This is a genomic window from Camelimonas sp. FR25 (assembly GCF_059740505.1).
Window position 1 is genome coordinate 173015 of record NZ_JCAWFG010000084.1, and the last position, 57671, is coordinate 230685.

Below are 57671 nucleotides of genomic sequence, written 5' to 3' on the forward strand. Positions count from 1 at the left end.
CGCGGTGATAGCGCCCTGGGCGTTCTCAAGGCCGGCGGGGATCAGCACGGCGCCGACCTGGGCGGCCACGTTGTTGAGGATGTGCACCGGCTTCCAGTTCAGCTCGCCAAGCTTGCGGGTCGACTGGGCGGCGAACTTGGGCGTCGACAGATTGAGGAACAGGTCCGCGCCCGAGGCCTTCAGCTTCACCATCTGCGAATCGACGGTGGGATCGGTGAGGTCATAATGCGCTTCAGCGACGATCATCGAGGTCTTGTCGCCAAGCCCATCCTTCACGCCTTTGTAGATATCCTTGCCGTAATCGTCGTTCTGTACCAGCACGGCGATCTTGGCGTTCGGATACTTCTCCTTGATCAGGGCGGCGTATGCGCGACCTTCCGAATTATAGGAGGCGTTGAACGGCATCGTCCACGGGAACTGCTTGGGGTCATCGCCAAAGCGCGTGCCGCCGGAAGCGAGCAGGAGGTGCGGCACCTTCTTCTGGTTCATATATTTCATGATGGCGGTGTTGGAGGGCGTGCCCACCGTGCCGAACAGCACCAGCACGCCATCATTCTCCACCAGCTTGCGGGTCTGTTCCACCGCTTTGGGGGGGCTGTAGGCGTCGTCATAGGACAGGAACTTGATCTTGCGCCCGTTAATGCCGCCCTGCTCGTTCAGCATCTTGAAATAGGCCGACGCCACCTTGCCGACCACGCCATAAGCGGAGGCCGGGCCGCTGTAAGGCACGAAATTGCCGACGACAATCTCCGTATCGCTGGCGCCGCGACTGTACTTCTTCTCGGCCATGGCGGGCGACAGCCCCCCGGCCACGAGCAATGCGGCGGCGCATAGTCCGGACAAAAAGGTCCGCTTCCCAACAATCACGGCGTACTCCCCAGTTTATACTTTATAGGGAAGAACTAGATCGCATAAAATTTGTGATAGCAACCCGGAAGAAAGGTGAAGCCGCAATTTGGACATGCCTGCCTGGAATGCTGGCGTCTGCGAATCCTCTTGCGTATGCGCATTGGCCAAGCCCAGATCGAGCGGCCATTGGCGTGGACGGTTGCTGGCGACGGCGCCAACGCGCGCACAGGCGCGACCTGACCCATCCTGCCGACATGGCCGGTCGCCACCCCTATTATTTGCCCATTACGCCGCTCGCCAGGCCCGACCGGGGCTGTCGCTTACGCCGTCTCAGGGTCGGACGCAGCCCCCCGGGCGCCGCCGCCAGCCGTCGCAGGGCGGGTGGGCGCGGTGCGCGGCAGCGGCGCCAATTGCCGGAAACTCATCATGCCGCCGTCCTTGTCGATCAGCGGCGCCTCGATGCGTGGGCGAGAGCGCGGCAACGCGCCCAACAGGCGCTCATCAAGCGTGTCAATGATGTCCGCCAGTTCAGGCTCAGCGACGAGGCCGGCGGCGACATCCTGGGGGTGCCAGACGCGGTCGCGCTGCCCCTGTTCAGGGAAGGCCTCATCCTGACCACGCACCAGCAAAGGGAACACCGTGACTGAACATTGCTGCAACTGGCCATTCTTGCGGCGCTTGATATAGCCATAGACGCCAACGGGCTCATGGCTGATGCGCCCGCGCAAGCCCGCCTCCTCCCATGCCTCCTGGGCGGCGGCCTGGGCGTCGGTGCGGCGTTTCATCGGCCAGCCCTTGGGGATGACCCAGCGGCCCGTGTCGCGCGACGTGATCAGCATGATCTGCAACGAGCCGTCGATCAGCCGGCGGTAGGGCAACGCCGCCACCTGCAGACCATCCTGCCCCTTGTTGTCATGACGCCTGTCGGACCGGCCAGCCTTCGTCATCCCTCCCTTCGCCATTCACTACGCTCCAAAGACCGGACAACCGCCGGAGAATCAGTTCGGCGCCGCGCGAGGGCGCAGCGCCGGCGACAGTCTATATGCAATCCTGCCAGACGTCCTCGCCAGACGGGCAAGCCGCGCGCAGCCGTCTGCCCCGAGCAATGGCGGCGGCTTGCGCCAGATGCGCCTGAAGGCCGCCGTTTACGCGACTGCTGCGCACCGCTCTCGGTCAAGCCAATTGCGGATCGCCACGCTCGCTCCCGCCCCGACCCGCTCGCAAAGCCTGGAGCCAGCCGCGGCGCCCCCGGCCCCTGTCGACAGCGTAAGCAGAACCTTGCAGGCGAAACGATCGCATTCAAGCAACCTCACAGACCAGCCGCGTCGGCCCGTCAGACCCGTGCGCGCATCGGCGCGTCTCACATCTAGATCTTTACACCGGTTTATTCAAGTTCGTGCTGCGCGCCGCTATTTAACCTTACGTAACCAGCGTGAGGCATGGCGATGGTGACGATATCTGGCGCGCGCGGCTCTGATCCGGCCCCAGAGGAGCGGTGACGGCCCGGCGGCGCCAGACCAGCGCCCCCCCTTTGGCCGCGGCGGCAGCCTCCGGATAGGGCTATGCAGTCCCTCGCCTGCTTGTGGCAGGCGCGCACGCCGCCGCGCAGCGGCGGCGGCCTGAGGGCGCCCCGTGACTGCGGCGCCTGATGTCCGCGACCTGGCGCCGACAGTTGTTGCGGCAGCTATGGCGCCAGTCGCCAGGCCTCAGCCATGGGACTGGCGGGCGCGGTCGCGCGCCGACGCCACCACCTTGCGTAGCGCCTCCTCGGCTTCGGCCGCCTGACGCAGTCCCTGTTGTGACACGGCGGGATCGTTGGCGGCCGCCACCAGCTCACGATATGGCTCCACATTCCGCCGTAAGCGCCTGGAATAAAACGCGTCGAGATACTCCTCGCCATACACCTCGACCAGATGCTCCAACGCATCCTCCAGCGCAGCGCGCAACACCAGCGCCTCGATACGCGACTGGCCGGCGCCTCCTGCGGCGCCTGGGGCGGGAGCGCGCGCCACGCCGCCCGCCGCTGGCCAGGCCGCGCTGGCGGCGTCAGGCGCAACGCTGTCGCCGCCGGCGCGACGTACGGTGGTGGCGCCGCTGCGCCAGGGCTCGGCCGCCGCAAGGCTGGCTGGGTGCGCGCCCGACGCGATCGGCTCAGGCGCGGGCTGCGTCACCGCCGGCGGCGAGGGTTCGACGCGCGTCACCGACGAGGCGGCGCGGGCGACCGCCTCTGGCGGCGGCGCGGGCGGCGCAGCGAGCGCACGCCGCCGCAGCAACAGCGCCCCGCCAACGATGGCCGCCAGGGCCGCACCGGTGATCAGCAATGCGGAATCGCTAAGCATAGTTTCCCATAAAGCCACCTGTTTGCTGACGGATAGGGGCGCTGACGCCGCCTGCTTCCGCCTGCTGCGAGTATAGTGGCCGGTCGCCGCGCTTCAATGTGGCTGCCAGCGATTATTGCCGCCAATACATACGTGAAAAATGCGCCATTATTTTATTTCACAGAAGGAGCCCGACCAATTGACCAGGGCGCCCGCTCGGCAGCCAGCTGACGGAGGGTGATCGCACAGGCGCCGTGCAGCATGCGCCGTCTGCCTCCGACGTGATGTTGCGGCGCTGCAGCCTGTCGCGCCGTGATCATTGCCTGGCTTATTGCCTGCGTTTGTTGTCTCGTCCGGTTCCCTGGGCCGTAACCACGCGCCTTGCCCGCCGCCTGCGACGACGCTACGACAGCACCTGGCTGCGCCTGAACATGCAAAGCGTCATTCAGGCGCGTATCCGGCAGCGGCGCTGACGCAACAGCCCGAGGAGGCGCACATGACAGAAATCGCCGCAGAATTCGTCATCCCGGCGCCACCCAGCCCCTCGGTCGCCGTCGCTGGCACGCAGGCCCGCTTCCCGGTGCGGCGCATCCTCTGTGTCGGGCGCAATTACGCCGACCATGCCCGCGAGATGGGCAGCGACCCCGAGCGCGAGCCGCCGTTTTTCTTCATGAAGCCGGGCGACGCGGTGCGGGACGGCGGCGACATCATTTATCCGCCGCTCACCAGCAATCTGCATTTCGAGGTCGAGCTGGTCGTGGCGATCGGCAAGGGCGGCGCGAACATCGCCGCCGCAGAGGCACCGGAGCACGTTTTTGGCTATGCGGTCGGCGTCGATCTGACCCGCCGCGATTTGCAGAACGCCGCCAAGGCGATCGGCCGGCCATGGGATTGGGGCAAGGCCTTTGACGCCTCCGCCCCCTGCGGCGCCATTGTGCCCGTCGCCCAGGCTGGCGATCTGACCGACGTCGACCTGTGGCTCAGCGTCAATGGGGCCGAACGGCAGCGTGGCCGCACCTCCGACATGATCTGGCCTGTGGCCGATGTCATCGCCATCGCCTCTCAGGCCATGAATCTGGCCCCCGGCGATCTGATCTTCACCGGAACCCCGGCGGGCGTTGGGCCGTTGCTCCCGGGAGACCAGGTGGCGGCCCGGGTCGCAGGTCTGCCGCCGCTTGATTTCACCATTGTCGCGCCAGCCCAGGGCAGTTGATCTCCATGCAGGCCAAGCAACCAGCGGCGACGCAGCCCACGGCGGTCGCCGATGATCTGCGCCGCGCCATGCGCCGCGTCGCCAGCTCCGTCGCCATCGTCACCACCCGCCGCAATGGCGAGGATCATGGCATGACCGTCACAGCTTACAGCTCGGTGTCGCTGGAGCCGCCATCGGTGCTGGTGGTGATCAACACCAGCGCCTCGCTGCACGAGCCGCTGACCCAGGGCGACGGTTTCTGCCTGAACATTCTCGACGCCAGCCAGCAGGATGTGGCCGAGGCCTTCGCCCGGCCAGGCGCGGGCCACAGCCGCTTCGCCACCGGCGACTGGCGGCGCCCGGAGCAGGCGGGCGCGCCCGCCCCGGCGCTTGCGTTGGCGGGCGCCCAGGCGTGGATGCAGTGCCAGGTCGACAGCATCGTCACCGCCGGCACCCATTCCATCGTCACCGGCCGCGTCACCGCCGCCTGGGCGGCGGATCATGGCGCCCCGCTGCTCTATCTCAATGGCGGCTTCACCAGCCTGCCCTGACGCGCGCACGACGCCAAGGCCGGACGTCCCCTGGCGCACTATCCACCAGCCTTTGGTCGTGGCCGCTGCGCCGGGCAAGCTCCTGACATGGCGCCGCTGGAATTGGCGCGGTAATGTGCGCGGCGATAAATCGCCATGCCTGGGAGGACCCTTTGAGCGTCGACATCACTTCTGGCGCACGTGCGCGCCGCAACACCATTTCAGACGCCATCCGCCGCTCGGCGCTGCGTATGGGCGACGCCCCGGCGCTGCAGTTTGGCGAGCGCGCGTGGAGCTACGCCGGCCTCAACAAAGCCATTGATCATGTGGCGGCGCGGCTGCTGGCGTTGGGGCTGAACAAGGGGGAGCGGGTCGGCGCCTATGGTCGCAATTCCGACGCCTATCTGATCCTGTTTCTCGCCTGCGCCCGCGCCGGCGTGGTGCATGTGCCGATCAATTACGCGCTCACCGAAACCGAGCTGGGCTACATTGTCGACCAGTCGGGCGCGCGCGCGCTGATCTATGATCCCTTCCTCGCCGACAACGCCCTGAAAATGCGCGGCAAGCCTGGGCTTGCTTTCATCGGCACGTTTGGCGACGGCGGCGACATCGACGTGCTGGCGGCGGCGCTTGACGAAGCTGACATCGCCCCGGTCGATGTCGATCAGGATGACAACGACCTCGTCCAGATCACCTATACCTCTGGCACCACCGCCATGCCCAAGGGCGCGATGATGACCCATCGCGCCCAAATGGCCGAATACGCCAGCTGCATGTTCAATCTGGAGCTCGGTCGGGAGGATCGCTGGCTCGCCGCTCTGCCGCTGTATCACACGGCGCAGATGCACTGTTTCACCGTGCCGTCGATGCTGCTCGGCGCCTTCACCGTGCTGATCGAGGCGCCGCTGCCTGAACTGGTGCTGGAACTGATCGAGCGCCATCAGGTGACGTCGTTCTTCGCGCCGCCGACGGTGTGGATCAGCCTGCTGCGCCATCCGGATTTCGCCACCCGCAACCTTAGCCAGCTGAAGAATGTCTATTATGGCGCCTCGATCATGCCGGTGCCGGTGCTGCAGGAGCTGCGCGAGCGGCTGAATGGCGCCCGCGCCTTCAACTGCTATGGCCAGTCAGAAATTGGCCCCCTGGCCACGGTGCTGCGCCCGGAGGAGCACGACGCTCGCCCCGCTTCGGCTGGTCGCCCGGTGCTGAATGTCGAAACCCGCGTCGTCGATGAGCACATGAACGACGTCGCCCCCGGCGTGCAGGGCGAGATCGTTCACCGCTCGCCCCAGCTGCTGCTGGGCTACTGGAACAAGCCGGAAGAGACCGCCGAGGCGTTCGAGGGCGGCTGGTTCCACTCCGGCGACATCGGCGTGCTGGATGAGGAAGGCTATCTCTACGTCGTCGACCGGGTGAAGGACATCATCAAGTCGGGCGGCTCGATGATCGCCAGCCGCGAGGTCGAGGAAGTGCTGTTCACCCATCCGAGCGTCTCGGAAGTGGCGGTGATTGGCCTGCCTGATCCGAAGTGGATCGAGGCGGTGACGGCGGTGGTGGTGCTGCGCGACGGCCACAAGGGCGACGAGCAGGCGCTGATCGCCCACGCCCGCGAGAAGCTGGCGCCGTTCAAGGTTCCAAAGAAGGTGCTGTTCGTCGACAATCTGCCACGCAACACCGCCGGCAAACTGCTGAAGCGCGAATTGCGCCTGACCATGGCGGAGTAAGCCCAGAGGCGGCCGTTCGGTCAGCCCCTTCCGGCTACCTGGCCTCCTCCGCCACCTCCTCCACCGTCATGCCCGTGCTCGTCACGGGCATCCACGCGTTCGGCGCCCTTTCGGCGGGGCCGACATTGCAGACCGATTGGCGGCGCGGTGCACTCACGACGCAGGACAAGACGTGGATGCCCGTGACAAGCACGGGCATGACGGCGGGATACCGGTTGCGGGCGTCGCGGATATAGGGCGCGCGTCGCCGCCCCCTGGTTAAGGCAACCGCCTTCGCCTTTTTGCAGGCGCGCCCCAGCCGGCTACCTGTCTTCCTCCTCCGCCTCCTCCACCGTCATGCCCGTGCTCGTCACGGGCATCCACGCGTTTGGCGCCCTTTCGGCGGGGCCGACACCGCAGGCCGATGGGCGGCGCGGCGCATTCACAACGCCCGAGAAGACGTGGATGCCCGTGACGAGCACGGGCATGACGGCGGGGCGTAATGGCGCCTGCCGCGTGGCGCTCGACCTGCGCCGGACCTAATCGACCGGATGCATGAGCCGTGAGCTGACCGCGATCCGGTTCCAGACATTGATCGTGCCAATGGCGATGGTCAGCTGGGCGATCTCTTCGTCGCTGAACACCGCTTTCGCACCGGCGAAATCGGCGTCGGGGACGCCGGTGTCTGCGACCAGGGTGAGGCTTTCTGTCCAGGCGAGAGCGGCGCGCTCACGCGCGTCAAACAGCGGCGATTCTCGCCACGCCGCCACCAGATGCAATGTCTGCTCAGGGATGCCGGCGGCGCGCGCCTCCTTGACGTGCATGTCGACGCAATAGGCGCAGCCATTGATTTGCGAGGCGCGCAGCTTCAGCAGATGCAGCAGATGCCGGTCGACGCCCGAATTCAGCACCGCCAGCTCAAGCCCATAGACCGCCTTGTACAGCGCCGGCGCCAGGGTCGCGATGTTCATTCTTTGCTGCATGTCAGTCCCTCCTGCCACACGCCGACCCTGGCCAGCCGCGGCTAATCATCGATACTTTGTATCCACGATACAAACCAGCTATGATCGCTCTGTCAAGTCGAGGGCTTTGCCAGGGGGATGTGTTGCGGCGCTTGAGCGACGGGGTTGAGGCCTCAATGCATTGTGTGCTGGTGCTGGCGGCGCTGCCTGCTGGCGCGGTAATGTCGGGCCGCGACCTGGCGCGGCTCTATGAGCTGTCTGAAAGCTACATGCTGAAGCATCTGCGGGCGCTGACTGCGGCCGGGGTCACCGAAGCGACGCCAGGGCCACGCGGCGGCTTTCGCCTCGCCCGCCCGGCGGCGGACATCACCATGCTCGATGTGGTGGAAGCCATCGATGGCCCTGGGCCAGCGTTTGTCTGTAAGGAGATCCGCCAGTGCGGCCCGGCGGCGAGCAAGGATCCATGCGCCTACAGCAAAAGCTGCCTGATCAGGCTGCGTATGCTGCAGGCAGAAAAGCTGTGGCGCGACGCCCTGCGCGGCCAGTCGCTGGCCGATCTGGCCCACGACGCCGCGCCCCAGATCCCTGCCGACACGCAACAGGCCCTCGCCCATTATGTCCAGACGCTCAGCCGTTAGCGCCATAGCCGCTGGCGAAAACGCAAGCCCGACAGCTGGAACGGCGCCCCCCGCCGTCATGCCCGTGCTCGTCACGGGCATCCACGCGTTTGGCGCGCTTCTGGCGAGGCCACTACCGCAGACTGGTTGGCGCGGCGCGTGGACGACGCCGGCGACGACGTGGATGCCCGTGACGAGCACGGGCATGACGGCGGGACACTGGCTGCGCCCCATCGCCACTCCCAAGTTCAGGCAACCAACCTCGCCCTTGCAGGCGCCTCCAGCCTGCTGCCTGTCTTCCCCTCCGCCTCCCTCAGCGTCATGCCCGTGCTCGTCACGGGCATCCACGCGTTTGGCGCGCTTCTGGCGAGGCCACCACCGCAGACCGATGAGTGGCGCGGCGCATGCACGACGCGGGAGAAGACGTGGATGCCCGTGACGAGCACGGGCATGACGGCGGGAGGCTGGGTTGGTCGCGCGCGGGCGACTGTTGTGAGACGTGTCGGTCAAACGCCGCGCCGCAGCCTGTCCCGGCACCGCGCACCACGCGCGCAGCGCATAAAAATTGCCCCGGCGTCACCGCCGGGGCCTGAGATACACGGCATGGCCCGGCGCGCCGGGCCGCCTTGATCTGCTTACTTCTTCCACTCGGCGACGACGTCGCCAAGCTTGGCCGTGCCAACCTTGCGCACGTTGGACGGGGTGGCCGAGAAGCGGGGCGCAGGCGCTGGCTGCACCACGCCGTCGACTTCGACGAAGGTGTTGCGGGCCTTGAGGTGCGCGTGCTCCTTGGCTTCCGACATGGTCAGCACCGGCGCGTAGCAGATGTCAGTGCCTTCCATGATGGCGTTCCACTCGTCGCGGGTCTTGGTCTTGAACACCGCGGCGACCTTCTCCTTCAGCGCCGGCCAGGCGGAGGCGTCCATCTGGGCGTCGAACGCGGCGTCGGTCAGGCCAGCCTTCTCGCGCAGGATGGCGTAGAACTGCGGCTCGATCGAACCGATCGAGATGTATTTGCCGTCCGAGGTCTCATAGGCGCCGTAGAAGTGCGTGCCGCCGTCAAGCAGATTGGCCTCGCGCTCTTCCTTCCACGCGCCGCTGGCGGAGAATTCGTAGAACATCGACATCAGCGACACGGCGCCGTCGCACATGGCGGTGTCGACCACCTGGCCCTTGCCGGTGGCGCGGGCGCTGACGATGCCGGCGAGGATGCCGACCACCAGATACAGCGCGCCGCCGCCGAAGTCGCCGACGAGGTTCAGCGGAGCCGCCGGACGGTCGTTCTTCGGGCCAATGGCGGCCAGGGCGCCGGTGATCGAGATGTAGTTGATGTCATGGCCGGCGGCCTGGGCCAGCGGACCTTCCTGGCCCCAGCCAGTCATGCGGCCATAGACCAGCTTCGGGTTGCGGGCCAGCACCACATCCGGGCCGAGGCCGAGACGCTCCATCACGCCCGGACGGAAGCCTTCGATCAGCGCGTCGGCGCTGGCCAGCAACTCCAGCACGCCCTCGATGCTCTCCGGGTTCTTCAGGTCAACGTCAACGACGCGACGGCCGCGGGCGCTGAACTTCATGGCGGTGAACTTCGAGCCGACGCGGTCGAGGCGGATCACGTCAGCGCCCATGTCGCCAAACATGCCGGCGGCGAACGGACCCGGGCCAATGCCCGCGAACTCAACGATGCGGACGCCCTTGAGCGGGCCAGTTGCTTCAGTGGTCATGCTGCTCTCCTGAAAAGATATCGTTTTACGGCTGGCGAATGGCGCAACGGCCGTTCAGCGCGCCCATTTGGGATTGTTGATCTTCAGCGCATCCTCGCAGCTCTGCAGCAGATGCTCCGCGAGGCCTGGCGTGCGCCAGTCGATATCGCCTTCACGAATGGCGTCGGACAGCGCCAGCTCCATGGCTTCGCGGCTGTCGCCAGCGACAAAAGCCTTCAGGCGCTCCGCCTCGGCGGCGTCGAGCCCCTGGCCCAGCTGCAGTTCGCGCTCGACCATGGCCAGCACATTGGCGGCGACACGGAGGTTGAACCAGCGCGCGCCAGTGGATTCGGGCAGGATGTCGCGCTCGAGAAACTCGCGGACGACGGCGACCAGTTCGGACGCTTGTGGCAGGCTCGACGGCATATCAGACCTTCCCTGTCAGATACTGGTAGAAATCGAACAGCGGCTCCTCCATGCGGCGGCCGATGGCGAAGGCCTCAACCGTCCGCTCCGAGGCGTCGCGCTTGTGCGCCTGGCCCTTGAGCAGGCACATCACGCCCCATTTCACCGAGCCCCAGGCTTCCCAGAAGCGCAAATGGTCAGGGTCGACCTTCTTGCCGCTGGTCTTTTCATAGCCGGCGATCAACTCGTCGCGCGAGCCGACGCCGCCTACCGGATGCGGGCCGCCAAAACGCCAGGTGTTGGTGCAAAGCCAGCCGAGATCGGCGATGGGGTCGCCGAGGCAGGCCAGCTCCCAGTCGAGCACGGCGCGAATGCCATCTGGGCCGCAGATGATGTTGCCCATACGGAAATCGCCGTGCACCACCGAATCCGGCACGCCGCGCGGCAGATTGGCCTCGGCCCAGGCGAAGGCCACATCCAGCGCCGGGATGGCGTAACCGAAGCTGTGGTAAATCTGCTTGTACTTGGCCACCTGGATCTCGGCGCCGAACGACACCAGAAATGGCAGGCTGGCGGGATCGATACGGTGCAGCTTGCCCACCGCCTCGCCGCACTGGAAGGCGAAGTTCTTGCGCAGTTCCGCATAATCGGGTTCGCGCAGCAGTTTGCGGGCGATGGTCTCACCGGGCACAAAATCGGTGATGTGGCCGATGCCCAGCCCATCGCTGGCGTCAAAGGCGACGCGCACCGGCGGCGTCGGCACGCCAGCGCCCATGCCAGCCAGCATCAGCAGGGTTTCGTCGCGACCGGCGACGCGCGGCATGCCGGCGCGCGGATGGTCGCTGTCGACGGACGGCAATTCGCCGACCATCTGCAGGATGAAATCGCGCGTCTCGCCGTCGATGACGGACGAGAACGCCCAGGTCTGTTTGGTTGCGCCGCCGGTGAGGCGACGCAACTCAAGAATTTCGCCAGCGCCGCCAATGCGGCGGGCGACAACGCGCCCAAGCCGTTCAGCGAGCTCCGCCTGCGAAAAAGGCGCGTTGGAGGTCATAAGACGTTGCTACCGTTTCACTTGTTCTTCGGGTTATTCGGGCGGCGCGCGTCAGCCTCGATTTTGGCGTACTCGGCCTTCTTCGGACCCATGTAGCCGAACAGGTAACCAGCGACCTTGCGCATCTGGATCTCTTCCGAGCCCTCGGTGATGCGGTAGCGGCGGTGGTGACGGTAGATGTGCTCGAACGGCTTGTGGCGCGAATAGCCCATGCCGCCGTGCACCTGCATGGCGCGGTCAGCCGCCTCGCAGACCAGGCGGTTGGCCCAGTAGTTGCACATCGACACCTTGTCGGAGAGCACCTTGGCCACTTCCGGCTTGGCCATCTGGTCCATTTCCCAGGCGGTCTTGCGGATCAGCTGACGCAGGCCTTCGGCCTGGGTGGCCAGCTCGACCAGCGGGAACTGGATGGCCTGGTTGACTGCGAGCGCTTCGCCGAACGGCTGGCGCTGGCGGGCGTATTTGACGCTCTCATTGATGCAATAGACCGCAGCGCCGAGCGAGGAAGCCGCCTGACGGATGCGGTTCTCGTGCACGAAGTGCTGGGCCAGGGCCAGACCACCGCCCATTGGGCCGAGGATGGCGCTCTCCGGCACCCAGACGTCCTTGATCGACATGCGCGGATGGTCCGTCGGCATGTTGAACGTCCACATGTACTCCTCGATCACCACGCCCGGATCATTGGCCGGAATCAGGAAGGCGGTGATGCCAGACGCGTCGCCATTGCTGCCGTGGCTGCGGGCGAACAGCATGCAATGGGTGGCGACATGCATGCCGGTGATCCACATCTTCTGACCATTGATGCGCCAGCCGGCGACGCCGTCACGGGTCTCCGGAACCGCGTGGGTCTCCATGTGGGTGGCGTCCGAACCGTGATGCAGATCGGTGAGGCCGAAGGTGATGCGCATGGTGCCATCGAGCAGCTTCGGGATGAAATCCTTCTTCTGCGCATCGGTGCCGAAGTCGCGCAGGATCAGCACGATCGGCTGGTTGCCGACGATCGAATGCTCGTTCTGCAGATCGTTGTGCAGGCCCAGACCCTTGGCGGCGAAGTGCTCACGGATGATGGCCATGCCGAGGTTGGTGCCGTCCTTGCCGCCGAACTCCTTCGGCAGGGCGTAACGGAAGTGGCCGGCCTTGTCGGCGATGCGCTTGACGCGGGTGAGCAGCTCTTCCCACTCGTGGCGCGGCAGGCCCTGGTTCTCGAAATCGGTGCGCGCATATTCGCGACGGTGGTCGAAGAACCGAATGTTGTCGTCGGCGTTCTCGATCGGCTTGATTTCGGTCTCGATGAACTGGTCGAGCTCGTCCAGGTAAGCCTGGATGTCCGGCGGAATGTTAAAATCCATGTCCGTTCTTCCTCCTGTGCGACCCCAAAGCCGGAGCCGCGTCCTCCCCGGGCATCCTGCTGGACACCCAAAAATCCCTGTCTGGCGGCGCTCCTGAACCTGAGCGTTGTTACGCCGGGGCGCGCCAGTTTTTGTCCACCTGCCCCCGGTCGTCGCAGGTCGCGTGGTCCGGCCGTGCACACCATCCACAGCCTGGCCGGAGCGTTGCTTCCCACAAGCAACGCTCCCCAGCAGAGAAGGGCGACAGCCTCCGCGCACCTCCTCAGGCAGCGCCAGATCCGTCGTATTGCGACCACGACCAAGGGAACGATGGCGCGGAGCTTGACAACATTGACCAAACGATCGTTAGAATTTCAAGTGTGTATATGCAACGAACTGTGGCTGGGGGCTGCGGCTGACGCATGGAGCGCTATTGCGAGGACCTGAATGCCTGCAACTGAAGCTGGGACTTTGGGCGACCGCCTGAAGCTCCGGGGCTCTTGGCGACCAGCGAACAGCGCGGCGATGCAAGCGCGACGGGGCGCAGGTCGCTGGCGCCCTGCCCGCCAGGGGCACAGGCCTTGACGTGGGACGCGCGGGGCGACACATCCTGATCCGGCAGAAAATTGGCCGGATCAGCGTGAAGAACGTACCGGGACAGCGTGCGCGCAATGAGCGCGGATGTTGCGCCGGAGCATTTCAATGCGGGCGGGCTCCAGGGCGTCCAGCCAACGCGCAAGCGATGGCTGCGCCAGAGCCGCCCCTACGGCGACAACGGGCCATTGGCCCCTGGGGAGAGAGAAATGGCAGAAGCATATATCGTCGCAGCGGCTCGCGTCGCTGGTGGTCGCAAGGCCGGCCGTCTGAAGGACTGGCACCCGGTTGACCTCGGCGCCGAGGTGATCAACTCCCTGCTCGACCGCACCGGCATCGACCCTGCCCGCGTCGACGACGTGATCTGGGGTTGCGTCGGCCAGGTTGGCGAGCAGGCCACCAACGTCGCCCGCAACACCGTGTCGGCCTCGCGTCTGCCTGAGTCGGTTCCGGCCACCTCGGTCGACCGTCAGTGCGGTTCGTCGCAGCAGGCCCTGCACTTCGCGGCCCAGGCCGTGATGAGCGGCACCCAGGACGTGGTCATCGCCGGCGGCGTTGAGTCGATGTCGCGCGTGCCGATGGGCCTGTCGGCCGTGCTGCCGATGAAGAACGGCTTCGGCTTCTACAAGAGCCCGAAGATGGAAGAGCGCTATCCGGGCGTGCAGTTCAGCCAGTTCACCGGCGCTGAGCAGATCGCGGTCAAGCATGGCCTGACCAAGGATGCGATGGATGAGTTCGGCTACAACTCGCAGCTGAAGGCCATCCGCGCCGCCAAGGAAGGCGCCTTCAAAAAGGAAGTCGTGCCGGTTGAGGTCACCCTCGATGACGGTTCGAAGATCATCCACGAGATCGACGAAGGCATCCGCTACGATGTGACCCTCGAGGGCATCAAGGGCGTGAAGCTGATCCAGGAAGGCGGCCGCCTGACCGCCGCCACCTCGAGCCAGATCTGCGACGGCGCCGCCGCTTTGCTGGTCGTCAATGAGAAGGCCCTGAAGGAATTCGGCCTGACCCCGCTGGCCCGCGTCCACCACCTCACCGTGGTCGGCGGCGATCCGGTGATCATGCTCGAGGCCCCGATCGAGGCGACCCGCGTCGCCCTGAAGAAGGCCGGCATGTCGATCAACGACATCGACCTGTATGAAGTGAACGAGGCCTTCGCTTCCGTGCCGATGGCATGGCTGAAGGAGCTGGGCGCCAACCCGGACAACCTCAACGTCAACGGCGGCGCCATCGCGCTCGGCCACCCGCTCGGCGGCTCGGGCGCCAAGCTGATGACCACGCTGATCCACGCCCTGCACGCCCGCGGCAAGCGCTATGGCCTGCAGACCATGTGCGAAGGCGGCGGTCTGGCCAACGTCACCATCATCGAGCGCCTCTGATCCTTTCAGAGCCGCACAGACGATCAGGAGGACGCCGGGATTTCCGGCGTCCTTTTTTGTTTTCAGACAGTTATGCAGCGATGTTCGCGCAACTCGTCAACGGATGCGTCTGGCGCTCGCCGGCTTCAGCACGCCGTGCCGTGAGCGTCGACTACGTCCGCTCACCTGGTCAAACCCTCGACGCTGCGCCGACCCCGCGTGCTCGCCGGCGCCGTTCTCGCACAGCCCGTGCGACTTTATTGAATACATTCAAATTTCCGGACAAGTGTTTGCCAGAATTGCAATTTGGCGGTTGATGCCAGAAGGAGCGCAGCCGCTTTCGCGGAGGCGACATGCAATAAGGCGGGCGCCTGACGCCCGAACTGCGCCAAAGCGCTTGACCCGGCGCCGCCAAATCCGGCCAATGGACCAAACAGCAATATATCCGGCCCAGCCGGTTCGGGAGGACATCGCTATGAGCAACGCGCCGCAGTCAAACCGTCAGATCCTTCTGGTCGAGAAGCCCACCGGCAAGCTCGGCCATGAGCATTTCAAGGCCGTCGATGGCGACGTGCCGACGGCGGGCGACGGGCAGTTGCTGGTGCGCGTGCTGATCGTGTCGCTCGACGCCGCCAATCGCGCCTGGATGCAGGCGGCGACCTATCGCTCGGAGATTGGCGCGGGCGCGGTGATGGCTGGCGGCGCCCTGGCGGAAGTGGTGGAATCACGCGCTGAGGGCTTCGCAGCTGGCGATCTGGTGTTCGCCGACACCGGCTGGCAGCAATATGCGGCCATCGACGCCAGCGAAGCGACGAAGCTGCAGCGCGCCGAGCCGCTGAGCCATTTGATCAGCCTGTACACGATCCCTGGCCTCACCGCCTATTTCGGCCTGCTGAAAATCGGCCAGCCGAAGCCCGGCGAAACCGTGGTCGTCTCCGCCGCAGCAGGCTCCGTGGGTTCGCTCGTCGGACAGATCGCCAAGATCAAGGGCTGCCGCGTGGTCGGCGTCGCCGGCGGCAAGGACAAATGCGACTGGCTGGTCAAGGAACTCGGCTTTGACGCCGCCGTCGACTACAAGGGCGACGGCTTCCACAAGGCCCTGAAGGCGGCGACGCCGGATGGCGTCGACGTCTATTTCGACAATGTCGGCGGCGACATTCTTGAGGCGATGCTGTTCCGCATGAACCTCGGCGGGCGCATCGCCTGCTGCGGCGCGGTCTCGCAATATGACACCGGCGCCCCGCGCGGCGTCCGCGGCGTGCCTGGCCTGATCGTCGTGCGGCGGCTGCGCATGGAAGGCTTCATCGTCAATGACTTCGACGACGAGCGCGACGCCGCCCTCGCCGAGCTGCGGCAATGGGCCAACGCAGGCAGCCTGAAGGTGCAGGAGGAAATCATCGATGGGCTGGAGAACCTGCCCCAGGCGCTGATAGGCCTGCTTGCCGGCGAAAACCGTGGCAAGCGTATGGTGCGCGTGGCTTGATAGCCGGGCCTCGGCGGCGGGGCGGCGTCTTCAGCCCTGATCGGGCTGGGCGCGGCTCCCGTCGCATTGCAACGGCGCCATGACAAACACGATCTTGCCCGGCGGAGCGGCGGGCTTGCACAGGAGAAGCGGCGTAGCAGTCATCGCGCGCGCCGTAGCGCCGTGCTGGAGATTGATCCAGACCGAAAGCTTTGATTGTCTCAACCATCAGAGAATCAGTCCCGTCAGGAAGCTTCATGCGCCGACACAGCGTCCTGTTAATGGCCAGTGTGGGCCTCGCCGTGATTATCGCGGGCTCGGCGCCATGGACCCTGGCTGACCAACGGGCGGCGCGGCAGCTCATCCGGCATGTCGCCGCCATGACTGGCGCCAGCCTGTCCTATGACGGCGACGTCACCGTCGCCTTGCTGCCAGCGCCGCGCATCAAGATCGACAATGTGCGCCTGACCGACGCCGACGGACGGCTGCTTGCCAGCGCCAGGCAATTTCGCGGCCAGCTGCAGGTGGCGCCGCTGTTGTGGGGACGTCTGGCGCTGAGCGATGTCACCCTGGTCGAGCCGGCGTTTCGCGGCCCGCAGCCTGGCGCCAGTTTTGAGAGTGTGTGGGCCGGCGCCACTCAGGCGCTCGCAGCGCTGCACCGTCGCGCCAGCGCCGGCGAGGCGACGCCCCGCCGCATAACCCTGGTGGCCGGCGCCCTGCTCCAGGCAGACGGCAAACCGGCGCCGATCAGCAATATCAACGCCAGCATCACCTGGCCTTCAGCCGACGCTGGCATCAGCGTTGCGGGCGCCGCAACCATCGCTGGCGAGCCGGTTGAGCTTGAGCTCGCGGGCCTTGCGCCGCGGGCCATGACCAGTGACGGCAGCGCCGACATCATCATGCGACTGATCAGCGTGCCCTTGCGTGGCGAATTGCGCGGCGCCCTCAGCGACGGCGGCCGGCGGCTGGACGGCCGCACCAGCCTCGCCACCAGCGATTTGGCCCGTCTGAATAGCTGGCTTGGACTGCATTTACCTGCCGTCCGCAGCGTCAGCGCGACGCTCGACGCTGTTTGCGCCATCAATGCCCGCGGCGTGGCCCTGTCATCCGCTTCGCTCAAATTGGGCGACAGCGCCTTTGAGGGCGCGCTGGCCCTGCGACCCGGCGATGCCGGCGGCTGGGCGGCTGGCGGCACCCTCGCCGCTGACACGCTGGATTTGCGCAACGCCAGCCTCGCCGATTGGGGCGCAAACCAGCCGCTGCTGTCGCAGGAGGCGCTGCGGCTCTGGGATCTCGACCTGCGTTTGTCAGCCGCCAGTCTCCGGCTGGGCGCCGACTGGCGCGCAACGGATGTGGCGGCCAGCATTCTGGCGCGCAACGGCAAGCTTGAGGCTGTGCTGGGTTCCGCCAGCACGCTCGGTGGCGCGGTCAAGGGGCGCGTCGCCCTCACTCCCGGCCCTGCTGGCTTCGACATCAAGGGCCAGATCAGCGCCGACCAGATCGACATGACCCAGGCGCCGGCGCTGCAGGATGGACCGTTGCGGCTGAAGGGCGCGCTGGGCGGAACCGCCATTCTGGAGACCAGTGGCCGCGACCGGACCGAACTGCTGATGCGGCTGCAAGGCCACGGCCAGCTGCAAGTGAGCGACGGCGAAATTACTGGCGTCAGTATCGCCGACGCACTGCGTAACGCCAACCAACGGCGTGCGCCGGAACAGCTGCGGCTACGTGGCCGCACCGGCTTCACCAGCCTGCGCGCCATCTGGTCGCTGGCCCCCGGCGGCGCGGTGTGGGTGGATGACATCTCCACCCAGGCCGCGGGCGCCAGCCCCACTTTGACCATGCTCGGCGACGTCAAGGCGCTGGACGGCGCCCTGGCCATGACTGGAACAGTCCGTGCTGGCGGCGAAGACCCGGGCCGCAGCAAGTTCAGGCTGAGCGGCAGTTGGGCAAAGCCAGTCGTGACGCTCCTACCGCAACCCGCGCCCGACGCGCCGCTGCCTTCGCCCACGGCGCCGGACGGGTCGTCTTCAACGCCTGGGGCTCCGGGTCAATAGGCAGTCGGCGAGGCCAACCCGCCGGCGGGAGCGACCCTGACCGGGTAAACATCAGCCAAATTCGTTGATGTAGAGCCGTCCGCCCTGGGCTGCGGGCGCAACCTGCACCTCACTGACGCCGTCAGCCGAGGCAATCCATGCCTGGCGCGGCGCCATGGTCAGAGTGCGGATCTCGCCATCGCTGCGGGCGAGCATGACGGTGCAGGCGTGCGTAGCGAACAGCCGCAGATACTGCGCGTCTGGCGTCACCGCCGCCGGCGCCGAGCCATTGGCCCCGAGGGCGACGCGGTGGCTGGCCCGCACGCTGAGGCAGCGGATGAACGACAATGGACTCTCGATCGCCTTCCACATGACGCAGACCTCCACAACACAGGGCGAGTTGACGGGAATGACTTTCATCGCGTCAGGCGGCCATCCGTCGTCGTTGGCGCGCGCTTGCGCTGCATCCCTCATCAATCGCGAGGCGACCAGGCGAACTGAGGTCTACAGGAGCATTGCGCCTGGCCGACTGGGCCGGGCGCAGGCGCACTCAGGCGCTAATTGACGGTGGGGTCCTCGGCTTCGACGGTTACGTTTGGCACGACGTTAGGGGTATGCCGTTGCGGCATACGGGACGCCGCCCCTGCGCCGTTAGCGGGACGGGCGGCATCGCCCTGCTCCGCATCGTCTAGCAGCACCAGCTGCGCCGCCGTCGACAGGCGGCTGCCTGACTCGCCGTGATGATCTGCTCCGACATCGCCATCACTACCGCCGCCAGCTCGCAACCGCGCCAATTGCGTGCGCAGACCATCAATGGTCGCGCGCGCTGCCTCCAGCGAGCCATCCGACATCTGGCGGCTGCTGCGCTCATGGGCAATCTGGGTGTTGAGCTCGGCAACATGGGTCTGGAACTGCTCTTCCGTCGCCCGCGCCTGTTCCTGGACATGCGACAGCTCGGCGGTGGCGGCGATCCGCTTTTGCCGCGTGCCCTCAAAATCGCGATCGCGCGCCTTCAGGGTCGCGACCAGCGCGTGGCTGCGCTCGGCCAATCGGGTGTTGATCTCGGTGGTTTCCCGCGCCAACCGGTCCACCCTCTCGCGCTCACGCCTGAGCTCTTCAACCCGCTTCTCCAGCGCGCTCTTGTCGAGATTGAGCTGCAGAATCTGACGTTGCGCCGTGCCGTGCTCCTCAGAACGCAAGGTGATCTCCTCGCGCGCCCGGGCCAGCAATTGCTCGGTGACCTGCAGCCGTGACATCAGGGCGTCTGAGCGATTGGTGAGCGAACCCACCATGGCGCGCGACTGCTCCAGCGCCTCCGCCTGGCTCTGCTCCGCCGCCTTGTGCTTGCGAATCGCGTCAACCAGCTGCGCGTCGAGCTCCACGCGCGCCACCTCAGTCTGCTCAAGCTGCTGCAGGGTCTCGGCGTGCTCACGCTCCCGACGCGCCAGCTCGCGGTTACGTTGCTCAACGCTCATCTGCAGGGCGCCGAGCTCTTCCAGCAGCACAGACGCCTGCTGCTCATGTTTCTTCACGGCATTTTCCAATGCGGCGATATCAATCTGCCGCTCTTCGAACTTGCCGCGATACAGCGCCGCGCGTTCCTCCGCCTCCTCGACGCGCCCCTCCGTTTCCGCCTGTTCACTCCGCAATCTGGTGATCTCACCCTGCGCCGCCGCCAGGTCGCGCCGCGCCTGGTTCAACTCCACGGTCAGGTCCTGGAAACGCTGTTGCAGCGATTCCATGGCGATCTCAAGTTGCACGAAGGCCTGGCGTTGCGCCTGCGCCTCTTCCTGAATGATGGAAAACTCATGGCGCAGCCGCGCATGACTTTCGCGCTCCGCCTCCAGTTCACCGCGCGCGCCATCGACCGATATCTGCGTCCGCTGATGCTCAACCAACAGGTGCGACACCGAACGTTGCAAGGTCTGCAGCGCCTCCCCCGCGGTGCGCATGGCCTGCAGCCGTTGGCCGAGTTCGGCCAATTGCCCCCGGATCTCTTCCTGGGCCTTGCCCGCCGCCTCGTGGCCGCTGGCGTCGGGCGGTACATGCGGCGCGCCTGCGGCTACGCCGTCGCGCCTGTCTGGCTGGCGCGACGCAACCGGCTTGGCCGCCCTGGCCGCCTGCGCGCTGTCCGGATCAATCGGCCGTCGTCGTCCGCCACCCCGGAACCCAAACATCCGACACCTCGTCCTACAGCACGCGCCCCTTTGCCTGACGTCAAGTATTGCGTAAGCCCGCCGGATATCAAGACGTAAACCTAAAATATTAACCAAAATTTGTGGCCGCCATTACACAAATTCTACTTAATTCTGCTATGCTTCTGTAATAATTTATCGTCATTCACGATGAATAAATTCACTAAACGCCAAACAAATACGAAAACATCATCCATACCCCCCCAACCAGCCCGCCGCAGCCTTACCCCACCCGCCGCCCGGCGCGGCGCAGCAGCAGGAAACCCACGCCGAGGCCGATGGTGACGAAGGCGATCAGCATGCTGCAGGCGGCGTTGATCTCTGGCGTGACGCCGAGGCGCACCTGGCTGTAGATTCGCATCGGCAGCGTCGTCGACCCTGGGCCCGAGACGAAGCTGGCGATGACCAGATCATCCATCGACAAGGTGAAGGCCAGAAGGAACGCCGCCGCCAGTGACGGCGCGATCAGCGGCAAGGTGATGACGAAAAACGTGCGCCACGGCGGGCAGCCGAGATCCATGGCCGCTTCTTCCAAACTGACGTCGAAATCGGCGAGGCGCGCGCGGATGATCACCGTGGCGAAGCACATGGTCACGGTGGTGTGGGCGATCACCACCGTCCAGAAGCCGCGATCGACGCCGAGGCCGACAAAGAGCAGCAGCAGCGCAAGGCCCATCATCACTTCCGGCATCACCAGCGGCGCATAGGCCATGCCGGTCACCAGGGTGCGACCGCGAAAGCCGCCATGGCGGGTGAGCGCCAGCGCCGTCATGGCGCCCAGAACCGTCGCAAGCGTGGCCGAGACCAGCGCGATGCGCAGGCTGATCCACGCCGCCTCCATCAGCGGGCCATTGTTAAACAGCGCCACATACCAGCGCAGCGAAAAGCCGCCCCAGACGGTGACCAGCCGCGAATCGTTAAACGACCACAGCACCAGAATGACGATCGGCGCGTAGAGAAACAGCAGTCCGAGGCCGAGCGCCACGACATCAAAAGCGCGACGCGAGCCGGTCATGCGCGGCCCTCCGCCTCGCTTGCGCGCTCTTCCAGCCGCCGCCACAGCAAAATCGGCGCCAGCAGCAACGCCAGCATCACCACGGCGATCGCCGACGCCATCGGCCAGTCACGATTGCTGAAAAACTCGCTCCATAAGGTGCGGCCAATCATCAGCGTGTCGGAGCCGCCGAGCAGGTCGGGGATGACGAACTCGCCCATCATCGGGATGAAGCACAGCAGCGCTCCGGCCGCCACGCCCGGAGCCGCCAGCGGCAGGGTGACGCTCCAGAAGGCGCGCAGCGGCGTCGCGCCCAGATCCTGCGCCGCCTCCAGCAGGCTGCCGTCCAGCTTCACCAATGTGGCGTAGAGCGGCAGCACCATGAAGGGCAGATAGGAATAGACCAGCCCGATCATCACCGCCCAGCCAGTATTCATGATCTGTACGGGCTCAGCGATCAGGCCAAGCCATTGCAACGCCACGCTCAGCAACCCTTCTGGCTTCAGGATGCCGATCCATGCGTAAACCCGGATCAGGAAGCTGGTCCAGAACGGCAGGATGACCAGCAACAGCAACAGCTCGCGCCGGCCCGCCGGTTGACGCGCCAGGGCATAGGTCATGGGGAAGCCGATGAGCAACAGCACGAGCGTCGCGGCGCTGGCGTAACCCAGCGAGGTCAGGGCCGAAACCAGATAGAGCGGATCGTCAAGCAGCAGTAAAAAATTGTCGACGCGCAGCTGCTGCATCCCCTGCCACAGGCCGCCCAGCCCATCGGCCAGGTCAAACACCGGCCGGTATGGCGGCTGCGCCGTCGCCGCCTCGGAGAAACTCAGCCGCACCACCAGCAGGAATGGCGCGAGGAAAAACAGCGACAGCCACAGCACTGGCGCAAGGCGCACCAGCCAGCCGCCGCCCGGCCTGTCGAACCCACGACGGCGCATCAATGCTCTCCCATGGCAGGCGATGACAGCTGGACCAACCGCCCCGCCCCGACGGCCTCGCTCATCGCAACAGGCGTCGCCATCGACATGGCTCGCTCCATGGCGGCGACGCTTTGGCGCCCGCACAAGCGACGGCCTTGCGCGCACGCATCGACGGCGGCGGGCGAACATGAGGTTGGCATGGCCCGAAAATGGCGCAGCATGGGGCTCAATCCGTCAGAACAACCGCCGCATCGGCGGCGAAACTGGCGTAGACCGGTTCATCCCAGTTCAGCGGCTCGGCGACGTGGCGCGCCACATTGGCGCGCGACGCCTTCAGCGTGTCGCCTTGCGGCAGCTTCAGCACATAAGTGGTCCAGTCACCGAGATAGCCGATGTCCCACACCACGCCCCCGATGACATTGGCGGCATCCGCAGGCGGCTGGCGATCGATGCGGATTTTCTCCGGGCGCACCGCCACGGCCACGGCCTGGCCGAGCTGCAGTGCGGCGTCCGAGGCCACGCGCAATTCACCATCGATCGCCGCGCAGGCGATGCGCCAGAGGCCATTGTGCTGGCCGGTCACCACGCCTTCGAGCATGTTGGCCTCGCCAATGAAGTTCGCCACGTAGCGGCTGGTCGGCGCCTCATAGATACGCCCCGGCGTATCGAGCTGGGCGATGCGTCCCAGATCCATCACGGCGATGCGGTCGGCCATCACCATCGCCTCTTCCTGGTCATGGGTGACGACCAGGAAAGTGGCCCCGAGCTTTTCCTGAATATCCATCAGCTCGAACTGGGTCTGCTCGCGCAATTTACGGTCGAGCGCCCCCAGCGGCTCGTCCAGCAGCAGCACCTGCGGCCGCCGCGCCAGCGCCCGGGCCAGCGCCACGCGCTGGCGCTGGCCGCCGGACAATTGGTGCGGCTTGCGTCGCGCCATGGGCAGCAATTGCACCAGCGTCAGCATCTCCTCGACGCGGGCGGCGATCTCCGCTTTGCCCAGCCTCTGCTGCCTGAGCCCGAAGGCGATGTTCTGCTCAACGCTCATATGCGGAAACAGGGCGTAGCTCTGGAACATCATATTGACCGGGCGCTGGTGCGGCGGCACCAAAGCCTGGTCAACGCCATCGATCAGCACCCGCCCGACATCCGGCTGTTCAAAGCCGGCGAGCATGCGCATCAGCGTGCTCTTGCCGCAGCCTGAGGGGCCAAGCAGGCAGAAAAACTCACCGCGATAGATCGACAGATCGAGCTGGTGAATGGCGATGGCCTCGCCGAAGCGCTTCTGCACGCCCTCGAACCGGATCAGCGGCTGCGCCTGCGGATCCGCCCAGGGCGCGAAGTCGCGGCGCACCGCCCCCAGCCCGGCCCGGCCAGGCTTGCCCGCTGGCTTGCTGGCAGGCGTGCTGTTTGGCCCGTTGTTTGCTTTGGCCGTCTGGGCTGCCCCAGGCTTCAATGCATGCAAAGCACCATCCGCCACGCGCGACAGCGGAGTGACCTCGGCGTCACGCCATCCGAACACCATCCCAGCCCCCCTCCTGATCGACGTCGTGACGCGCTGGCGTCGCGCAACAGTCCAGTCGGCCTTACGCCATCCCCCGCCACATCTGCGACCGCCCCTTTCGCCGCGCGTCCCGTGCCCGGAGCCGGCCGTCGGCATGGCGCGCGCCGGCGAGCGGCCAAGGCCGAAGCAACGGACCACTTGAACGGACGGGTGCACGCCCGTGACGACGGCATCACCAACGTGACCTCGACAACTAAACAAACCGGCGCTGGGCGCAAGCGCTCCGAAACGCTTGCTCCCCAAAAAACCGATAGCGGGCAAAACCTTACGCAGCGGCGTGCCGCGCTGCTTTATCAGGACGCAAAAACAGCGCCGTCGCTGCGACGCCCCCCGAGCGTCAGTCGCTCCGCCCCCAGGCGTCGGAACCAGAGGGCGCCGCAACATTTTTCGTCAAAGCACGCACGCCTGCTGGCCCAAGGAGCCGCAGAGCGCCGCAGGGCGCCGCAACGCCCAGGGCTGCGGCTGTCCATCGCCCTGGGCGACATCACATCGGCGCCATGGCGGCGAACGCCTCCATCGCTGTGCAAGGGGAAATGAATGGGGAAATGAATCCGGCCAGGAGATGCCGCCAAGGCAAGCCAACGCGAGGCAAGCAGGGGCATGGAAAGCCAGCGCCAGGAAAGCCGGCGCCAAGATAGCCGGCGCCACGCAAGCAGGCGCAAGCAAGCAGGCGCAAGCAAACCCGCGCCGACGGGGCGGCGCAGGCTTCAGCCTAACTGGCATAAAATGGGACCGCGCAGTGCCGCGAGCGCAAGCGCGGCCGAGCGCCGCCTGCACGCGCGGGATGCAGGGCGCAGCGATAGGCCCGCCACACGATGAGCATGCCTCATCAGGTGGTGGTCACGCCCGGCCGGCGCTTTAGCTCATCAGGTCTTCGAAAGCTATGCGTCTGCGCGGCTGGAGGTTACGCCCCGTGGCGGGCGTGGAGTTCGTCCATATCCACCACCTGGCCGTCGATCAGGGTCAGGCGCCGGTCCATGCGCGCCGCCAGCGACAGATTGTGGGTGGCGATCAGGGCGGCCAGCCCCGTGGCGCGCACCAGGGTCACCAGGGTGGAGAACACATGCTCGGCGGTCTCGGGGTCGAGGTTGCCGGTGGGTTCGTCGGCCAGCAGGACATGCGGCGCGTTGGCGACGGCGCGGGCTATGGCCACCCGCTGCTGCTCGCCGCCCGACAGTTCGGCTGGCCGGTGGTTCAGACGCTCGCCGAGCCCGAGAAAGCCCAACAGCTCCCCAGCCCGCCGTTCGGCCTCGCGCCGTCCGAGGCCTGTCACCAGTTGCGGCAGCACCACATTCTCCAGCGCCGAAAACTCCGGCAGCAGGTGATGCGACTGGTAAACGAAGCCGATGCTGGTGCGGCGCAAGGCGGTGCGACCGCCGTCATCGAGGCTGGAGGTCGGCTCACCGCCCACATAAATCTCGCCGGCGTCCGGCTTTTCCAGCAGCCCCGCCACATGCAGCAGCGTGGATTTACCGGTGCCGGAAGGCGCGACCAGCGCGACAATCTCACCAGGCCAGATCGCCAGCTCGGCGTTGCGCAGGATCGACAGGGCGCGCTGCCCCTGGGTGTAGCTGCGCTGAATGCCGGTCAGATACAGGGCGGGCGGTTCGCTCATGACGCAGGTGCTCCTCGGGGCGCTGTCCGGCGGGCCGGAACCGGGATGTGGCGCAGATGGCGTTAAGCGCAAGGTTTAGCGCAAGGTTTAGCGCGCAGGGGTTGGGGGCGCCGGGGTTGGGACGCCGGGCCGCTCAGCTCCTCGCCTCGCCCCTTCGCCCCGATCCCCTGAACTGATCCCCTGAATTGGCTCCCTGTTCTGGCTCAGCCGTAGCGCAGGGTTTCCACGGGGTCGAGTTTGGCGGCGCGCCAGCTCGGATACAGGGTGGCCAGCAGCGACAGGAAGAAGGCCGTGGCGACGATGATCGTCACCTCCAGCGGGTCGATCACCGCCGGTAGCCGGCTCAGGAAATACAGCTCCGCCGGAAACAGGTTGGAGTTCAGCGCCTTGTTGAGGAAGGCGCGGATCGCCTCGACATTCGACGCCAGCACGATGCCCAGCACCGCGCCGGTGAGGGTGCCGACCACGCCGATCGCCGCGCCGGTGATCAGGAAGATGCGCATCACTGCGCCGCGCGTCACGCCCATGGTGCGCAGCACGGCGATGTCCTGGGCCTTGTCCTTCACCAGCATGATCAGGCCAGAAACGATGTTCAGCGCCGCCACCAGCACGATCAGCAGCAGAATCAGGAACATGACGTTACGCTCAACCTGCAGGGCGTTGAAAAACGTCTGGTTGCGCATGCGCCAGTCGGTCATCATCACCGGCCGGCCAATATTCTCGTCGATCACCGTGCGCACGGCGTCGACCTTGTCCGGATTGGCGACGAACACTTCGATGACCGAGACTTCATCGCCCTTGTTGAAATAGGCCTGCGCCTCACTCAGCGGCATATAGACAAAGCCACTGTCGAATTCCGACATGCCGATCTCGAAAATGGCGCTGATCGGGTAGGTCTTGATGCGCGGCGCCGTGCCGAATGGCGTGGAAGCGCCTTGCGGGGCGACCAGCGTGACGCTGTCCCCGGCGTGGACGCCCAGATTCATCGCCAGCCGGCTGCCGATCACCACGCCCTCCTTGGCGTCAAAGCCTTCCAGCGTGCCTTCGCGAATATTGCGGGCGATGAAATTGACCTTTTGCAGGTCCTCGCCGCGCACGCCGCGCACCAGCACGCCGCTGGACGGGCCGTTCTTCGACGACACCAGCGCCTGCCCCTCGACCAGAGGCAGCGCGAATTGCACGCCCTTCATGCCGTCGAGCTTGCGGGTCAGGTCGCGATAATCATCGAGCGGCCGGTCGATGGCCTGGAGAAAGATATGGCCGTTGACGCCGAGAATCTTGGTCAGCAGCTCCTGCCGGAACCCATTCATCACCGACATCACCACGATCAGCGTGGCGACGCCGAGCATGATGCCGAGGAAGGAGAACCCGGCGATCACCGAGATAAAGCCCTCCTTGCGCCGGGCGCGCAGATAGCGGCCCGCCAGCAGCCACTCGAACGGCGCAAAGGCGCGCGTGCCGGCGCTTTTCGGCGGAGGCCCCACGATCGCGTCCGTGCTGGCGGCCTGGGGTGTCGCGGGGCTGGTCATGGCGTCATGGCTCCGGAGGACATATCGCCCTGCGCCACAGACGCAGCAGGCGTACCGCACGCCCCGCCCGGCGGCGCGCCGTTCGGAAGGCCACGCCCTTGGCGACCTCAACGCACGGCCCGGGCATGGCGCGGGGGCGCAAGAGAGAATCCCTTGCGCGGCATGAGACCAGTGTAACGCAGAATATGCTTAATATTTGCTGTCACCGCGCCTGGCTTGCGACCAATCCACGGCAATGCAGGGCGTTGGCGCGTGGCAGGCTTGCAGCAACGCAGGCGGCGCCTCCCGCCCCAGAGCCCAAGGCCCCGCACCCCACCCGCGTCATGCACGTGCTCGTCACGGGCATCCACGCTTTGCGCCACGACTGCGCGCATCACTGCGGTGGTGCAGAAACGGATCAGCCACAAGACGTGGATGCCCGTGACAAGCACGGGCATGACGGCGTTTGGGGCGATGGTTGTGGTGTAGGCGCTGCCACTGCACCGGCGCTGGCGCTGGGAGTTTAAGCGGACAACGGGCGGGCAACGCAGGCTGCGCCTCCCACCCCCGAACCCAAGGCCCCGCCCCCCACCCGCGTCATGCCCGTGCTTGTCACGGGCATCCACGCGTTGCGCCACGACTGCGCGCGTCACTGCGGTGGCGCAGGGACGGAGCAGCCACAAAGACGTGGATGCCCGTGACAAGCACGGGCATGACGGCATTGGGGCGATGGTTGTGGTGTAGGCGCTGCCACTGCACCTGCGCTGGCGCTGGGAGTTTAAGCGGACAACGGGCGGGCAACGCAGGCGGCGCCTCCCGTCCCAGAATCCAAGGCCCCGCCCCCCACCCGCGTCATGCCCGTGCTTGTCACGGGCATCCACGCGTTGCGCCACGACTGCGCGCTTCACTTCGGTGGTGCAGAAACGGATCAGCCATGAAGACGTGGATGCCCGTGACAAGCACGGGCATGACGGTGGTTGGGCGATGGTACACGTTGGCGGCGCGTGGCGTGGAAGGCCAGCGCGCCACAGAGCCGTCTCAGCCGATAATGCGGGCCACGGCGTCGGCGGGCGACAGCAGTTCGCGTTCGCCGGTGGCGCGGCGCTTCAGCTCGACCTTGCCGTCGGCGAGGCCCTTGGGGCCGACCAGGATCTGCCACGGGGCGCCGATGAGGTCGGCGGTGGCGAATTTGCCGCCGGCGCGTTCATCGCGGTCGTCAAGCAGCACGTCGAGGCCGCGCGCGCTCAGCTGGCGATACAGGTCCTCGCAGGCGGCGCCCGTGGCGCTGTCGCCAGCCTTCAGGTCGAGAATGGCGACATTGAACGGCGCGACCGCGTCCGGCCAGATGATGCCGGCGTCGTCGTGGCTGGCCTCGATCAGCGCCGCCACCAGACGGCTCGGGCCGATGCCATAGGAGCCCATATGCACCGGGCGCAGCTGGCCGTCGGGGCCAGTGACCTGGGCGTTCATCGGCGCCGAATATTTCGTGCCGAAATAGAAGATGTGGCCGACCTCGATGCCGCGCGCCGCCATCTGGCGCTCTTGCGGCACCTGGGCGAAGGCGTCGGCGTCGTGCATTTCCTCGGTGGCAGCGTAGCGCGAGGTCCATTTGTCGAACACCGCCTGCAGGCCGGCGCGATCGCCAAAATCGGTGTCGGCGGCGGGAACGTCGAAATCGAGGAAGTCGCTGTCGCAGAACACGGCGCTCTCGCCGGTGTCGGCGAGGATGATGAACTCATGGCTCAGATCGCCGCCGATCGGGCCGGTGTCAGCCTTCATCGGGATCGCCTTCAGCCCCATGCGGGCGAAGGTGCGCAGATATGCGGTGAACATGGCGTTGTAGGACTGGCGGGCGCTGTCCATGTCGAGGTCGAAGGAATAGGCGTCCTTCATCAGGAACTCGCGCGAGCGCATGACGCCGAAACGCGGCCGCACTTCGTCGCGGAACTTCCATTGCAGATGATAGAGGTTCAGCGGCAGATCCTTGTAGGAGCGCACATAGCCGCGGAAGATCTCGGTGATCATCTCTTCATTGGTGGGGCCAAACAGCATCTCGCGGTCATGGCGGTCGGTGATGCGCAGCATCTCCTTGCCATAGGCGTCGTAACGGCCGGATTCGCGCCACAGATCGGCGGGCTGGATGGTCGGCATCAGCAGCTCAATCGCCCCGGCCCGGTTCTGCTCCTCGCGGATGATCGCCGTCACCTTGTTGAGCACCCGCAGGCCGAGCGGCAGCCAGGCGTAAATGCCCGCCGTCTCCTGGCGGATCATGCCGGCGCGCAGCATCAGGCGGTGCGAGACGATCTCGGCTTCCTTGGGGTTCTCCTTCAGGATCGGGAGAAAAAAGCGGCTCAGGCGCATGATGGCTCCGGACAGGCTGGAAAAACAGCGATCTTCGGGAAAGGCGGCCTGCACTTTCCAGAAAAGCTTTTATCAAATCAACAGGATACGTCGCGCCCGTCGCAGAGCGGTGAAGGCGCCGCGGCGCGACCCGCGCCGCCTTAAGGCGCCGCCGGTCCCGCAATCCAAAAACCGACGCGCCGGGCCATGGCCACGGCTTACGGGAATCGGCGCGTAGAACACACCCGCACGCGGCAAAACACAAGCGCGTGGCGGGGTGCCGCCCGCCTCTGCGCCTTACAGATTGATGTAGGGCATGGCCGCGTAGAGCGCTGCGAACAGCACCGCTGTCACCACGGTGGTCCACAACAGCTTCCACCACAGCAGGGGCCGGGCCGGCGCCCCGGGCTCGGAGCCTTCAACCACATCGCCAGCCTCGTGCTGGCTGCGCACACCGAACGGCAGGACCACGAACAGGGTCGTCCACCACATGATGAAGAAGACGGCGATGGACAGGGTGACGCTCATCGGCGCGGGAGCTCCTTGCTCAAAATCATGGCGAACGGCCATTTCCAGGCCGTGGGCTATCCGTCACGGACCGCGCCACGCCCTGGTCTCAATCCGCGCCGCGCCGGCAAACCGGTCAGAGCCGCGCCCACAGGCGCAGACCCAGGCCGCCGTCCGCCAGCGCCGTGCGCCCGGCGCGATGGCTTAAGGCTCAGACCTGCTCGAGCTCGACCAGCGTGCCGCAGAAATCCTTCGGGTGCAGGAACAGCACCGGCTTGCCGTGGGCGCCGATCTTGGGCTCGCCGCCGCCGAGCACGCGGGCGCCCTTGGCCACCAGCTGGTCACGGGCCGCGATGATGTCCTCGACCTCGTAGCAGACGTGGTGGATGCCGCCGTCCGGATTGTTGTCGACGAACTTCTGGATGGCGGAGTTCTCACCCAGCGGCTCCAGCAGCTCGATCTTGGTGTTCGGCAGCTCGACGAACACGGTGTACACGCCGTGATCCGGCTGCGGCACCTTGGCGGACACCGTGCCGCCGAGGGTGTCGCGATAGATGGCGGTGGCCTTTTCGATGTCCTTCACCGCGATGGCGACGTGGTTGAGCCGACCGATCATATTCATCCTCTCCGTCATGCCGGGCGTTGCGGCGCGCCTGGGCGCCGGGCCCTTTTACTGTGTTGCATAGAGCGCAGGCCAAAGCCGACGCCCTGCCCGCCGCCGCCAGATGGCCGCCGTGCTGCGCCGCCCATCCCACGACAGCCGCGCCATGTCCATGCGACGCGCTGGCGCCGCCGGGGGCTTTGGCCTCAGACGCTGACCACCATCACATGGCAGGTCGGCTTCTTGCCCCAGACATTGCGCATTTCATTGCGCACCGCCCGCTCCACCGCCGTGGCGAAGGAGGTGATGTCGCGGCGCTTGCGCGGCGGGTAATTGTCGATGGTCTCGTCGACCGTCTCACCGATCAGCCCGACCAGCTCGTCGCCCTGGGTGGATTTGGCTGGCAGCCCCGACACCTGGATCTCGGCCTCGCCAATGACATTGCCCTTGTCGTCCACGGCGATGGCGATGGAGATGACGCCGCCAAAGGCCAGACGCCGCCGCTCGGCGATCGCCGGCTCGGACGAGCCCACAACGATCTCGCCATCCTTGTACTGCACGCCCGACGGGACCTTGCCGACCACGCCGGCGCCGCCCTCGACAATCGCCACCACATCGCCATTGAAGGCGCGCACCACTTCCGGCACGCCCTGGGCGCGGGCAAAGGCCGCGTGCTCTGTCAGATGCAACGGCTCGCCATGGGCCGGAATGGCGATCTTCGGTCGGATCAGCGCATACATCTGCTCCAGCTCGCCACGACGTGGGTGGCCGGAGACGTGCACCAGATGGTCACGGTCGGTCAGCACCTCGACGTCCTTCAGCATCAGCCGGTTGACGATGCCGCCCACCGCCTTCTCATTGCCGGGGATGGTGCGCGACGAGAAGATCACCCGGTCGCCTGCCGAGATCCGCAGCGCCGGATGATCATCGCGGGCGATGCGCGACATGGCGGCGCGCGGCTCGCCCTGGCTGCCAGTCAGCAGCGCCACCACCTTGTTGCGCGGCAGGCGCTGCAAGGCGTCCGGCGAGCGGAACGGCGGCAGGCCCTTGAGGAAGCCGCACTCATCCGCCACCTGGATCACCCGGTCCATGCCACGACCAATCACCACGACCTCGCGGCCACAGGCGGCCGCGGCTTCCGCCACCGAGCGGATACGCGCCACATTGGAGGCGAAGGCGGTGACGCAGACGCGATTGGGGGCCGAGGCGATCAGTTCGCTGAGCGTCTTGGAGACGTCGGCCTCGCTGGGGCTGGAGCCGGCGCGCACCACATTGGTCGAATCGCAGACCAGGGCGAGCACGCCCTCCTCGCCGATCGCCTTGAGGCGGGCGACGTCTGTGGCGCGGCCAACCACCGGGGTGGCGTCAAACTTCCAGTCGCCGGTGTGCAGCACCGTGCCCGCCGGGGTGCGGATGGCCAGCGCATTGGCCTCCGGAATCGAGTGCGACACTGGCACGAATTCAATGCTGAACGGGCCAAGCGTCAGCACGCCGCCCTGCTTGACCTCGCGCAGCGGGATCTTCGGCGCGTTGAACTCGGACAGCCGCCGCGCCTCCAGAAGGCCAAGCGAGAAGCGGGTGCCGTAAACTGGTACGCCGAGCTGCGGCCACAACTGGGCGATGGCGCCGATGTGGTCCTCATGGGCGTGGGTGACCACGAGGCCGAGCAGATTCTTGCGGATCGACTTGATGAATTCCAGATCCGGAAACACCAGATCGACGCCAGGCGTAAACTCCGCGTCGGCGAACGATACGCCGAGATCCACCAGAACCCATTGCCGGTTCTTGCGCGGGCCAAAGCCATACAGCGCCGCGTTCATGCCAATCTCGCCCAAACCGCCCAAGGGGGCGAAGACGAGTTCTTCTTCCGGCCTGTCCATATTCATCAATTCCTCGCAGCGTCCCTTAACGCCTCTTGTGGGCGTGAGACAGCCGCCTCCCCCCTGTATGAGCCAACGTCGCCAAAATGCACGTCGCCGGCTGTAATGGTGCGCACATCGCCTGCCGACGTCCGCACCACCAACTGTCCTGTCGCGTCGATGGTTTCAAAGACGCCGCGAATAACCTCATCGCCAAATTGAATGGCGACGGGGCCGCCGACCCCATGGGCCCGCTCAAGCCAGGCGTCGCGAATCCGCGCCATGCCCCGACCGCTATCCCACATGGTGAAAAACTCCACCCATGTGGCTGATAATACTTCAAAAACCGAAGAAGCGGAAACCGCCGCTCCAAAGTGCTTCAGGCACGCGGCGGCATAAGGCCCGCCCTCGGGCGCCGACGCCACATTGACGCCAATGCCAATCACCACAAACCGCCTGCCGCCGCCAATGATCTCGCTCTCCAGCAGCATGCCCGACGCCTTGGCGCCGTCGAGCAACAGATCATTGGGCCATTTCAACCGCGCGGTTGTAGCCAGTTGCGGCGCGCACTGGCGCACCGCCTCATGCAGCGCCAGCCCGGCGACAAAGCCGATGGTCGCGGTAAGGCCAGGCTCACATTGCGGTTCAACCAGCAGCGAGGCGGCGAGATTGCCGCGCTGGCCCTGCCAGGCCCGCCCACGCCGGCCACGCCCGCCACGTTGCAGATCAGTCACCACCCAGACGCCGCCGTCGCCGCCAGCCCGGGCGTGCTCCATGGCGATGGTGTTGGTCGAGCCTTCGACCACATCATAAGCGTCAAGCCGGTAGCCGGAGGCCGCAGCCAAAGGCGCGAGGGTGAACCGCATGGAACGCGTGTACCTTTCAGAACAACATGAGCACGCGGCGAACAGCGCCAGCCAGGCCGCGCAGCGCTACTGCAAATCCGCATCATCTGTAACAACTGGCCTCGTGTATGCCAGAGCGATGCGGCGAACGCCACTGAAAGGGCGCAGCCAGGCAATGATCGACCAGTTGAGCCCTCGGCGCAGCCTCGCCTGCCGCGCCCGTGACGGCCACGCCTTTGCCTGCCCCAGCCGTGACCGCCACCCTGAACGCAGACCAGCCCATAGGGACTGATGACGAAAACGCCAGAGGGCGCGACGGTGACCGCCACGCCCTCTGGCAATTTGATCGCTCTGACATGGCCCTCAGACCCGCGCCTGCCAGCGGCAGACGCCTGTCAGATCAGAGCAGTTCAGAACAACGTCTTTGCGGCGGCGGTCGCCGTGGTGACCAGCGGCGACGGCATCAGCCAGAAGCCGAGGGTGACGACCATGGCCAGCGCCAGCACCACGCGGGCGCCTGCGGGCATGGCGTCGACGGGGCCCTTGGCCTCGTCGAAGAACATCACCTTGACCACGCGCAGGTAATAGAAGGCGCCGACCACGCTGGTCAGAATGCCGAACACCGCCAGCAGCGTCAGCTTGGCCTCAATGGCGGCGGCGAACACATAGAACTTGGCGAAGAAGCCAGCCAGCGGCGGAATGCCAGCCAGCGAGAACATCAGCAGCGCCAAAAGATAGGCTGCAGTCGGGTTGGTCTGCGACAGGCCAGCCAGATCATCGATGCTCTCGAAGGCTTCGCCATTGCGGCGCATCGAGACGATCACCGCGAACACCCCCAGGGTCATGGCCACATAGATGCCCATGTACAGGATGACGCCCGTGACGCCCTGCAGGGTGCCAGCCGCGAGGCCGACAAGCGCGAAGCCCATGTGACCGATCGACGAATAGGCCATCAGGCGCTTGATGTTGCGCTGGCCGATCGCCGCGAAGGCGCCCAGCGCCATCGAGGCGAAAGACACGAAGACGATGATCTGCTGCCACTGGCTGGCGATGCCAGGGAAAGCGGTGATCAGCACGCGCACGGTGATGGCGACGGCGGCGACCTTGGGGGCGCTGGCGAGGAACGCCGTCACCGGGCTCGGCGCGCCTTCATAGACGTCCGGCGTCCACATGTGGAACGGCACGGCGCTCATTTTGAAGGCGAGACCGGCGGCGAGGAACGCCAGACCGAAGATCACGCCGCTGTGGGGCGCGGTGGTCACAGCCTGGGCGATGCCGGCGAAGGACACCGTGCCGGTGAAGCCATAGATCAGCGAGGCGCCATACAGCAGCATGCCAGACGACAGGGCGCCGAGGACGAAATACTTCAGGCCAGCTTCGGTCGAGCGGGTGTTGTCCCGATCGAAGGCGCAGATGACGTAGATCGCCAGCGACTGCAGCTCAAGGCCGATATACAGCGCGATCAGATCGCCGGCCGAGATCATCACCATCATGCCGGTGACCGACAGCAGCACCAGCACCGGATATTCGAACGCCGTCAGTCCGCGCTTGCGGAAGTCGTCAAACGACAGCAGCAGCGCGCCGGCGGCGCCGATCAGCGCCAGCACCTTCATGAAGCGGCCGAAGCCGTCGACGACGAAGGCGCCGTTAAAGCCAACAGTGCGGCCCTCTGGCTGCATGGCGATCAGCGCGCCCGCCACGATCAGCAGCAGCAGCGTCACGCCATTGACGAAGCCATTGGACCGGGGACCGGCGAAGGCCCCGATGAGCAGCAGCACAAGCGCGCCTCCAGCGAGCAGCAGCTCGGGGAGAAACAGCGAAAGCGCTGGGAAGATTGCTGCAGCGGTCATGCTTGCCTCAATGGATCGCGAGCGCGGCCGTCTTGACGGCGGAGAGCGCGGACTGGGTGTGCTTCAGGAGTTCAGCTGTCGGCGCGGCGAACACGTCGAGGATCTGGCCAGGCTGGACGCCATACCAGATGATCAGCAGGACCAGCGGGACGAACATGACCAATTCGCGCGTGTCGAGATCGGTCATCTTGCGCAGATTGTCCTTCTCCATCTTGCCGAACACCACGCGACGGAACAGCCACAGGGCGTAAGCCGCGGCGAGGATCACGCCGGTGCAGGCGAAGAAGGCCACCCACGGATTGGCGCGGAAGGCGCCCATCAGCGTCAGGAACTCGCCGACGAAGCCCGAGGTGCCAGGCAGGCCGACATTGGCCATGGTCAGGATCAGCATGACCACGGCGTATTTCGGCATACGCTCGACAAGGCCGCCATAGGCGTCGATGCGCAGGGTGTGCATGCGGTCGTAGATGACGCCGATGCCAAGGAACAGCGCGCCAGAGATCAGGCCGTGCGACACCATCTGGAACATGGCGCCCTGGACGCCCTGCTCGGTCATCGAGAAGATGCCCATGGTGACGAAGCCCATGTGGGCGATCGACGAATAGGCGATCAGCTTCTTGATGTTCTCCTGCATCAGCGCGACCAGCGAGGTGTAGATGATCGCGATGACCGACATGGCGTAGACCAGCGGCGCAAAATAGGCCGAGGCGTCGGGGAACATTGGCAGCGAGAAGCGGATGAAGCCGTAACCGCCCATCTTCAGCAGGATGCCGGCGAGGATCACCGAACCAGCCGTCGGCGCCTCGACGTGGGCGTCGGGCAGCCAGGTGTGCACCGGCCACATCGGCATCTTCACCGCGAACGAGGCGAAGAAGGCCAGCCACAGCCAGATCTGCAGGCTCTCACCGAACTCGTGCTGCAGCAGCGTGGGAATGTCGGTGGTGCCAGCGGTCCAGTACATGGCCATGATGGCCAGCAGCATCAGCACCGAGCCGAGCAGCGTGTACAGGAAGAATTTGAAGCTGGCGTAGATGCGGCGGTCGTGACCCCAGATGCCGATGATCAGGAACATCGGGATCAGGCCGGCCTCGAAGAACAGGTAGAACAGCACGAGGTCGAGGGCGGCGAACACGCCGACCATGGTCGCCTCGAGGATCAGGAAGGCGATGAAATATTCACGCACCCGGTGATCGATCGAGTTCCACGACGCCAGCACGCAGAACGGCATCAGGAAGGCCGTCAGCACGATGAACGGCAGCGAGAAGCCGTCGACGCCGAGCTTGAAGCGGATGTTATCCGCCAGCCAGGCGTGGCTCTCCACCAGCTGGAACGCGGCGCTTGCGCTGTCAAAGCGGTTCCACGCCACGAGGGCCAGAATGAAGGTGGCGATGGTGGTCGCCAGCGCGATCCAGCGCGCGTTTGACGCGACCGATTCCTTCGAACCGCGCAGCGCCAGAATAAGCAGCGCGCCGACGACAGGAATGGCGACCAGGCCAGAGAGGATGCCGAAGCCGAACATCAGTGGGCCCCTCCAACGAGGTACCAGGTGACGAGAACTGCAACGCCAATCAGCATGGCGAATGCGTAGTGATAGAGGTAGCCGGACTGCAGGCGCACCGCACGGTTCGCCACGTCCACCACCCGGGCGGAGACGCCGTCGGGCCCGAAGCCGTCAATCAGCCAGCCGTCGCCCTTCTTCCACAAGAAGGAACCGAGCCACTTCGCCGGACGCACGAACAGGACGTCGTAGATCTCGTCGAAGTACCATTTGTTGAGCAGAAAGCGGTACAGGATCGGCTGGTCGGCGGCGAGCTGCACCGGGACCTTCGGGTTCTTGACGTAGAACCACCAGGCGATGATGAGGCCGAGCACCATCATCACCATCGGCGACAGCTTCACCCACAGCGGCACATTGTGCAGGTCGTGCAGGATGTGGTTGTCGGGCGAGGTGAACAGCGCGCCCTTCCAGAAGGCGTCATAAGTAGCGCCGATGAAGTCAGAGGCGAACAGCTTGCCGGCGGCCAGGGCGCCGACCGAGAGCACCAGCAGCGGGATCATCATGACCAGCGGGCTCTCATGCGGCGTGTGGCCGTGCCCATGACCATCATGGCCGTGCGCGTGATCGTCGTGCGCATGCGCGTCATGGCCGTGCGCATCATGGGCGTGGGCGTCATGGGCGTGCGCGTCATGCTTCCACTTCGGCTCGCCGAAGAAGGTCATGAAGAACAGGCGCCATGAATAGAACGAGGTGAACAGCGCCGCGATGACCACGCAGAGGAAGGCATAGGTCGAGGCCGGCGAGTGCGAGGCGTAAGCGGCCTCGATGATGGCGTCCTTCGAATAGAAGCCTGCCGTCAGCGGGAAGCCGGTCAGCGCCAGATTGCCGATCAGCATCGCGACCATGGTGTAGGGGATGTAGCGCCACAGGCCTCCCATCTTCCGCATGTCCTGCTCATGATGGCAGGCATGGATCACCGAGCCGGCGCCAAGGAACAGCAGCGCCTTGAAGAAGGCGTGGGTGAACAGGTGGAACACGCCCGCGCCAAAGGCGCCGACGCCGAGCGCCACGAACATATAGCCGAGCTGCGAGCAGGTCGAATAGGCGATGACGCGCTTGATGTCGTTCTGCACGAGGCCGACGGTGGCGGCGAAGAAGGCGGTGGTCGCGCCGATCACCGTCATCACCACGAGGGCGACAGGCGCCAGCTCGAATAGCGGCGACAGGCGGGCGACCATGAACACGCCTGCGGTCACCATGGTGGCAGCGTGGATCAGGGCCGACACCGGCGTCGGGCCTTCCATGGCGTCCGGCAGCCAGGTGTGCAGCAGGAACTGCGCCGACTTGCCCATGGCGCCCATGAACAGCAGCAGGCAGGCGATGGTCATGGCGTTCCAGTCATAACCAAGGAACTGGAACGTCTTGGTCGCCATCTCAGGCGCCTTGGCGAAAATGTCAGTGAAGGCGACCGAGCCGGTCATCACGAACACGACGAAAATGCCGAGCAGGAAGCCGAAGTCGCCGACGCGGTTGACCACAAACGCCTTCATGGCGGCGGCGTTGGCGCTGTCCTTCTGGTACCAGAAGCCGATCAAGAGATAGGACGCCAGACCCACGCCTTCCCAGCCAAAGAACATCTGCACCAGATTGTCGGCGGTCACCAGCGTCAGCATGGCGAACGTGAACAGCGACAGATAGGCGAAGAAGCGCGGCCGGGCCGGGTCTTCATGCATGTAGCCGATGGAGTAGAGGTGCACCAGGGCCGAGACCGTGTTGACGACGACCAGCATCACTGCGGTCAGCGTGTCGATCTTGATCGCCCAGTCCACCGACAGGCCGCCCGACGTCATCCAGTTGACGATCGTCACCTGAACCGGGCCGGTTCCGTACGCCACCTGGAAAAACGTCACCCAGGACAGGGCCGCCGCCACAAAGAGCAGCGACGTGGTGACGATCTCGCTGGCGCGCGCCCCCATGATGCGGCCAAAGAGGCCGGCAATCAGAAATCCGACAAGCGGAAGAAAGACGATCGCGTGATACATGACGGCCGTTCGTGCATGTGGGCGGCTGTGGCGCAAACCGCGCCGCCCTGTGGCGTGTTACGGCTCCGCGACCGGGGCGTTCCCCTGCCCGACCCTCACTCAGGTCGCGCGTGTCGCGGCTCCGGCTCTGGAGCCTGCCCGCGTCGCGACGCGGGCTGGCGAAGATAATCCCGGCGGCCGGGATGGGCCTTGTCAGCCCTTCAGCGTGTTGACGTCCTCGACCGCGATCGAACCGCGATTACGGAAGAACACCACCAGAATGGCGAGGCCGATGGCGGTCTCCGCCGCGGCGACGGTGAGCACCATCAGCGCGAAGATCTGGCCCATCATGTCGCCAAGGAAGCTGGAGAAGGTCACGAAGTTCAGGTTCACCGACAGCAGGATCAACTCGATCGACATCAGGATGACGATGACGTTCTTCCGGTTGAGGAAGATGCCGAACACGCCGATGGTGAACAGGATGGCGGCGACGGTGAGAAAATGGCCGAGCCCGATGGTCATGGCTGTGTCTCCACTCAGAGGCCGCGGCGGAAGGGAACCTTCCGCAGTGAAATGACGTCGTCCTTGGTGCGCGCCACCTGGGCGGCGACGTCCTGGCGACGGGCGTTCGGCTTATGACGCAGGGTCAGCACGATGGCGCCGATCATGGCCACCAGCAGCACCAGGCCCGACAGCTGGAAGTACAGCACGAAGTCCGTGTACAGCACCCGCGCCAGCGCCTCGGTATTGGTGATGGCGGCGTCAGCCGGGACCGGCGCGGCGATGCTCTTCGGCAGGCCCGACGGCGCGAGGCGCGCGCCGATGATCATGATCAGCTCGGCCAGCAGCACGAGGCCGACCAGGGCGCCGACTGGCATATATTGCAGCGCGCCCTTCTTCAGCTCGGCGAAGTCGACGTCGAGCATCATCACCACGAACAGGAACAACACCGCCACCGCGCCGACATAGACGATGATCAGCAGAAGGCCGAGGAACTCCGCGCCCAGCAGGATGAACAGGCCGGTGACATTGACGAAGGTCAGGATCAGGAACAGCACCGAATGCACGGGATTGCGCGAGGCGATCACCATGAGCGCCGACGCTACGGCCACTGCCGAGAAGAGATAGAAGAAGACTGCTGCGGCGATCATCCGTCTGCGTCCTTGACAGCCTTGGCCGGCGGTCGGTTGTGGTTCACCGCTCCCGCGGGAGCCTGGCCCTGGGGTGACCGCCCTCTTCGCGCCTGTACGCAAAGAAGGCATTGAAACTCGAATTACCGGTAAGGCGCGTCCATCGCGATGTTGCGCGCAATCTCGCGCTCCCACCGGTCGCCATTGGCCAGAAGCCTGGCCTTGTCGTAGTAGAGCTCCTCGCGCGTCTCGACGGCGAACTCATAGTTCGGCCCCTCGACAATGGCGTCCACCGGGCAGGCCTCCTGGCACATGCCGCAATAGATGCACTTCACCATGTCGATGTCGTAGCGCGTGGTGCGGCGCGTGCCGTCATTGCGACGGGGACCCGCCTCAATGGTGATGGCCTGGGCCGGGCAGATGGCTTCGCACAGCTTGCAGGCGATGCAACGCTCTTCGCCATTGGGGTAGCGGCGCAACGCGTGTTCGCCACGGAAACGCGGCGACAACTGACCCTTCTCGAAGGGATAGTTGAGGGTCGCTTTCGGCCTGAAGAAATAGCGCATCGACAGACCAAACGCCGATACGAACTCCTTCAGGAACAAGGACGACACCGTCTGGCCGATCGCCATGATCTTACTCCGTTAACGTCGCCGCGCCCGAAGGCCCGCGACCTGCTCCTGCAAGCCCTGCCCGCCCGTGAGGGGCGAACCTGGCTCAGACCCTGCTGACCAGCGCGCCTAGCGCCAGGCCGGCCAGCGGCAGAATGACCAGCGAGGACCACATCAGGCGGCGGATCATCGCCTGCCGCTTGCGGAACTCGCTCTCGTCCGGAGACGGACCTTCGTCCTCCGTCTCCCGTTCGATCGCCCGGCTGATCAAGGCCTGGCCGAGCACGATCTGTAATGCCGCCATCGCAAGGCCGATGCCGGCGCCGACGATCATCGCCGGCGTGAGAAGCTGCATCATGCGCCCGGCGCAAACCCGGTGAAGTGCAGGAAGAACGCCACCGCAACCACCATCAGCAGCGAGATCGGCAGGAACACCTTCCAGCCCAGGCGCATCAGCTGATCGTAGCGGTAACGCGGAACCATCGCCTTGGCCATCGCAATCAGGAAGAAGAAGAACGACAGCTTGAGGATGAACCAGACCACGCCCGGAACCCAGGTGAAGGGCGGCAGATCAATGGGGGCCGACCAGCCGCCCATGAACAGGATGGCGCCCATGGCGCACATCGTCAGGATGGCGATGTACTCGCCCAGCATGAACAGCAGATATGGCGTCGACGAATATTCCACCATGAAGCCGGCGACCAGCTCCGACTCGGCCTCGGCGAGGTCGAAGGGCGGGCGGTTGGTCTCGGCCAGCGTCGAGATCAGGAAGATCACGAACATCGGGAACAGCGGGATGATGTACCAGTTGAGGAAGGTCAGCTGCGGCACGCCAAGCAGCGTGGCCAGACCGCGCGTCTCCTGCGCCTCAACGATGCCCGACAGGTTCAGCGTGCCGGCGCACAAAAGCACGGTGACGATGACGAAGCCGATCGACACCTCATAGCTGACCATCTGCGCGGTGGCGCGCAGCGCCGACAGGAAGGGATATTTCGAGTTCGAGGCCCAGCCCGCCATGATGGTGCCGTAGACCATCAGCGACGAGATCGCCAGGATGAACAGGATGCCGAGATTAATGTCGGCGACCACCCAGCCGGCGTTGACCGGGACAACCGCCCAGGCCGACAGCGCCAGCACGCCGGTGATCAGCGGAGCCAGCAGGAACAGGCCCTTGTTGGAGCCCGCCGGGATCACCGGCTCTTTCAGCACGAACTTGAGCAGGTCGGCGAAGGACTGCAACAGACCGAAAGCGCCGACCACATTGGGGCCGCGACGCAATTGCACGGCCGCCCAGATCTTGCGGTCAGCCAGCAGATAATAAGCAGTGAACAGCAGGATCGCGACCAGCAGAACCACGCTCTGCAGGGCGATCAGCGCCACGTTCAGGAGACCATCCCAAAAAGACATCACGGCTCCCCTTACTCAGCAGCCTGGGCGACGACGCCGCGCGCCAGCGCAGAGCACTCGGCCATCACGGCGGATGCGCGGGCAATCGGGTTGGTCAGATAGAAATCGGCGATCGGGCTGGCGAATGGCGCAGCCTCCATCTGGCCGATGGCGGCGGCGATGGCCGGCAGCTCCAGCGCGCCTGCGGCGATCTGGTTGCGCTCCCCCAGATGCGGCAGCTCGGCGACCAGCGCGGCGCGCAACGCCGGCAGATTGTCATAGCCGAGGCGCTGGCCCAGCACGTCGGACAGGGCGCGCAGGATGGCCCAGTCCTCACGGGCGTCGCCCGGCGGGAACGAGGCGCGATCAGCGATCTGCACCCTGCCCTCGGTGTTGACGTAAGTCCCGGACTTCTCCGGATAGGCGGCGCCTGGAAGGATGACGTCGGCGCGGTGCGCGCCCTTGTCGCCATGGCTGCCCTGGTAGATCACGAATGCGCCTGGGGCGACTTCAATCTCATCGGCGCCGAGCAGATACACCACGTCGAGCGCGCCCGCCTCAGCCATCTGGCGCGCGGTCAGACCGCCCTCGCCCGGCACGAAGCCAACGTCGAGCCCGCCGACGCGCGCGGCGGCGGTGTGCAGTACGGAGAGGCCATTCCAGTCGTCGCCAATCGCGCCCACATCCACCGCAAGGCGGGTGGCGGCGGCCATGACGGCGGCGCCGTCGGCGCGGGTGAGCGCGCCCTGACCGATAATGATCAGCGGCCGCTGCGCCGCGCGCAGGGTCTCAACGAAGCCATGGGCGCCATTGGCGAGGTCGACCAGCGTCTGGGCCCCTGCCCCGAGCTGTTCGGCCCGGTAGGTCAGATCCATCTGCTCGCCGACATAAGCGACCTTGAGGCCGCCCTGCAGCCAGCGCTTGCGGATGCGGGCGTTGAGCACCGGCGCTTCGCGGCGCGGGTTGGAGCCGATCAGCAGCACGGCGTCGGCGTCGTCGATGCCAGCGATGGTGGCGTTGAACAGATAACTGCCACGACCGAAGGCCGGAGTGAGCTGAGCCCCGTCCTGGCGGCAGTCGAGGTTCGGCGAGCCGAGCGCCTGCATCAGCTGGCGCAGGGCGAACATCTCTTCCACGGCGTTGAGGTCACCGGCGATGGCGCCGATGCGCGAGCCATCCACACCCTTCACCTTGCTGGCGATCAGCGCGAACGCCTCATTCCAGCTGGCGGGACGCAGGCGGCCATCCTCACGCACATAAGGGCGATCGAGGCGCTGGGTCTTCAGACCGTCCCAGACGAAGCGGGTCTTGTCCGAGATCCACTCCTCGTTCACGTCCTCATTGACGATCGGCAGGATGCGCATGACCTCGCGGCCACGGGTGTCGATGCGGATGGCCGAACCGATCGCATCCATCACGTCGACGGATTCGGTCTTGATCAGCTCCCACGGACGGGCCTTGAACTGGTAGGGCTTCGAGGTCAGCGCGCCGACCGGGCATAGATCGATCACATTGCCCTGCAGCTCGGACGCCATGGCGTGCTCGAGATAGGTGGTGATCTCCATGTCCTCGCCGCGACCAATGGCGCCGAGGTCGCCGACGCCGGCCACTTCATTGGTGAAGCGCACGCAGCGGGTGCAGTGAATGCACCGGTTCATCGAGGTGCGGACCAGCGGGCCGATGTATTTGTCTTCGACGGCGCGCTTATTCTCGTGGAAGCGGCTGGTGTCGACGCCATAGGCCATGGCCTGGTCCTGCAGGTCGCACTCGCCGCCCTGATCGCAGATCGGGCAATCCAGCGGGTGGTTGACCAGCAGGAACTCCATCACGCCTTCGCGGGCCTTTTTGACCATCGGCGATTTGGTGAACACCACTGGCGGCTCGCCATTGGGGCCCGGACGCAGGTCACGCACGCCCATGGCGCAGGACGCCACCGGCTTCGGCGGGCCGCCCTGAACCTCGACGAGGCACATGCGGCAGTTGCCGGCGATGGACAGTCGCTCGTGATAGCAGAAGCGCGGAATCTCGGCGCCGGCGGCCTCACAGGCCTGGAGTATGGTGTACTCCGCCGGGACCTCGATCTCTTTTCCGTCGACAATAAGCTTCGGCATGGCTTCCTTCCGTCTCAGGCGACGTTGAGCCCTTAAAAAGTGCGGCGACCGTGCGGTCGTCGCGAAAACGGATGCGCCCCCGGCGCGGCTTACTCAGCCGCCACAGGAACCGGATCGTGATGCGGGTTGGCCGCATACTGGTCGATCCGTTTCTCGATCTCCGGACGGAAATGACGGATCAGGCCCTGGATCGGCCAGGCCGCCGCATCGCCAAGCGCGCAGATGGTGTGACCCTCGATCTGCTTGGTGACGTCGAGCAGCATGTCGATCTCGCGCTTCTGGGCGCGGCCTTCCGCCATGCGATTGATGACGCGCCACATCCAGCCAGTGCCCTCACGGCACGGCGTGCACTGACCGCAGCTCTCGTGCTTGAAGAAGTACGACAGCCGGGCGATGGCGCGGATCACGTCGGTGGACTTGTCCATCACCAGCACGCCGGCGGTGCCGAAGCTGGAGGTGGCGGCGCGGCAGCCGTCGAAGTCCATGATCAGGTCTTCGCACAGATGCGCCGGAATGATCGGGCACGAGGCGCCGCCGGGAATGATGCCCAGCAGATTGTCCCAGCCGCCGCGCACGCCGCCGCCGTGGCGTTCGATCAGCTCCCGGAACGGGATGCCCATCGCCTCTTCCACCACGCAGGGCGTGCCCACGTGACCGGAGATGCCGAACAGCTTGGTGCCGACGTTGTTGGGACGGCCGATGCCGTTGAACCAGTCGGCGCCGCGGCGCAGGATCGTGCCGGCGACGGCGATCGACTCGACGTTGTTCACCGTGGTCGGGTTGCCGTAAAGACCCATATTGGCCGGGAACGGCGGCTTCAGCCGCGGCATGCCCTTCTTGCCCTCAAGGCTCTCAAGCAGCGCGGTTTCCTCACCGCAAATATAGGCGCCGGCGCCGTGATGGACGTAGAAGTCGAACGGATAGCCGTGAATATTGTTGGGGCCAATCAGCCGGGCGGCGTAGGCCTCATCCACGGCGCGCTGCAGCGCCTCACGCTCGGCGATGAACTCGCCGCGAATGTAGATGTAGGCGCTGTTGGCGCCCATGGCGAAGGAGGCGATCATCGCGCCTTCGATCAGCAGATGCGGATCGTGACGCAGGATTTCGCGGTCCTTGCAGGTGCCCGGCTCGGATTCGTCGCCATTGATGACGAGATAATGCGGCCGGTCGCCGGTCTGCTTCGGCATGAACGACCATTTCAGGCCGGTCGGGAAGCCCGCGCCGCCACGGCCGCGCAGGTTCGACTTCTTCATCTCGTCGATGATCCAGTCGCGCCCCTGCTCCAGCAAAAATTTGACGCCGTCCCACGCGCCGCGCCGCTGCGCCGCCTGAAGCGACGCTGGCTGCAGGCCGTAGACGTTGGTGAAGATGCGATCCTTGTCCGACAGCATGGCCTCAGTCCTTCTGCGCGAACCGGGCGCGCCAGGCGCCGACGACCGAACCGTCATACAGCGACGGGTCCGTAAGCGAGGTCAGCTTGCCCTTCGGCTCAGCCGCGTTGCGGCCCTGCTGCGGGCCGGGCTTGACCGGACGGCCAGCGGCGAGATCCTTGAGCAGATTGATCAGGATCTCGGGGGTCAGATCTTCGTAATAATCGTCGTTGATCTGCACCATCGGGGCGTTGCAGCAGGCGCCGAGGCACTCCACTTCCAGCCACGAGAAATTGCCGTCGGCGGTCACGGTCTTTTCTGGACCGATGAACTCCTTCAGCGCGCTGCGCAGGTCATAGGCGCCGCAGACCATGCAATGGGTGGTGCCGCACAGCTGGACGAAGAAGCGTCCCACCGGCTCCAGCGCGAACATGGTGTAGAAGGTGGCGATCTCGAGCACGCGGATATAGGGCATGCCCAAAATACCCGCGACATGCTCGATGGCGCGTTGGGGCAGCCAGCCGCCAGCCTGAGCCTGGGCGCGCCACAACAGCGGAATCACGGCGGAGGCCTGACGGCCTTCCGGATATTTGGCGATCTGCAGGGCTGCCCACGCGGCGTTCTCCGGCGTGAAGACGAACTCTGCCGGCTGTACTTCGGGCGGGGCCAGACGACGTACGCTCATGACTTACGCAAATCCCTTGCTGACGCCAGCATTGTGGCTTCCAGGACGCGGGCCGGTCACCGGTCCACCTCGCCAAACACGATATCGATGGAGCCGAGGATCGCCGAGACGTCGGCCAGCATGTAGCCGCGCGACAGATGATCCATGGCCGCCAGATGGGCGAAGCCCGGCGCGCGGATCTTGCAGCGGTAGGGCATGTTGCCGCCATCCGCGACCAGATAGACGCCGAATTCACCCTTGGGCGCCTCGACGGCGGCGTAAACCTCGCCAGCCGGCACGTGGTAGCCCTCGGTATAAAGCTTGAAGTGATGGATGAGCGCTTCCATCGAGCGCTTCATCTCGCCACGCTTCGGCGGCGTCACCTTGTGATCCTGGGTCAGGACAGGGCCCTGCCCGTCCGGCGCGCGCAGCTTGTCAATGCACTGGCGCATGATGCGGACGGACTGCACCATCTCTTCCATGCGCACGCAGTAGCGGTCGAAGCAGTCGCCATGGGTGCCGACGGGGATGTCGAAATCCATCTCCTCGTAGCACTCATAGGGCTGCGCCTTGCGCAGGTCCCATGCGCCGCCCGCGGCGCGCACCAGCACGCCCGAGAAGCCGTGCGCCCAGCACTCATCCAGCGTCGTCGGGGTAATGTCGACGGTGCGCTGCTTGAAGATGCGGTTGCCGGTGACCAGACGGTTGAGGTCGTCAATGGTCTTGAGGAACGGGTCGCAGAACGCCTCGATGTCGTCGATGAGGTCCGGCGGCAGGTCCTGATGCACGCCGCCAATACGGAAGTAATTGGCGTGCATACGGGCGCCGCAGGCGCGCTCGTAGAATATCATCAGCTTTTCGCGCTCTTCAAAGCCCCACAGCGGCGGGGTGAGCGCGCCAACGTCCATGGCGAAGGTGGTGACGTTGAGCAGATGCGACAGGATGCGGCCGATTTCCGAGTACAGCACGCGGATCAGCTGACCACGACGCGGAACCTCGATGCCGAGCAGCTTCTCGACGGCCAGGGCGAAGGCATGCTCCTGGTTCATCGGCGCCACATAGTCGAGGCGGTCGAAATAGGGCGTCGCCTGTGCGTAGGTCTTGTACTCGATCAGCTTCTCGGTGCCGCGATGCAACAGGCCGATATGCGGATCGGCGCGCTCGACGATTTCGCCGTCGAGTTCAAGCACCATACGCAGCACGCCGTGCGCCGCCGGGTGCTGCGGGCCGAAGTTGATCGAAAAGTTGCGGAGCTGATGTTCGCTCATGACGCTTTTCCCGAATCCTTCTGGCCAGACGCTTTTTCATCGCCTGGCAGGACGTAGTCCACGCCCTCCCACGGCGACAGGAAGTCAAAGCGGCGGAACTCCTGACGCAGCGACACCGGCTCATAGACCACGCGCTTCTGCTCGTCGTCGTAGCGCACTTCAACGAAGCCGCTGAGTGGGAAGTCCTTACGCAGGGGATGGCCTTCAAAGCCATAGTCGGTGAGCAGACGGCGCAGGTCCGGGTGACCGGAGAAGATCACGCCATACATGTCCCACGTCTCGCGTTCGTACCAATTGGCGGCCGGGAACAGATTGACCAGCGACGGCACGGGCGTGCGCTCGTCGGTCTGCAGCTTCAGCCGGATACGGGCGTTCAGGGTCGGCGACAGCAGGTGGTAGACCACATCGAAGCGCTTTTCGCGCTCCAGATAGTCGACGCCGCAAATGTCGATGAGGCAGACAAAGCCCAGCGCCGGATCGTCGCGCAGCTTCTGAACCACGGCGAGCAAATTGTCGGCCTGCAGCTCCAGCGTCAGTTCGTCGAAGGCCACGCTGGCGGAAACGCCTGCATCTGCCTGAGCGCCGAGGGTCTTCAGCACCAGCGCGCTGAGCGCTTCGGCCCCGTCAATCGCCACGGTCTGGCCTGTCTGGTTGAGGCTTGCCTCTGACATGATCCATCCAATCAAACCTGCGTCCATGGGCGGGCCCTGGGCCCCACTCCATGTTCGCCGTGCATCGTCGCCAGAAGGGCGACAGCCACATCATCGCGCGCCAGACGCTGCAGTTGCGTCCGGTCAGCGCTCGATGGTGCCGGTGCGACGAATTTTCTTCTGCAACAGCAGAATGCCATACAGCAGCGCCTCGGCGGTGGGCGGGCAGCCAGGGACATAAATGTCGACTGGCACCACGCGATCACAGCCGCGTACTACGGAATAGGAATAATGGTAATAGCCGCCGCCATTGGCGCAGGAGCCCATGGAGATGACGTAGCGCGGCTCAGGCATCTGGTCGTAGACCTTGCGCAGCGCCGGGGCCATCTTGTTGCACAGGGTGCCGGCGACGATCATCACGTCCGACTGGCGCGGGCTGGCGCGCGGCGCGAAGCCAAAGCGCTCGACGTCGTAACGCGGCATCGACGCCTGCATCATCTCGACGGCGCAGCAGGCAAGGCCAAACGTCATCCACATCAGCGAGCCAGTGCGCGCCCACTGGATCAGCTCGTCAGTCGAGGTGACCAGAAAGCCCTTGTCGGCAAGCTCATTGTTGATGTCGGAGAAGAAGGGATCATTCGCCCCCACCGGCTTGCCGGTGTTCGGGTCAATGACGCCACGGGCGGCCGGGGCCACCAGCGTGTTGTTCTGGCCAATCAATCCCATTCCAGGGCTCCCTTGCGCCACTCATACGCAAAACCGACGGTCAACACCGCGAGGAACGTCATCATCGACCAGAAACCGAATGTGCCGACCGCGCTGAAGCCAATGGCCCAGGGGAACAGATAGGCGACTTCCAGGTCGAAGATGATGAACAGAATGGCGACGAGATAAAAGCGGATGTCGAATTTCATGCGGGCGTCGTCGAAGGCGTTAAAGCCGCACTCGTACGCCGACAGCTTCTCGGGATCGGGATTCTGAAACGCCAGCAGGAACGGCGCCACGAGCAGCGCAAGTCCGATCACCAGCGAGACGCCTATGAACACCACAAGGGGAAGATAGTCGTTCAGCAAGCTGTGCATTGTGCACCCATTCTCCTGACCCGTGTGGACGGGCCCCGGCTCCGCCTGGCGCGCCGCAAATCCGGACCACCGGTGAGGATGGCCCCGCCGCCGCCTGCTCCAGTCCGGGGCGGTCTGCGGGCGGCGCTGCAATCATGCGCGCCACAGGCGACCTGCCTGCTTCCTTGGAACAGTTCGTAGCTGCGAGGCAGGCTTAACCCAGGGGCTACAACGGTGCAAGTGTCGCCTTGAAAACTTGGCATTGTTACACCTGTAACCTTGCGGCGGGCGCCTGCGCCGCCCCATCCTGTTGCGCTGCACATGCGCATATCATCACAGTAACGGCGCGCAAGAGCGACACAAGCTGTTGAAATGGCGATGGGTGTCCGGCTTGCGCACGCAGCATACGCCCATGGGCATGACGGCGCTCGCCCGACGCCACTCCCTCCGCCCCAGCGCCCGGACGCCTGCTTTGGCGCTCATGGCAAGGCGCCCGACGCCCACACGGCGGCTGGCCTGGGCACAATTCGCTCATCGTCGGCCCCGTCTTTGCCCTGCCAAAGGCATCACTGAGTCGTGGCGCCCGGTTTGACCGAAGGGAATGTCGCGGAATCCGGGAGAGCGAAGCGGTCTGTCGCGCCCCGACCCAATGTGGGACGCCGCCATGCATCGCCCACCGCCTTCCCCTGTGCAGGCGCCGACGCCAGCGACCTCCGTGGATCAACCAGCGATCGACGCCACCGCATATCTCTCGACCAGTTTCGCGGCCTCAGTCCGGCCGAGCCCGCTGTGTCGTGGACTGCGACTGAGCGTGCCCAGTTGCACGGCCGACGTCCGGGCGCCGCCCTGATCCGGGCCTGTCTGGCCGCATCCAGCATGAGGGCGCAGCAGTTGACCTGCTCCCTCCCCGCTCGACCTTACGCCCGGCGCGCGGGGCGCCATGCTGATCGCGACCCCATCTGCGTGCGCGGTGTGGCGAGATGTAACCCACGATTCCTTGCCGATCGTGGGGCGGGACCTACCTGCGCCGCATCGCAAGCGCCATGGCGGCAATTGGCGAAAAAACGTTGTCCCGCGTTCAAGCGATTGGCCGGGCGCGCTTTAATCAGGCTATCCACAGCGGCTACAGCGAAAGCGCCGCCGAGTTCGCTTGACACTTCGGGGGGCTACCCGTAAATCCCCACTCACCGGCGGCCAAGACGCCTGTTCGGGGGTGTAGCTCAGTTGGTTAGAGCGCCGGCCTGTCACGCCGGAGGTCGCGGGTTCGAGTCCCGTCACTCTCGCCACTCTTTCAGCATGCTGGAGAGTGGGATGCAGGTACGCTGGTAGGTTCTGATCTGCAAATGCAGTCGGGGCCATGGTTTTGGGGGTGTAGCTCAGTTGGTTAGAGCGCCGGCCTGTCACGCCGGAGGTCGCGGGTTCGAGTCCCGTCACTCTCGCCACCCATTCAGGGTAAGGTGCAAGCGCGGCTCTCGCCGCGCTTTTTTGTTGTGCGCAGCGCATCGAACGCGCGCGCGACGCATGCCGCCCGACCTCCCCGCTTCCCCCTCGCCGTCATGCCGCTGCGGTCATGCCCAAGCCGTCATGCCCCTGCCGTCATGCCCAAGCCGTCATGCCCAAGCCGTCATGCCCGTGCTTGTCACGGGCATCCACGTCTTGCCACCTCCCAGCAAGCTAACGCACGGTATCCGCCGCGCCATCCAGCAGCACGCGCGAGCAGGCACACGCCGCCACAACGCCGGCGCCCCGACGCCCGGACGCATACGGCTGCCGAGGAAAAGGCGTGGATGCCCGTGACAAGCACGGGCATGACGCGCTGGAGGGCTGGAGGGCCGGCGGACTGGCGTACTGGCGGGCTGCGCCGACGGGCGGACTCGCCCTCTGACAATGATCTGCCCTCGACGCCAGCGTCACGGCTGCTGCGGTGCTCACATGCGCTGCTTCTGCGCCATGTCGGCTTCACCACCAGCGAGCGCAGGCGCAGCGCCGTCCCAAGGCGCCACGCCAAGCCGCGCGCAAAGCTGACGGCGGCGGGCTGAACCCTGACGCCGATCACCTGGCTTGCAGAACACATGGTGTAAGGGAAGATATGGTGGGCGGTGACGGGCTCGAACCGCCGACCCTCTCGGTGTAAACGAGATGCTCTACCAACTGAGCTAACCGCCCGCACGGCCCGCGCGATGTGATCATCTGCTGCAGGGCGGCGTTGGATGCTTCTCTACATGAGAGCGGCCGCAAACGCCAGCCGCCGGGCAAGCTTGCTGGCGCTCCCCCACCCTCTCCGGCGCTGCTGTCCACAGGACGCGACTATGGCGCGCCAGAGGAGGAACACCGGCGCAAGCGCCGACATGCGCGCCGCGGGCGGCAGGATCCAGGCGCCGGAACATCGCGCGGTGAACGCAACGGAAAAGGGCCCGGAAACCCGGGCCCTTTTCCAGAACATCATCGCTTGCGCGCAAGCGCAGCGAGGAAGCGCAACGGCATGCGTCGTCGCGCCTGCGGCATGTCCGCCTCCCCGCGCCTGACCTGGCGACGGGACGACGGCCTGTCCCGGCTTACTTGCCGTTGACGGAATCCTTGAGGCCCTGGCCAGCCTTGAACTTCGGGGCCTTGGAAGCCGGAACATTGATGGTCTCGCCGGTGCGCGGATTGCGCGCGGTGCCAGCGGCGCGGTCAGCGACGGAGAACGTGCCAAAGCCGACGAGCTTGACTTCGTCGCCCTTCTTGAGGGCGTCAGTGATGGCGGCGAACACGGCCTCAACAGCTTCGCCCGCCTGGGCGCGGCTCAGATCGGCCTGATCAGCGACGGCTGCAACAAGATCGCCTTTGTTCATCAATCGTCCTCCAGATGCGAATGCCGCCCCAGGCGTACATTCGTCGGGTCCAATATGCGGGCTAGCGCCGGACGGTGACAGCCACCGCCCAGTTCAGCTGCGCCCTGCGGCTCGCACGGGCCTCGTGGGCTCACCGGCGCGCTATCGACTGGTTTTGCCTGTTACGCCCGTGAGCGCAAGGCCCAATATGCCAGAAACCACGGCGGCGAAACAGATTCTTCGGTTTCGTGAAGGAAAATGCCCCGACTTACGCCGGGGCATTAGACCATTGTCGGATCAGTGGGCGATGACGCCGCCGGCGTCGCCCTCAACCCGGGGCGGGGTCGGCGCCGCTTCGGCTGGCGGCGTCCATTCGATCGCCTCCAGCTTGCGGGTCAGGGCGTGCTCGACGACCTGGTCCATCCGCGACACCGGAATGATCTCCAGCCCCGACTTCAGGCTCTCAGGCAGTTCGAGCAGGTCCTTGGCGTTGTCCTCGGGAATCAGCACCGTACGGATACCGCCACGCAGCGCCGCCAGCAGCTTCTCCTTCAAACCGCCAATCGGCAGCACGCGCCCACGCAGCGTCACCTCGCCGGTCATGGCGATGTCGCGCCGCACCGGCACACCGGTCATCACCGAGATGATGGCGGTGGCCATGGCGATGCCCGCGGACGGACCGTCCTTCGGCGTCGCCCCCTCCGGCACGTGGACGTGGATGTCCCGCGTGTCGAACAAGGGCGGCTTGACGCCGAAGGTCAGCGCCCGCGACCGCACATAAGAAGCGGCGGCCGAGATCGATTCCTTCATCACGTCGCGCAGATTGCCCGTGACCGTCATCTTGCCCTTACCAGGCATCATGACGCCCTCGATGGTCAGCAACTCGCCGCCCACCTCGGTCCACGCCAGACCCGTGACCACGCCGACCTGGTCCTCCGCCTCGGCCTCGCCATAGCGATACTTCGGCGGCCCCAGATACTCCTGCAGGCTTTCGACCGTCACCTGCACCGCTTCGGTCTTGCCAAGGACGATGTCCTTGACCGCCTTACGGATCAGGTTCGAGGCCTCGCGCTCCAGGCTACGCACACCCGATTCCCGGGTGTAGCGACGGACCAGGAACAGCAGGGCGTCGTCGTCGATCTTCCACTCCTTGTCCGACAGGCCGTGCTTGACCAGGGCCTCCGGGATCAGGTGGCGACGGGCGATCTCGGTCTTCTCCTCTTCCGTGTAACCAGCCAGACGGATGGTCTCCATACGGTCGAGCAGCGGGCCCGGGATGTTCAGCGTGTTCGCCGTGGTCACGAACATCACGCCGGACAGGTCATAATCGACCTCCAGGTAATGGTCGTTGAACCCCTTGTTCTGCTCAGGGTCCAGCACCTCCAGCAGGGCCGCTGACGGATCGCCACGGTAGTCCTGACCCATCTTGTCGATCTCATCGAGCAGGATGAGCGGGTTGGAGGTCTTGGCCTTGCGCATGGCCTGGATGATCTTGCCAGGCATGGAGCCGATATAGGTCCGCCGGTGACCACGTATCTCGGCCTCATCGCGGACGCCGCCGAGCGAGACGCGGACGAACTCACGTCCGGTCGCCTTGGCGATCGACTTGCCAAGCGAGGTCTTGCCGACGCCGGGCGGGCCGACGAGGCAGAGGATGGGACCCGCGAGCTTGTTCACCCGCTGCTGCACGGCGAGGTATTCGACGATGCGGTCCTTGACCTTGTCGAGGCCAAAGTGATCAGCGTCGAGCACCTTCTGCGCTTCGCCCAGATCCTTCTTCACCCGTGAACGCTTGTTCCACGGAATGCCGAGCATCCAGTCGAGGTAGTTGCGCACGACGGTCGCTTCCGCCGACATCGGCGACATCTGGCGCAGCTTCTTCAGCTCGGCCATCGCCTTGTCGCGGGCTTCCTTCGACAGCTTGGTCTGGTTGATCTTCTCTTCCAGCTCGGCCAGCTCGTCGCGGCCGTCCTCATCGCCAAGCTCCTTCTGAATGGCCTTCATTTGCTCATTCAGATAGTACTCGCGCTGGGTCTTCTCCATCTGCCGCTTGACGCGCGTGCGGATGCGCTTCTCGACCTGCAGCACCGAGATTTCGCTCTCCATCAGGCCGAGAATCTTCTCGAGCCGGGCGGTGATCGAGGTGGTCTCGAGCAGGGCCTGCTTGTCAGCGATCTTGACGGCGAGATGCGAGGCGACCGTGTCGGCCAGACGCGAGGGGTCCTCGATCTGCGTCACGGCGGCGACGACCTCCGGCGACACCTTCTTGTTGAGCTTCACATAGCTCTCGAATTCAGTGACCACCGAGCGCGCCAGAGCTTCGGCCTCGATCTTGTCGCCAGGCTCTTCGGCCAGCACCTCGGCGGTGGCCTCATAGAACTCATCCGACCGCAGATATTTGGTGACGCGCGCACGCCCGGCGCCCTCAACCAGCACCTTCACGGTGCCGTCGGGCAACTTCAGCAGCTGCAAAACGCTGGCGATCGCGCCAATCTCATGGATGGCCGAGGTTTCCGGATCGTCGTCGGAGGCGTCCATCTGCGTGGCCAGCAGGATGTGGCGGTCAGTCTTGACCACCTCTTCCAGGGCGCGGATCGACTTCTCGCGGCCGACGAACAGCGGAACGATCATATGTGGGAACACGACAATGTCGCGCAGGGGCAGGACGGGATAGTCGGAGACCGTTCCCGGAGCCGCAGGCTGGCGAGGCTTCATGGTCGTCATGTGGCCCATGTCCTTTCAGTGTGGTCTACCCGGTCCCCCAGGCAAGCGGCAGGCGCAGGCAGACTTATGGCCGTCGGCGCTCAACTCCGTCATGGAGCATACACCGCAGGCGGCGGTCGCCGCGCCTCGGCATGAGCGCGCAGCGAGTTCGTTGTCCTGAAGGTGGCCCCGCCCGCCCCATGTTTCAAGTGAGCGACAGGCGCGGGTCACAGGAGATTTGCCTGCATGGCTCGCGCCTGGCCGGGCGCCGTCGCCGGGCGCACGTCAGAGCGCGCCTAGACTGAAGTTACGCTCTGGCTTGCGTGCGCGAAAGGCGCGTCCTGCGTCGGACGTGGACCGCAACGACACGCTGGCATGCGCGAGCGCCGGTCCGATACGCGACTGCCCCAAAACGCCGACAGGCGCCCAATGGGCGCCTGTCGCTGCTCGTCACATGGTCTGGCGCCGCTTCTCGCGGCCAGTCCGTCAGGCCGAGGCGCTGGCCGTCGCCGGCTTGTCGGCGCGGTCTGCGTAGATGTACAGCGGCCGGGCCTTGCCCTCGACCACCTCGGGGCCAATCACCACCTGCTCGACGCCTTCGAGGCCCGGCAGGTCGTACATGGTCTCCAGCAGGATGCCTTCGAGGATCGAGCGCAGACCACGTGCGCCAGTCTTGCGCTCGATCGCCTTGCGGGCGATCAGCGACAGGGCGTCCTCGTGGAAGGTCAGCTCGACATTCTCCATCTCGAACAGCCGCTGGTACTGGCGCACCAGCGCGTTCTTCGGCTCCTGCAGGATCTTCTTCAGGGCGGTCTCGTCCAGATCCTCCAGCGTGGCGATCACCGGCAGACGGCCAATGAACTCCGGGATCAGGCCGAACTTCAGCAGATCTTCCGGCTCGACGTCACGGAAGATTTCGCCGGTGCGGCGATCTTCCGGCGCGTGCACGGTGGCACCGAAGCCGATCGAGGTGCCCTTGCCGCGCGCCGAGATGATGCGCTCCAGGCCCGCGAAGGCGCCGCCGCAGATGAACAGGATGTTGGTGGTGTCCACCTGCAGGAATTCCTGCTGCGGGTGCTTGCGGCCGCCCTGGGGCGGAACCGAGGCCACCGTGCCTTCCATGATCTTCAGCAGCGCCTGCTGCACGCCCTCGCCCGACACGTCGCGGGTGATCGACGGATTGTCCGACTTGCGCGAGATTTTGTCGATCTCGTCAATGTAGACAATGCCGCGCTGGGCGCGCTCGACGTTGTAATCCGCCGCCTGCAGCAGCTTGAGGATGATGTTCTCCACGTCCTCGCCGACGTAACCGGCTTCGGTCAGCGTCGTGGCGTCGGCCATGGTGAACGGCACGTCGAGGATGCGGGCCAGGGTCTGGGCCAGCAGGGTCTTGCCCGAGCCGGTTGGGCCGACCAGCAGGATGTTGGACTTGGCCAGCTCAACGTCATTGTTCTTCAGCGCGTGGCTCAGGCGCTTGTAGTGATTGTGCACCGCAACCGAGAGCACCTTCTTGGCGTGCTCCTGGCCGATGACGTAATCCTCCAGCACCTTGCTGATCTCGCGAGGCGTTGGCACGCCTTCACGCGACTTCACCAGCGACGACTTGGACTCCTCGCGGATGATGTCCATGCACAGCTCGACGCATTCATCACAGATGAACACCGTCGGTCCGGCGATCAGCTTGCGGACCTCATGCTGGCTTTTGCCGCAGAAGGAGCAGTAAAGCGTGCTCTTGCTTTCGCCGCCTGTGGCCTTGCTCATGGTCCGTCTCCACTGCGACCGCTGGGGCCCGACGCCGCGCGGTCAAATGCACTATCCCGGAGCCGGTCGCGTCGCCAGTGATCGCTGTTGCAACCCTGGCGAGAAGCGCCCGCCTCACATTCCCGTCCGAAGCCCGGAGCGCGCCCACTGGAACGCCTGCCCGCATGTCAATGGCGGAACGGCGCCTGAACGGCGAGGCCAGCCGCGCACACCCAGGAGTGGCCACAACTGTCCGGGCATCCGGCACCGACCAGCTGGCGGCGTAAGCCCCCCTGCAGAATCGGCGCACTCCGGTAAAAACCGGTTAACGCAAGCCACGAAGCGATCGTGAAAAGCGTAAGCGGTCAACCAAACATGGGCGCCACTGCGCGTCAATGCGACCGGGGCCGTTTGTCGCGGCGACCTGTTTGGCGGTTACCTGCGCCAGTCGCAGGCGGCCGCGTCGACCGCCCGCAGCGATACGCTGAGACGGCGCGTGGTGCAAACCCCTGGCGTTGCGGCGGTCAGGACGCCTGCTCCGGACGCTTCTCGAACACCTGGTCGATCAGGCCGAATGCCTTGGCCGCCTCGGCGGTCATGAAATTGTCACGCTCCAGCGCCGCTTCGATCGCGTCGAGCGACTGGCCGGTGTGCCTGACATAAATCTCGTTGAGGCGGCGCTTCAGCGCCTCGATTTCGCGGGCATGGATCAGAATGTCCGTAGCCTGCCCCTGGAAGCCGCCCGACGGCTGATGAACCATGATGCGGGCGTTCGGCAGCGCGAAGCGCTGACCCTTTTCACCCGCCGCCATCAGCAGCGAGCCCATCGAGGCGGCCTGGCCAATGACCAGGGTCGACACCGGGCAGCGGATGAACTGCATGGTGTCATAGATCGACAGACCCGAGGTGACGACGCCGCCAGGCGAATTGATATAGAAGGAGATTTCCTTCTTGGGGTTCTCCGCCTCAAGGAACAGCAGCTGCGCCACAATCAGCGACGCCGAATGGTCCTCGACCGGGCCTGTGAGAAAGATGATCCGCTCACGCAGCAGGCGCGAGTAAATGTCGAACGCCCGCTCGCCGCGATTGGACGTCTCGATCACCATCGGCACCAGCGTATTGGCGTAAACGTCCAACGGATCTCTCATGGTCACATTCTCCACGTGGCCGCGCACGGCGGTCGCCTCTGGCGGTGTCTGCCCCCGGCGTGCAACGCCGGACGCCATTGCCTCACAGTCGGCTGCGCCGCCTGCAAGAGGTCCTTGGATAACCGGGTCTGACGGGAGGAGCGCCACAGCGACGCAGCCCCGGCAGCGGGACCTCCCCTCAGTATGAAATCTGGCGGGACGCGTCTACTCCCCCGCGCCCGCGGCCTGACCGCTCGCCCTGGCGGAAACGCCGCGATTCTGCCCGCAGCGAACAGGCGCTGACTTTTCCCCGCGCTGGCCACGCTGGCAAGCGCCATTGCGTTTCAGCTGACGCCAGCCCAGCTGGCGGAGCCAAATCATAACCCTGAGCCGACGCCACGACATTGAGCGCCGCACAGCCGAAGCCTCCCCCAAGGCGACAGCGCGTGAAGGCAAGGCGACAGCGCGTGAAGGCTTCCGCCTGACGCGTGCAAAGCGCAACTGCCCCAGCGCCAACAGCTTCCACATGGTGCGTGTCGGCCCTCAAGGCCAGCAACCTATGGCGCTGCGCAAGCCTCACGCCTGTGGCGCAGTTATGCGCTGTCGCCG

General features: G+C 65.6%; 45 protein-coding genes, 3 tRNA genes and 1 pseudogene (1 of these 49 cut by a window edge). 9 read left to right on the forward strand and 40 right to left on the reverse strand.

Annotation, left to right across the window (positions count from 1 at the left end):
* From AC6A67_RS11660 to AC6A67_RS11670, 3 genes are all read right to left on the reverse strand, one after another.
* Positions 1-864, reverse strand: partial view of an ABC transporter substrate-binding protein gene (locus tag AC6A67_RS11660; RefSeq protein WP_498036851.1) — the 5' portion only. It extends 372 nt beyond the left edge of the window; 864 of the gene's 1236 nt are visible here — the first part of the coding sequence; the start codon lies at positions 862-864; its stop codon lies off the left edge, out of view.
* A gap of 305 nt (positions 865-1169) precedes the next feature.
* Positions 1170-1811, reverse strand: coding sequence for an NUDIX hydrolase (locus tag AC6A67_RS11665; protein ID WP_498036722.1), 642 nt, complete (start codon positions 1809-1811; stop codon positions 1170-1172).
* A 744-nt stretch (positions 1812-2555) separates the two neighbouring features.
* A complete protein-coding gene (locus AC6A67_RS11670; protein ID WP_498036723.1) occupies positions 2556-3188 on the reverse strand; it encodes a hypothetical protein in 633 nt (210 codons plus the stop codon).
* 475 nt (positions 3189-3663) lie between these two features.
* Here AC6A67_RS11670 and AC6A67_RS11675 point away from each other — a divergent pair, with 475 nt between their 5' ends.
* From AC6A67_RS11675 to AC6A67_RS11685, 3 genes are all read left to right on the forward strand, one after another.
* A complete protein-coding gene (locus AC6A67_RS11675; RefSeq protein ID WP_498036724.1) occupies positions 3664-4380 on the forward strand; it encodes a fumarylacetoacetate hydrolase family protein in 717 nt (238 codons plus the stop codon).
* A 5-nt stretch (positions 4381-4385) separates the two neighbouring features.
* A complete protein-coding gene (locus AC6A67_RS11680; protein WP_498036725.1) occupies positions 4386-4910 on the forward strand; it encodes a flavin reductase family protein in 525 nt (174 codons plus the stop codon).
* A gap of 152 nt (positions 4911-5062) precedes the next feature.
* Entirely contained in the window at positions 5063-6613 is a 1551-nt protein-coding gene (locus AC6A67_RS11685; protein ID WP_498036726.1) for an acyl-CoA synthetase, read from the forward strand.
* A gap of 518 nt (positions 6614-7131) precedes the next feature.
* Here the strand turns inward: AC6A67_RS11685 and AC6A67_RS11690 are convergent.
* On the reverse strand, positions 7132-7575 hold the full coding sequence (locus AC6A67_RS11690; RefSeq protein ID WP_498036727.1) for a carboxymuconolactone decarboxylase family protein: 444 nt from the start codon (positions 7573-7575) through the stop codon (positions 7132-7134).
* A 131-nt stretch (positions 7576-7706) separates the two neighbouring features.
* Between AC6A67_RS11690 and AC6A67_RS11695 the strand changes: the two genes are divergently transcribed.
* On the forward strand, positions 7707-8192 hold the full coding sequence (locus AC6A67_RS11695) for an RrF2 family transcriptional regulator (RefSeq protein WP_498036728.1): 486 nt from the start codon (positions 7707-7709) through the stop codon (positions 8190-8192).
* A 614-nt stretch (positions 8193-8806) separates the two neighbouring features.
* Here AC6A67_RS11695 and AC6A67_RS11700 read toward each other — a convergent pair.
* From AC6A67_RS11700 to AC6A67_RS11715, 4 genes are read right to left on the reverse strand one after another with little or no spacing between them, the layout of a single operon-like run.
* Positions 8807-9892: a CaiB/BaiF CoA transferase family protein gene (locus AC6A67_RS11700; protein ID WP_498036729.1), complete on the reverse strand. Its 1086-nt coding sequence runs from the start codon at positions 9890-9892 to the stop codon at positions 8807-8809.
* Between the two features lie 54 nt (positions 9893-9946).
* Positions 9947-10297, reverse strand: a complete 351-nt coding sequence (locus AC6A67_RS11705) for a DUF6285 domain-containing protein (protein ID WP_498036730.1) — start codon at positions 10295-10297, stop codon at positions 9947-9949.
* A 1-nt stretch (position 10298) separates the two neighbouring features.
* Complete coding sequence (locus AC6A67_RS11710) at positions 10299-11330, reverse strand: phosphotransferase family protein (RefSeq protein WP_498036731.1); 1032 nt, start codon at positions 11328-11330, stop codon at positions 10299-10301.
* Positions 11331-11347: 17 nt separating this feature from the next.
* Positions 11348-12679 carry an acyl-CoA dehydrogenase family protein gene (locus AC6A67_RS11715; protein ID WP_498036732.1) on the reverse strand — a complete coding sequence of 444 codons (1332 nt, stop codon included), beginning with the start codon at positions 12677-12679 and terminating at the stop codon, positions 11348-11350.
* Positions 12680-13461: 782 nt separating this feature from the next.
* Between AC6A67_RS11715 and AC6A67_RS11720 the strand changes: the two genes are divergently transcribed.
* From AC6A67_RS11720 to AC6A67_RS11730, 3 genes are all read left to right on the forward strand, one after another.
* Positions 13462-14634: an acetyl-CoA C-acetyltransferase gene (locus AC6A67_RS11720; protein WP_498036733.1), complete on the forward strand. Its 1173-nt coding sequence runs from the start codon at positions 13462-13464 to the stop codon at positions 14632-14634.
* A gap of 454 nt (positions 14635-15088) precedes the next feature.
* Entirely contained in the window at positions 15089-16096 is a 1008-nt protein-coding gene (locus AC6A67_RS11725; RefSeq protein WP_498036734.1) for an NADP-dependent oxidoreductase, read from the forward strand.
* A 236-nt stretch (positions 16097-16332) separates the two neighbouring features.
* Positions 16333-18132, forward strand: a complete 1800-nt coding sequence (locus AC6A67_RS11730; RefSeq protein ID WP_498036735.1) for an AsmA family protein — start codon at positions 16333-16335, stop codon at positions 18130-18132.
* Between the two features lie 51 nt (positions 18133-18183).
* Here the strand turns inward: AC6A67_RS11730 and AC6A67_RS11735 are convergent, their stop codons facing one another.
* The 27 genes and pseudogenes from AC6A67_RS11735 to AC6A67_RS11865 form a co-directional block, all read right to left on the reverse strand.
* The gene (locus tag AC6A67_RS11735; RefSeq protein ID WP_498036736.1) at positions 18184-18483 is read right to left on the reverse strand and encodes a hypothetical protein; all 300 of its coding nucleotides are present in this window, start codon (positions 18481-18483) and stop codon (positions 18184-18186) included.
* Positions 18484-18668: 185 nt separating this feature from the next.
* Positions 18669-20288 carry a hypothetical protein gene (locus tag AC6A67_RS11740; protein ID WP_498036737.1) on the reverse strand — a complete coding sequence of 540 codons (1620 nt, stop codon included), beginning with the start codon at positions 20286-20288 and terminating at the stop codon, positions 18669-18671.
* Between the two features lie 241 nt (positions 20289-20529).
* The gene (locus AC6A67_RS11745; protein WP_498036738.1) at positions 20530-21321 is read right to left on the reverse strand and encodes an ABC transporter permease; all 792 of its coding nucleotides are present in this window, start codon (positions 21319-21321) and stop codon (positions 20530-20532) included.
* On the reverse strand, positions 21318-22241 hold the full coding sequence (locus AC6A67_RS11750) for an ABC transporter permease (protein ID WP_498036739.1): 924 nt from the start codon (positions 22239-22241) through the stop codon (positions 21318-21320). The genes AC6A67_RS11745 and AC6A67_RS11750 overlap by 4 nt, the downstream gene beginning before the upstream one ends.
* Positions 22242-22449: 208 nt before the next feature.
* The gene (locus tag AC6A67_RS11755) at positions 22450-23745 is read right to left on the reverse strand and encodes an ABC transporter ATP-binding protein (RefSeq protein WP_498036740.1); all 1296 of its coding nucleotides are present in this window, start codon (positions 23743-23745) and stop codon (positions 22450-22452) included.
* Between the two features lie 943 nt (positions 23746-24688).
* Entirely contained in the window at positions 24689-25399 is a 711-nt protein-coding gene (locus tag AC6A67_RS11760; protein WP_498036741.1) for an ABC transporter ATP-binding protein, read from the reverse strand.
* A gap of 203 nt (positions 25400-25602) precedes the next feature.
* Positions 25603-26928, reverse strand: coding sequence for a lipoprotein-releasing ABC transporter permease subunit (locus AC6A67_RS11765; protein ID WP_498036742.1), 1326 nt, complete (start codon positions 26926-26928; stop codon positions 25603-25605).
* 1017 nt (positions 26929-27945) lie between these two features.
* Positions 27946-29268: a proline--tRNA ligase gene (proS, locus tag AC6A67_RS11770; RefSeq protein WP_498036743.1), complete on the reverse strand. Its 1323-nt coding sequence runs from the start codon at positions 29266-29268 to the stop codon at positions 27946-27948.
* A 276-nt stretch (positions 29269-29544) separates the two neighbouring features.
* The gene (locus tag AC6A67_RS11775; RefSeq protein ID WP_498036744.1) at positions 29545-29775 is read right to left on the reverse strand and encodes a DUF1467 family protein; all 231 of its coding nucleotides are present in this window, start codon (positions 29773-29775) and stop codon (positions 29545-29547) included.
* A 190-nt stretch (positions 29776-29965) separates the two neighbouring features.
* Positions 29966-30370 carry a methylmalonyl-CoA epimerase gene (mce, locus tag AC6A67_RS11780; RefSeq protein WP_498036745.1) on the reverse strand — a complete coding sequence of 135 codons (405 nt, stop codon included), beginning with the start codon at positions 30368-30370 and terminating at the stop codon, positions 29966-29968.
* Positions 30371-30561: 191 nt separating this feature from the next.
* Positions 30562-32235, reverse strand: coding sequence for a ribonuclease J (locus AC6A67_RS11785; RefSeq protein WP_498036852.1), 1674 nt, complete (start codon positions 32233-32235; stop codon positions 30562-30564).
* 5 nt (positions 32236-32240) lie between these two features.
* On the reverse strand, positions 32241-33080 hold the full coding sequence (locus tag AC6A67_RS11790) for a biotin--[acetyl-CoA-carboxylase] ligase (protein WP_498036746.1): 840 nt from the start codon (positions 33078-33080) through the stop codon (positions 32241-32243).
* Positions 33081-33469: 389 nt separating this feature from the next.
* The gene (gene nuoN / locus AC6A67_RS11795; protein ID WP_498036747.1) at positions 33470-34909 is read right to left on the reverse strand and encodes an NADH-quinone oxidoreductase subunit NuoN; all 1440 of its coding nucleotides are present in this window, start codon (positions 34907-34909) and stop codon (positions 33470-33472) included.
* Positions 34910-34916: 7 nt separating this feature from the next.
* Positions 34917-36428: an NADH-quinone oxidoreductase subunit M gene (locus AC6A67_RS11800; RefSeq protein WP_498036748.1), complete on the reverse strand. Its 1512-nt coding sequence runs from the start codon at positions 36426-36428 to the stop codon at positions 34917-34919.
* The gene (gene nuoL, locus AC6A67_RS11805; RefSeq protein ID WP_498036749.1) at positions 36428-38449 is read right to left on the reverse strand and encodes an NADH-quinone oxidoreductase subunit L; all 2022 of its coding nucleotides are present in this window, start codon (positions 38447-38449) and stop codon (positions 36428-36430) included. Before nuoL ends, AC6A67_RS11800 begins: the two co-directional genes overlap by 1 nt.
* 192 nt (positions 38450-38641) lie before the next feature.
* Positions 38642-38950, reverse strand: coding sequence for an NADH-quinone oxidoreductase subunit NuoK (gene nuoK / locus AC6A67_RS11810; protein ID WP_498036750.1), 309 nt, complete (start codon positions 38948-38950; stop codon positions 38642-38644).
* Between the two features lie 14 nt (positions 38951-38964).
* On the reverse strand, positions 38965-39579 hold the full coding sequence (locus AC6A67_RS11815) for an NADH-quinone oxidoreductase subunit J (protein ID WP_498036751.1): 615 nt from the start codon (positions 39577-39579) through the stop codon (positions 38965-38967).
* A gap of 122 nt (positions 39580-39701) precedes the next feature.
* Positions 39702-40190: an NADH-quinone oxidoreductase subunit NuoI gene (gene nuoI / locus AC6A67_RS11820; protein WP_498036752.1), complete on the reverse strand. Its 489-nt coding sequence runs from the start codon at positions 40188-40190 to the stop codon at positions 39702-39704.
* Positions 40191-40275: 85 nt separating this feature from the next.
* A complete protein-coding gene (locus tag AC6A67_RS11825; RefSeq protein WP_498036753.1) occupies positions 40276-40527 on the reverse strand; it encodes a hypothetical protein in 252 nt (83 codons plus the stop codon).
* Positions 40524-41576 carry an NADH-quinone oxidoreductase subunit NuoH gene (gene nuoH / locus AC6A67_RS11830; RefSeq protein ID WP_498036754.1) on the reverse strand — a complete coding sequence of 351 codons (1053 nt, stop codon included), beginning with the start codon at positions 41574-41576 and terminating at the stop codon, positions 40524-40526. Before nuoH ends, AC6A67_RS11825 begins: the two co-directional genes overlap by 4 nt.
* Positions 41577-41587: 11 nt before the next feature.
* Positions 41588-43666 carry an NADH-quinone oxidoreductase subunit NuoG gene (gene nuoG, locus AC6A67_RS11835; RefSeq protein ID WP_498036755.1) on the reverse strand — a complete coding sequence of 693 codons (2079 nt, stop codon included), beginning with the start codon at positions 43664-43666 and terminating at the stop codon, positions 41588-41590.
* An 89-nt stretch (positions 43667-43755) separates the two neighbouring features.
* Positions 43756-45057: an NADH-quinone oxidoreductase subunit NuoF gene (gene nuoF, locus AC6A67_RS11840; protein WP_498036756.1), complete on the reverse strand. Its 1302-nt coding sequence runs from the start codon at positions 45055-45057 to the stop codon at positions 43756-43758.
* Between the two features lie 7 nt (positions 45058-45064).
* Positions 45065-45721: pseudogene (gene nuoE, locus AC6A67_RS11845) on the reverse strand (NADH-quinone oxidoreductase subunit NuoE); the annotation flags it as partial.
* 56 nt (positions 45722-45777) lie between these two features.
* Positions 45778-46968 carry an NADH-quinone oxidoreductase subunit D gene (locus AC6A67_RS11850; protein WP_498036757.1) on the reverse strand — a complete coding sequence of 397 codons (1191 nt, stop codon included), beginning with the start codon at positions 46966-46968 and terminating at the stop codon, positions 45778-45780.
* Positions 46965-47639 (reverse strand): NADH-quinone oxidoreductase subunit C, encoded by a 675-nt coding sequence (locus tag AC6A67_RS11855; protein WP_498036758.1) that lies wholly within the window; start codon positions 47637-47639, stop codon positions 46965-46967. The genes AC6A67_RS11850 and AC6A67_RS11855 overlap by 4 nt, the downstream gene beginning before the upstream one ends.
* A 123-nt stretch (positions 47640-47762) precedes the next feature.
* A complete protein-coding gene (locus tag AC6A67_RS11860) occupies positions 47763-48344 on the reverse strand; it encodes a NuoB/complex I 20 kDa subunit family protein (protein WP_498036759.1) in 582 nt (193 codons plus the stop codon).
* A complete protein-coding gene (locus AC6A67_RS11865) occupies positions 48335-48700 on the reverse strand; it encodes an NADH-quinone oxidoreductase subunit A (RefSeq protein WP_498036760.1) in 366 nt (121 codons plus the stop codon). Before AC6A67_RS11865 ends, AC6A67_RS11860 begins: the two co-directional genes overlap by 10 nt.
* 1188 nt (positions 48701-49888) lie before the next feature.
* Between AC6A67_RS11865 and AC6A67_RS11870 the strand changes: the two genes are divergently transcribed.
* Positions 49889-49965, forward strand: a tRNA-Asp gene (locus tag AC6A67_RS11870).
* A gap of 79 nt (positions 49966-50044) precedes the next feature.
* Positions 50045-50121, forward strand: a tRNA-Asp gene (locus AC6A67_RS11875).
* A 648-nt stretch (positions 50122-50769) separates the two neighbouring features.
* Here AC6A67_RS11875 and AC6A67_RS11880 read toward each other — a convergent pair.
* From AC6A67_RS11880 to AC6A67_RS11900, 5 genes are all read right to left on the reverse strand, one after another.
* Positions 50770-50845: transfer RNA gene (locus AC6A67_RS11880), tRNA-Val, on the reverse strand.
* A 389-nt stretch (positions 50846-51234) separates the two neighbouring features.
* Positions 51235-51513, reverse strand: coding sequence for an HU family DNA-binding protein (locus tag AC6A67_RS11885; protein ID WP_191318973.1), 279 nt, complete (start codon positions 51511-51513; stop codon positions 51235-51237).
* 276 nt (positions 51514-51789) lie between these two features.
* Positions 51790-54216, reverse strand: coding sequence for an endopeptidase La (lon, locus tag AC6A67_RS11890; protein ID WP_498036761.1), 2427 nt, complete (start codon positions 54214-54216; stop codon positions 51790-51792).
* A 465-nt stretch (positions 54217-54681) separates the two neighbouring features.
* The gene (gene clpX, locus AC6A67_RS11895; protein WP_498036762.1) at positions 54682-55956 is read right to left on the reverse strand and encodes an ATP-dependent Clp protease ATP-binding subunit ClpX; all 1275 of its coding nucleotides are present in this window, start codon (positions 55954-55956) and stop codon (positions 54682-54684) included.
* 503 nt (positions 55957-56459) lie between these two features.
* Positions 56460-57083, reverse strand: coding sequence for an ATP-dependent Clp protease proteolytic subunit (locus AC6A67_RS11900; protein WP_498036763.1), 624 nt, complete (start codon positions 57081-57083; stop codon positions 56460-56462).
* Positions 57084-57671 lie beyond the last annotated feature (588 nt).

What these genes read in the sequence shown, in the direction of transcription:
- AC6A67_RS11665 (WP_498036722.1), bottom strand. Translation starts at nt 1,811, where the DNA reads ATGGCGAAGGGAGGGATGACGAAGGCTGGCCGGTCCGACAGGCGTCAT.
- AC6A67_RS11670 (WP_498036723.1), bottom strand. Translation starts at nt 3,188, where the DNA reads ATGCTTAGCGATTCCGCATTGCTGATCACCGGTGCGGCCCTGGCGGCC.
- AC6A67_RS11675 (WP_498036724.1), top strand. Translation starts at nt 3,664, where the DNA reads ATGACAGAAATCGCCGCAGAATTCGTCATCCCGGCGCCACCCAGCCCC.
- AC6A67_RS11680 (WP_498036725.1), top strand. Translation starts at nt 4,386, where the DNA reads ATGCAGGCCAAGCAACCAGCGGCGACGCAGCCCACGGCGGTCGCCGAT.
- AC6A67_RS11690 (WP_498036727.1), bottom strand. Translation starts at nt 7,575, where the DNA reads ATGCAGCAAAGAATGAACATCGCGACCCTGGCGCCGGCGCTGTACAAG.
- AC6A67_RS11700 (WP_498036729.1), bottom strand. Translation starts at nt 9,892, where the DNA reads ATGACCACTGAAGCAACTGGCCCGCTCAAGGGCGTCCGCATCGTTGAG.
- AC6A67_RS11705 (WP_498036730.1), bottom strand. Translation starts at nt 10,297, where the DNA reads ATGCCGTCGAGCCTGCCACAAGCGTCCGAACTGGTCGCCGTCGTCCGC.
- AC6A67_RS11710 (WP_498036731.1), bottom strand. Translation starts at nt 11,330, where the DNA reads ATGACCTCCAACGCGCCTTTTTCGCAGGCGGAGCTCGCTGAACGGCTT.
- AC6A67_RS11715 (WP_498036732.1), bottom strand. Translation starts at nt 12,679, where the DNA reads ATGGATTTTAACATTCCGCCGGACATCCAGGCTTACCTGGACGAGCTC.
- AC6A67_RS11720 (WP_498036733.1), top strand. Translation starts at nt 13,462, where the DNA reads ATGGCAGAAGCATATATCGTCGCAGCGGCTCGCGTCGCTGGTGGTCGC.
- AC6A67_RS11725 (WP_498036734.1), top strand. Translation starts at nt 15,089, where the DNA reads ATGAGCAACGCGCCGCAGTCAAACCGTCAGATCCTTCTGGTCGAGAAG.
- AC6A67_RS11730 (WP_498036735.1), top strand. Translation starts at nt 16,333, where the DNA reads ATGCGCCGACACAGCGTCCTGTTAATGGCCAGTGTGGGCCTCGCCGTG.
- AC6A67_RS11735 (WP_498036736.1), bottom strand. Translation starts at nt 18,483, where the DNA reads ATGTGGAAGGCGATCGAGAGTCCATTGTCGTTCATCCGCTGCCTCAGC.
- AC6A67_RS11740 (WP_498036737.1), bottom strand. Translation starts at nt 20,288, where the DNA reads ATGTTTGGGTTCCGGGGTGGCGGACGACGACGGCCGATTGATCCGGAC.
- AC6A67_RS11745 (WP_498036738.1), bottom strand. Translation starts at nt 21,321, where the DNA reads ATGACCGGCTCGCGTCGCGCTTTTGATGTCGTGGCGCTCGGCCTCGGA.
- AC6A67_RS11750 (WP_498036739.1), bottom strand. Translation starts at nt 22,241, where the DNA reads ATGCGCCGTCGTGGGTTCGACAGGCCGGGCGGCGGCTGGCTGGTGCGC.
- AC6A67_RS11755 (WP_498036740.1), bottom strand. Translation starts at nt 23,745, where the DNA reads ATGGTGTTCGGATGGCGTGACGCCGAGGTCACTCCGCTGTCGCGCGTG.
- AC6A67_RS11760 (WP_498036741.1), bottom strand. Translation starts at nt 25,399, where the DNA reads ATGAGCGAACCGCCCGCCCTGTATCTGACCGGCATTCAGCGCAGCTAC.
- AC6A67_RS11765 (WP_498036742.1), bottom strand. Translation starts at nt 26,928, where the DNA reads ATGACCAGCCCCGCGACACCCCAGGCCGCCAGCACGGACGCGATCGTG.
- proS (WP_498036743.1), bottom strand. Translation starts at nt 29,268, where the DNA reads ATGCGCCTGAGCCGCTTTTTTCTCCCGATCCTGAAGGAGAACCCCAAG.
- AC6A67_RS11775 (WP_498036744.1), bottom strand. Translation starts at nt 29,775, where the DNA reads ATGAGCGTCACCCTGTCCATCGCCGTCTTCTTCATCATGTGGTGGACG.
- mce (WP_498036745.1), bottom strand. Translation starts at nt 30,370, where the DNA reads ATGATCGGTCGGCTCAACCACGTCGCCATCGCGGTGAAGGACATCGAA.
- AC6A67_RS11785 (WP_498036852.1), bottom strand. Translation starts at nt 32,235, where the DNA reads ATGGACAGGCCGGAAGAAGAACTCGTCTTCGCCCCCTTGGGCGGTTTG.
- AC6A67_RS11790 (WP_498036746.1), bottom strand. Translation starts at nt 33,080, where the DNA reads ATGCGGTTCACCCTCGCGCCTTTGGCTGCGGCCTCCGGCTACCGGCTT.
- nuoN (WP_498036747.1), bottom strand. Translation starts at nt 34,909, where the DNA reads ATGACCGCTGCAGCAATCTTCCCAGCGCTTTCGCTGTTTCTCCCCGAG.
- AC6A67_RS11800 (WP_498036748.1), bottom strand. Translation starts at nt 36,428, where the DNA reads ATGTTCGGCTTCGGCATCCTCTCTGGCCTGGTCGCCATTCCTGTCGTC.
- nuoL (WP_498036749.1), bottom strand. Translation starts at nt 38,449, where the DNA reads ATGTATCACGCGATCGTCTTTCTTCCGCTTGTCGGATTTCTGATTGCC.
- nuoK (WP_498036750.1), bottom strand. Translation starts at nt 38,950, where the DNA reads ATGACCATCGGGCTCGGCCATTTTCTCACCGTCGCCGCCATCCTGTTC.
- AC6A67_RS11815 (WP_498036751.1), bottom strand. Translation starts at nt 39,579, where the DNA reads ATGATCGCCGCAGCAGTCTTCTTCTATCTCTTCTCGGCAGTGGCCGTA.
- nuoI (WP_498036752.1), bottom strand. Translation starts at nt 40,190, where the DNA reads ATGGCGATCGGCCAGACGGTGTCGTCCTTGTTCCTGAAGGAGTTCGTA.
- AC6A67_RS11825 (WP_498036753.1), bottom strand. Translation starts at nt 40,527, where the DNA reads ATGATGCAGCTTCTCACGCCGGCGATGATCGTCGGCGCCGGCATCGGC.
- nuoH (WP_498036754.1), bottom strand. Translation starts at nt 41,576, where the DNA reads ATGTCTTTTTGGGATGGTCTCCTGAACGTGGCGCTGATCGCCCTGCAG.
- nuoG (WP_498036755.1), bottom strand. Translation starts at nt 43,666, where the DNA reads ATGCCGAAGCTTATTGTCGACGGAAAAGAGATCGAGGTCCCGGCGGAG.
- nuoF (WP_498036756.1), bottom strand. Translation starts at nt 45,057, where the DNA reads ATGCTGTCGGACAAGGATCGCATCTTCACCAACGTCTACGGCCTGCAG.
- AC6A67_RS11850 (WP_498036757.1), bottom strand. Translation starts at nt 46,968, where the DNA reads ATGAGCGAACATCAGCTCCGCAACTTTTCGATCAACTTCGGCCCGCAG.
- AC6A67_RS11855 (WP_498036758.1), bottom strand. Translation starts at nt 47,639, where the DNA reads ATGTCAGAGGCAAGCCTCAACCAGACAGGCCAGACCGTGGCGATTGAC.
- AC6A67_RS11860 (WP_498036759.1), bottom strand. Translation starts at nt 48,344, where the DNA reads ATGGGATTGATTGGCCAGAACAACACGCTGGTGGCCCCGGCCGCCCGT.
- AC6A67_RS11865 (WP_498036760.1), bottom strand. Translation starts at nt 48,700, where the DNA reads ATGCACAGCTTGCTGAACGACTATCTTCCCCTTGTGGTGTTCATAGGC.
- AC6A67_RS11885 (WP_191318973.1), bottom strand. Translation starts at nt 51,513, where the DNA reads ATGAACAAAGGCGATCTTGTTGCAGCCGTCGCTGATCAGGCCGATCTG.
- lon (WP_498036761.1), bottom strand. Translation starts at nt 54,216, where the DNA reads ATGACGACCATGAAGCCTCGCCAGCCTGCGGCTCCGGGAACGGTCTCC.
- clpX (WP_498036762.1), bottom strand. Translation starts at nt 55,956, where the DNA reads ATGAGCAAGGCCACAGGCGGCGAAAGCAAGAGCACGCTTTACTGCTCC.
- AC6A67_RS11900 (WP_498036763.1), bottom strand. Translation starts at nt 57,083, where the DNA reads ATGAGAGATCCGTTGGACGTTTACGCCAATACGCTGGTGCCGATGGTG.